The sequence below is a fragment of the Microcoleus sp. MOSTC5 genome (assembly GCF_036701825.1).
GTDB classification, from domain to species: domain Bacteria; phylum Cyanobacteriota; class Cyanobacteriia; order Cyanobacteriales; family Microcoleaceae; genus Microcoleus; species Microcoleus asticus.
Map to the genome: position 1 here is coordinate 1 of NZ_JAUBRK010000003.1, position 57,671 is coordinate 57,671.

The 57,671-nt window shown below is 46.2% G+C and carries 49 protein-coding genes, 2 pseudogenes and 1 riboswitch (1 of these 52 running past the window's edge); of the genes and pseudogenes, 26 read left to right on the forward strand and 25 right to left on the reverse strand.

Going from position 1 to position 57,671, the window contains the following annotated elements:
• Positions 1 to 288: 288 nt before the first annotated feature.
• Complete coding sequence (locus QUA54_RS01840; protein ID WP_333412812.1) at positions 289 to 531, reverse strand: hypothetical protein; 243 nt, start codon at positions 529 to 531, stop codon at positions 289 to 291.
• A gap of 113 nt (positions 532 to 644) precedes the next feature.
• Between QUA54_RS01840 and QUA54_RS01845 the strand changes: the two genes are divergently transcribed.
• From QUA54_RS01845 to QUA54_RS01855, 3 genes are all read left to right on the forward strand, one after another.
• Positions 645 to 1,019, forward strand: coding sequence for a winged helix-turn-helix domain-containing protein (locus QUA54_RS01845; RefSeq protein WP_333412814.1), 375 nt, complete (start codon positions 645 to 647; stop codon positions 1,017 to 1,019).
• Positions 1,020 to 1,174: 155 nt separating this feature from the next.
• On the forward strand, positions 1,175 to 2,482 hold the full coding sequence (locus QUA54_RS01850; protein WP_333412815.1) for an NF041680 family putative transposase: 1,308 nt from the start codon (positions 1,175 to 1,177) through the stop codon (positions 2,480 to 2,482).
• Between the two features lie 156 nt (positions 2,483 to 2,638).
• On the forward strand, positions 2,639 to 3,070 hold the full coding sequence (locus tag QUA54_RS01855) for an IS630 family transposase (protein WP_445301521.1): 432 nt from the start codon (positions 2,639 to 2,641) through the stop codon (positions 3,068 to 3,070).
• Between the two features lie 188 nt (positions 3,071 to 3,258).
• On the opposite strand, the gene QUA54_RS34365 is transcribed toward QUA54_RS01855, so the two are convergent.
• Positions 3,259 to 3,399, reverse strand: coding sequence for a helix-turn-helix domain-containing protein (locus QUA54_RS34365; RefSeq protein WP_445301520.1), 141 nt, complete (start codon positions 3,397 to 3,399; stop codon positions 3,259 to 3,261).
• 840 nt (positions 3,400 to 4,239) lie between these two features.
• On the opposite strand from QUA54_RS34365, the gene QUA54_RS01860 reads away from it, so the two are divergent.
• Both QUA54_RS01860 and QUA54_RS01865 read left to right on the forward strand, forming a co-directional pair.
• Positions 4,240 to 5,178 carry a UDP-glucuronic acid decarboxylase family protein gene (locus QUA54_RS01860; protein ID WP_172189985.1) on the forward strand — a complete coding sequence of 313 codons (939 nt, stop codon included), beginning with the start codon at positions 4,240 to 4,242 and terminating at the stop codon, positions 5,176 to 5,178.
• 127 nt (positions 5,179 to 5,305) lie between these two features.
• The gene (locus tag QUA54_RS01865; protein WP_333204489.1) at positions 5,306 to 6,697 is read left to right on the forward strand and encodes a UDP-glucose/GDP-mannose dehydrogenase family protein; all 1,392 of its coding nucleotides are present in this window, start codon (positions 5,306 to 5,308) and stop codon (positions 6,695 to 6,697) included.
• A gap of 145 nt (positions 6,698 to 6,842) precedes the next feature.
• Here QUA54_RS01865 and QUA54_RS01870 read toward each other — a convergent pair whose 3' ends face one another.
• On the reverse strand, positions 6,843 to 7,313 hold the full coding sequence (locus tag QUA54_RS01870) for a hypothetical protein (RefSeq protein WP_333412819.1): 471 nt from the start codon (positions 7,311 to 7,313) through the stop codon (positions 6,843 to 6,845).
• Between the two features lie 166 nt (positions 7,314 to 7,479).
• Here QUA54_RS01870 and QUA54_RS01875 point away from each other — a divergent pair, with 166 nt between their 5' ends.
• The 3 genes from QUA54_RS01875 (at position 7,480) to ppk1 (ending at position 14,398) form a co-directional block, all read left to right on the forward strand.
• Positions 7,480 to 7,698 (forward strand): helix-turn-helix domain-containing protein, encoded by a 219-nt coding sequence (locus QUA54_RS01875; protein ID WP_006632503.1) that lies wholly within the window; start codon positions 7,480 to 7,482, stop codon positions 7,696 to 7,698.
• Between the two features lie 162 nt (positions 7,699 to 7,860).
• On the forward strand, positions 7,861 to 11,967 hold the full coding sequence (locus QUA54_RS01880; protein ID WP_333412821.1) for a HEAT repeat domain-containing protein: 4,107 nt from the start codon (positions 7,861 to 7,863) through the stop codon (positions 11,965 to 11,967).
• Positions 11,968 to 12,214: 247 nt separating this feature from the next.
• Positions 12,215 to 14,398: a polyphosphate kinase 1 gene (gene ppk1 / locus QUA54_RS01885; RefSeq protein ID WP_333412823.1), complete on the forward strand. Its 2,184-nt coding sequence runs from the start codon at positions 12,215 to 12,217 to the stop codon at positions 14,396 to 14,398.
• A gap of 220 nt (positions 14,399 to 14,618) precedes the next feature.
• Here ppk1 and QUA54_RS01890 read toward each other — a convergent pair whose 3' ends face one another.
• Entirely contained in the window at positions 14,619 to 14,789 is a 171-nt protein-coding gene (locus tag QUA54_RS01890) for a hypothetical protein (protein WP_015176488.1), read from the reverse strand.
• A 202-nt stretch (positions 14,790 to 14,991) separates the two neighbouring features.
• Entirely contained in the window at positions 14,992 to 15,492 is a 501-nt protein-coding gene (locus QUA54_RS01895; protein WP_333188739.1) for a hypothetical protein, read from the reverse strand.
• 79 nt (positions 15,493 to 15,571) lie between these two features.
• On the opposite strand from QUA54_RS01895, the gene QUA54_RS01900 reads away from it, so the two are divergent.
• From QUA54_RS01900 to QUA54_RS01910, 3 genes are all read left to right on the forward strand, one after another.
• Entirely contained in the window at positions 15,572 to 16,123 is a 552-nt protein-coding gene (locus QUA54_RS01900; RefSeq protein ID WP_333188738.1) for a DUF2854 domain-containing protein, read from the forward strand.
• A gap of 211 nt (positions 16,124 to 16,334) precedes the next feature.
• Complete coding sequence (locus QUA54_RS01905; protein ID WP_333412826.1) at positions 16,335 to 17,405, forward strand: FAD-dependent monooxygenase; 1,071 nt, start codon at positions 16,335 to 16,337, stop codon at positions 17,403 to 17,405.
• Positions 17,406 to 17,428: 23 nt separating this feature from the next.
• Positions 17,429 to 17,893 carry a DUF3598 family protein gene (locus QUA54_RS01910; protein WP_333412828.1) on the forward strand — a complete coding sequence of 155 codons (465 nt, stop codon included), beginning with the start codon at positions 17,429 to 17,431 and terminating at the stop codon, positions 17,891 to 17,893.
• An 84-nt stretch (positions 17,894 to 17,977) separates the two neighbouring features.
• On the opposite strand, the gene QUA54_RS01915 is transcribed toward QUA54_RS01910, so the two are convergent.
• On the reverse strand, positions 17,978 to 18,325 hold the full coding sequence (locus QUA54_RS01915) for a DUF779 domain-containing protein (protein ID WP_333412830.1): 348 nt from the start codon (positions 18,323 to 18,325) through the stop codon (positions 17,978 to 17,980).
• Between the two features lie 160 nt (positions 18,326 to 18,485).
• Complete coding sequence (gene exaC, locus QUA54_RS01920; protein ID WP_333412833.1) at positions 18,486 to 20,006, reverse strand: acetaldehyde dehydrogenase ExaC; 1,521 nt, start codon at positions 20,004 to 20,006, stop codon at positions 18,486 to 18,488.
• A gap of 299 nt (positions 20,007 to 20,305) precedes the next feature.
• Here exaC and QUA54_RS01925 point away from each other — a divergent pair, with 299 nt between their 5' ends.
• Positions 20,306 to 21,046 (forward strand): A/G-specific adenine glycosylase, encoded by a 741-nt coding sequence (locus tag QUA54_RS01925; protein ID WP_333412835.1) that lies wholly within the window; start codon positions 20,306 to 20,308, stop codon positions 21,044 to 21,046.
• Positions 21,047 to 21,146: 100 nt separating this feature from the next.
• On the opposite strand, the gene QUA54_RS01930 is transcribed toward QUA54_RS01925, so the two are convergent.
• The gene (locus QUA54_RS01930) at positions 21,147 to 22,394 is read right to left on the reverse strand and encodes an ATP-binding protein (RefSeq protein ID WP_333412837.1); all 1,248 of its coding nucleotides are present in this window, start codon (positions 22,392 to 22,394) and stop codon (positions 21,147 to 21,149) included.
• A gap of 463 nt (positions 22,395 to 22,857) precedes the next feature.
• Between QUA54_RS01930 and QUA54_RS01935 the strand changes: the two genes are divergently transcribed.
• From QUA54_RS01935 to QUA54_RS01950, 4 genes are all read left to right on the forward strand, one after another.
• A complete protein-coding gene (locus QUA54_RS01935; RefSeq protein WP_333413038.1) occupies positions 22,858 to 25,551 on the forward strand; it encodes an endonuclease MutS2 in 2,694 nt (897 codons plus the stop codon).
• Positions 25,552 to 25,802: 251 nt separating this feature from the next.
• Positions 25,803 to 26,408 carry a DUF3038 domain-containing protein gene (locus tag QUA54_RS01940; protein WP_172192148.1) on the forward strand — a complete coding sequence of 202 codons (606 nt, stop codon included), beginning with the start codon at positions 25,803 to 25,805 and terminating at the stop codon, positions 26,406 to 26,408.
• A gap of 101 nt (positions 26,409 to 26,509) precedes the next feature.
• Positions 26,510 to 28,096, forward strand: a complete 1,587-nt coding sequence (locus QUA54_RS01945) for a DUF4335 domain-containing protein (protein ID WP_333412839.1) — start codon at positions 26,510 to 26,512, stop codon at positions 28,094 to 28,096.
• Between the two features lie 47 nt (positions 28,097 to 28,143).
• Positions 28,144 to 28,653, forward strand: a complete 510-nt coding sequence (locus QUA54_RS01950; RefSeq protein WP_333412841.1) for a tetratricopeptide repeat protein — start codon at positions 28,144 to 28,146, stop codon at positions 28,651 to 28,653.
• Between the two features lie 189 nt (positions 28,654 to 28,842).
• Here the strand turns inward: QUA54_RS01950 and QUA54_RS01955 are convergent, their stop codons facing one another.
• From QUA54_RS01955 to QUA54_RS01965, 3 genes and pseudogenes are all read right to left on the reverse strand, one after another.
• Positions 28,843 to 29,226, reverse strand: a complete 384-nt coding sequence (locus QUA54_RS01955) for a VanZ family protein (protein WP_333412843.1) — start codon at positions 29,224 to 29,226, stop codon at positions 28,843 to 28,845.
• Between the two features lie 122 nt (positions 29,227 to 29,348).
• Positions 29,349 to 30,695 carry a DUF3370 domain-containing protein gene (locus QUA54_RS01960; protein WP_333412845.1) on the reverse strand — a complete coding sequence of 449 codons (1,347 nt, stop codon included), beginning with the start codon at positions 30,693 to 30,695 and terminating at the stop codon, positions 29,349 to 29,351.
• A 162-nt stretch (positions 30,696 to 30,857) separates the two neighbouring features.
• A pseudogene (locus tag QUA54_RS01965) lies at positions 30,858 to 31,781 on the reverse strand (nucleoside hydrolase).
• Positions 31,782 to 31,859: 78 nt separating this feature from the next.
• Here QUA54_RS01965 and QUA54_RS01970 point away from each other — a divergent pair.
• Both QUA54_RS01970 and QUA54_RS01975 read left to right on the forward strand, forming a co-directional pair.
• Positions 31,860 to 33,803, forward strand: coding sequence for a S9 family peptidase (locus QUA54_RS01970; protein WP_333412846.1), 1,944 nt, complete (start codon positions 31,860 to 31,862; stop codon positions 33,801 to 33,803).
• Between the two features lie 236 nt (positions 33,804 to 34,039).
• The gene (locus QUA54_RS01975; RefSeq protein ID WP_333188714.1) at positions 34,040 to 34,258 is read left to right on the forward strand and encodes a hypothetical protein; all 219 of its coding nucleotides are present in this window, start codon (positions 34,040 to 34,042) and stop codon (positions 34,256 to 34,258) included.
• 215 nt (positions 34,259 to 34,473) lie between these two features.
• On the opposite strand, the gene QUA54_RS01980 is transcribed toward QUA54_RS01975, so the two are convergent.
• From QUA54_RS01980 to ntrB, 4 genes are all read right to left on the reverse strand, one after another.
• Positions 34,474 to 35,256, reverse strand: coding sequence for a universal stress protein (locus QUA54_RS01980; protein ID WP_333412849.1), 783 nt, complete (start codon positions 35,254 to 35,256; stop codon positions 34,474 to 34,476).
• 46 nt (positions 35,257 to 35,302) lie between these two features.
• A complete protein-coding gene (locus QUA54_RS01985; protein ID WP_333412851.1) occupies positions 35,303 to 36,142 on the reverse strand; it encodes a nitrate ABC transporter ATP-binding protein in 840 nt (279 codons plus the stop codon).
• Positions 36,143 to 36,247: 105 nt separating this feature from the next.
• On the reverse strand, positions 36,248 to 37,678 hold the full coding sequence (locus QUA54_RS01990; RefSeq protein WP_333412853.1) for an ABC transporter substrate-binding protein: 1,431 nt from the start codon (positions 37,676 to 37,678) through the stop codon (positions 36,248 to 36,250).
• 173 nt (positions 37,679 to 37,851) lie between these two features.
• The gene (gene ntrB / locus QUA54_RS01995) at positions 37,852 to 38,700 is read right to left on the reverse strand and encodes a nitrate ABC transporter permease (RefSeq protein WP_333412855.1); all 849 of its coding nucleotides are present in this window, start codon (positions 38,698 to 38,700) and stop codon (positions 37,852 to 37,854) included.
• Between the two features lie 99 nt (positions 38,701 to 38,799).
• A riboswitch (cyclic di-AMP (ydaO/yuaA leader) is annotated at positions 38,800 to 39,012 on the reverse strand.
• Positions 39,013 to 39,183: 171 nt separating this feature from the next.
• Between ntrB and QUA54_RS02000 the strand changes: the two genes are divergently transcribed.
• Complete coding sequence (locus QUA54_RS02000; RefSeq protein ID WP_333412857.1) at positions 39,184 to 40,389, forward strand: sensor histidine kinase; 1,206 nt, start codon at positions 39,184 to 39,186, stop codon at positions 40,387 to 40,389.
• 243 nt (positions 40,390 to 40,632) lie between these two features.
• Here the strand turns inward: QUA54_RS02000 and QUA54_RS02005 are convergent, their stop codons facing one another.
• Positions 40,633 to 41,970 (reverse strand): ArsB/NhaD family transporter, encoded by a 1,338-nt coding sequence (locus tag QUA54_RS02005; protein WP_333412859.1) that lies wholly within the window; start codon positions 41,968 to 41,970, stop codon positions 40,633 to 40,635.
• Positions 41,971 to 42,036: 66 nt separating this feature from the next.
• Between QUA54_RS02005 and QUA54_RS02010 the strand changes: the two genes are divergently transcribed.
• Complete coding sequence (locus QUA54_RS02010) at positions 42,037 to 43,461, forward strand: HAMP domain-containing sensor histidine kinase (RefSeq protein ID WP_333412861.1); 1,425 nt, start codon at positions 42,037 to 42,039, stop codon at positions 43,459 to 43,461.
• A 34-nt stretch (positions 43,462 to 43,495) separates the two neighbouring features.
• Complete coding sequence (gene bchD / locus QUA54_RS02015) at positions 43,496 to 45,622, forward strand: magnesium chelatase ATPase subunit D (protein WP_333412863.1); 2,127 nt, start codon at positions 43,496 to 43,498, stop codon at positions 45,620 to 45,622.
• 100 nt (positions 45,623 to 45,722) lie between these two features.
• On the opposite strand, the gene QUA54_RS02020 is transcribed toward bchD, so the two are convergent.
• Positions 45,723 to 46,049: a PEP-CTERM sorting domain-containing protein gene (locus QUA54_RS02020; RefSeq protein WP_333412865.1), complete on the reverse strand. Its 327-nt coding sequence runs from the start codon at positions 46,047 to 46,049 to the stop codon at positions 45,723 to 45,725.
• A gap of 531 nt (positions 46,050 to 46,580) precedes the next feature.
• Between QUA54_RS02020 and QUA54_RS02025 the strand changes: the two genes are divergently transcribed.
• The 5 genes and pseudogenes from QUA54_RS02025 (at position 46,581) to rpsU (ending at position 51,930) form a co-directional block, all read left to right on the forward strand.
• Positions 46,581 to 47,309 (forward strand): Bax inhibitor-1 family protein, encoded by a 729-nt coding sequence (locus tag QUA54_RS02025; protein ID WP_172191479.1) that lies wholly within the window; start codon positions 46,581 to 46,583, stop codon positions 47,307 to 47,309.
• A 247-nt stretch (positions 47,310 to 47,556) separates the two neighbouring features.
• Entirely contained in the window at positions 47,557 to 49,140 is a 1,584-nt protein-coding gene (locus QUA54_RS02030; RefSeq protein ID WP_333412867.1) for a tetratricopeptide repeat protein, read from the forward strand.
• A 204-nt stretch (positions 49,141 to 49,344) separates the two neighbouring features.
• Positions 49,345 to 50,361 (forward strand): annotated as a pseudogene (locus tag QUA54_RS02035) (PCRF domain-containing protein); the annotation flags it as partial.
• Between the two features lie 66 nt (positions 50,362 to 50,427).
• A protein-coding gene (prfB, locus tag QUA54_RS02040; RefSeq protein ID WP_333201802.1) for a peptide chain release factor 2 occupies positions 50,428 to 51,562 on the forward strand; the annotation gives its coding sequence in 2 pieces (ribosomal slippage) (positions 50,428 to 50,499 and positions 50,501 to 51,562; 1,134 coding nt in all).
• Positions 51,563 to 51,735: 173 nt separating this feature from the next.
• Positions 51,736 to 51,930, forward strand: coding sequence for a 30S ribosomal protein S21 (gene rpsU / locus QUA54_RS02045; RefSeq protein WP_006632476.1), 195 nt, complete (start codon positions 51,736 to 51,738; stop codon positions 51,928 to 51,930).
• Between the two features lie 11 nt (positions 51,931 to 51,941).
• Here the strand turns inward: rpsU and QUA54_RS02050 are convergent, their stop codons facing one another.
• The 8 genes from QUA54_RS02050 to QUA54_RS02085 form a co-directional block, all read right to left on the reverse strand.
• Entirely contained in the window at positions 51,942 to 53,399 is a 1,458-nt protein-coding gene (locus tag QUA54_RS02050; protein ID WP_333412869.1) for an AtzE family amidohydrolase, read from the reverse strand.
• Between the two features lie 13 nt (positions 53,400 to 53,412).
• A complete protein-coding gene (locus QUA54_RS02055) occupies positions 53,413 to 53,589 on the reverse strand; it encodes a DUF4089 domain-containing protein (RefSeq protein ID WP_333413039.1) in 177 nt (58 codons plus the stop codon).
• Positions 53,590 to 53,708: 119 nt separating this feature from the next.
• The gene (locus QUA54_RS02060) at positions 53,709 to 54,218 is read right to left on the reverse strand and encodes a KGK domain-containing protein (protein ID WP_333412871.1); all 510 of its coding nucleotides are present in this window, start codon (positions 54,216 to 54,218) and stop codon (positions 53,709 to 53,711) included.
• Positions 54,219 to 54,368: 150 nt separating this feature from the next.
• Entirely contained in the window at positions 54,369 to 54,821 is a 453-nt protein-coding gene (locus tag QUA54_RS02065; protein ID WP_333412873.1) for a hypothetical protein, read from the reverse strand.
• An 11-nt stretch (positions 54,822 to 54,832) separates the two neighbouring features.
• Entirely contained in the window at positions 54,833 to 55,084 is a 252-nt protein-coding gene (locus tag QUA54_RS02070; RefSeq protein WP_333412874.1) for a hypothetical protein, read from the reverse strand.
• Between the two features lie 83 nt (positions 55,085 to 55,167).
• Entirely contained in the window at positions 55,168 to 56,433 is a 1,266-nt protein-coding gene (gene codA / locus QUA54_RS02075; RefSeq protein ID WP_333412876.1) for a cytosine deaminase, read from the reverse strand.
• A 191-nt stretch (positions 56,434 to 56,624) separates the two neighbouring features.
• On the reverse strand, positions 56,625 to 57,116 hold the full coding sequence (locus QUA54_RS02080) for an ureidoglycolate lyase (protein WP_333412878.1): 492 nt from the start codon (positions 57,114 to 57,116) through the stop codon (positions 56,625 to 56,627).
• Positions 57,117 to 57,367: 251 nt separating this feature from the next.
• Positions 57,368 to 57,671, reverse strand: the final stretch of a protein-coding gene (locus tag QUA54_RS02085; protein ID WP_333412879.1) for a cobyrinate a,c-diamide synthase. Its footprint extends 1,271 nt past the window's final position; only the last 304 of its 1,575 coding nucleotides appear in the window; the start codon falls outside the window, past its right edge — the gene reads right to left on this strand; it ends in the stop codon at positions 57,368 to 57,370.

A 57,671-nucleotide genomic window follows, 5' to 3' on the forward strand; every position in this document is an offset into this window, starting at 1 on the left:
TAGACTCGAACTCATGCACTGGCTAATTTCATAAATTCCTTTTTTTGTCAACTCCTAATACTGAACCGACGCCCTAGGCAGCAGTTTAATCTGTTATTGACGCTGTTGGCAACTACAGGAAAACGCCAACAGCGACAATGGCGTCAATTACTTTTGGAACAGGTGGCAACTAATTTACTCACGATTCGACCTGAGCGTTCTGAACCCAGAGTTTTAAAACGCAGGCCGAAACCCTATCCTCGAATGCAGGAACCTCGCTCTGTCTTGAAAGCTAAACTGCGGGCGTGATTAAGCCTTTTTCAGTGCCATTGAACTTTGGCTGTCTCTGATTTCTGTATCAGATCCCTTGATGGGGGTTTCGATGATGTGAAAGCTATTGCTGGGCTGTCTCTCTTGGAGCTTTTCGAGCTGGAGTTGTAATTTTTCAATCAGCTTCTGTTGGGTGAGCACAATTTTGACCAGCTCCTGGTGGCTCAACTGGTCAACCGTTTCTAATTTTAGTGCTGCTGATAACTCTGACTTTTCGCTCATCTGACTACATTACCATATTTTTCGGCTCTCACGCTCACTATTTTTTACCTGAATTCTTACATTTTATCGATAGCAACCCTGAGCCTAGAGAACAGAAGCGAGCCATAGCTATAATGATGTGGATTGAGGGTGTGCCTGGTGCTAAAATTCAAAAAATATTAAATGTATCAGCAGCATTTATCAGTCAATGTAAAGCAAAATTTATTAAGAATGGGGTGAAAGGATTAAGACTGAAACATCAAGGGTCAAAGGCATATCTAAATCAATCAAAACGAACAGAGATTATCAAATATTTAAATGCTCAAGAGTTTTTGAGCTTACAGGAGCTTCGAGAATACATAGAAGACAAATATGATGTTCGTTTCAAATCCAATCAAAGTTATTATCAATTATTTGATGAAGCCGAGATTAGCTGGAAGAAAGCTCAAAAAAACAATCAAAAAAAAAACGATAAATTGGTAGAAGCTCATAACTGGAGTTTAGACTAAAAAGTATGATCGCCCTCAAGCAAAAGCGCGATCACCATACCACACTCTTCGGGGTTAAAGAACCAAAAACAAAGAAAAAAATACCGGACCAGCTATGTTTGAGTTAACCCGGATGCCGGAAGATAGGGAAGTCTCACCAACCCCGCTCGACCGCTATGAATGTTATCACTCAATTGCAAGAGTTTCGTCAAGCCATCTACAAAAATCTATGTAAAGCGCAAGATGCTACTTTTGAATTAATGGATGCGCTCTTATTAACGAGAAAAGCTGAAAGTTTAGCCGATTTATCCTTATCTTGCGTCTTTCGTCGCCAATGGTCGAGTGTTTACGAGGCGCTACAAGATACAAGACCCTATCGAGCAGAATTAATGAAGCTCTACATCCAACAAATCCCGCAATCAAAACGAATCGTTCTCGCAGGCGACCATACGAGTTGGTCGAGACCGTTTGCCAAAACCTTGAAAGAACGTACTTATGAACATTCTCCATCGCAACTGGGAGGTCGTCCGGTGACTGTGGGATACGGCTACAGTACCTTGGCATGGATACCTGAAGCAGAAGGGAGTTGGGCCTTGCCACTTTTACATGAACGAATTACCAGTTGGGACAGTCCCATTTCTCAAGCAGTCCAGCAATTATCGAGTGTGAGTTCTCAGTTGCCATCAAGAGCGCTATCGTTGTGGGACAGTGAATACGGTTGTGCGCCGTTTGTCAATCAAACCGCAGGACTTCCTGTAGATAAACTGATGCGCCTGCGCTCAAATTTATGTTTGTGGGGTGCACCTGATGCCTACGGGGGGCGGGGTCGGCCCAAAGTTCACGGCGATCGATTTAAACTTAATGACTCAACGACTTGGAGTTCCCCAGCACAACAAGTCGAGGCAGAAGACCCCGAATTAGGAAAAATGCGAGTTCGGGTTTGGCACAATTTGCATTTTCGTTTGTCCCCCGACAACTCGATGTCCGTTCTATTGGTAGAACGACTGACAAAAGATGGTGCGAGCGCAGTTTCTAAGCCGATGTGGTTGGCATTTGTGGGATTATCTATGCCGACTGTCACAGAAGTTTGGCGACTCTATTTACGAAGGTTTGCCATCGACCACTGGTATCGTTTTGCTAAAAATCGTCTTCACTGGACAGTTCCTGCGTTAAGTACACCCCTTCAATGCGATCGATGGAGCGATTTAATGCCCATTGTTACTTGGCAATTATGGTTGGCCCGCCAACTTGTCGCACAGCGCCCTCTACCTTGGCAAAAATCTCAAGCCAAACTAACCCCTGGACGGGTAGCTCAATCCTTTGGGAGCATTTTAGCTCTGTTAGGTACACCTGCTCGTCCTCCCAAACTTCGAGGTAAATCTCCTGGTTGGATTAGAGGGCGCAAGCGACGACCTAGAATTAGATATCCCACGGTCAAAAAAGGGTTTTCTCGCCCCATAAAAACCGCCACCAAGTCCCCTTAATCAGAAATTTTCCCTCGCTCATTTTTGAGTGCATTCAATCTAGAGTAATGCACTTCTTTATTCTGTCTTAGTCTAAACTCCAGTCATAAGATAGAAATAGAGAAAATTTTAGAAGAAAACAGAGAAGAAATAGAAGCTGGAAGACTTGTGGTATATATGATCGATGAATGTCATCTACTTTGGGGAGATGTCTGTGGATATGTTTGGGGAAAGACTCAGATAAGAGTAGAAGTACCCATGACAAATCAGAGAGAAAGGCAAACATATTTTGGCGCTCTCAATTATCAAACAAAACAATTTTTTGTGCAAGAATATGAAGCCGGAAATTCAGCAAATACAGTTTTGTTTGTAAAATACCTTCAAAGTCTAAATAAAGGAGCGAGAATTTTGATATTTTGGGATGGGGCAAGTTATCATAAATATGGAGAAATGCGAGATTATCTGGGTCTGGTTAATCAAGATTTAGAAAAATCTGAATGGTCGATCAGATGTGAATTATTTGCTCCTAATGCACCTGAACAAAACCCTGTAGAAGATATTTGGCTGGTCTGGCAAAAATTTTCTGATAAAGCATTGGTATCTCTGTAAAAGTTTCCCACTTGTTAAAAAACTATTTATGCTTGTAACTCATTGTCAAAGATTTAACTTCCCAAGTTAAATATGTATGGCTTGTTTGATATAAAGCCTAAGTTAATACCAACTTAATGAGGATTGGTGAAGCCAGATATTTTACAATTGATTTAGGATTGCTATACATAGAAAATCATTTAGGATTGCTATATTCCCCCAGTTCGGTAGCTGGACAACCATCTTCGTATTGTGGTACGATGCTTACCTAAACGCACCGCAGCAGACAATACACTATCCACTGTTTTGGTTTTGAGCCAATACAGAATCAGCAGTTTTTTGTGGCGCACAGCATCTTTCTATCGGCACAGCAAAGTTTTCAGTTCTGCTGCGGTTTCTCGAATTACAATCTTAACAACTCCTGACATTCTTTTGACCTCTATTTGCCTACTAAATTGCAAAATGCACTTATACTAACTGTAGCACTATTTTATGAAATTGGTATAACGCATCTATGATTGATAGAATAATAGCAGTTGCCCTCAATTTAATAAATCCTCAGCATTTAAGAAATTGGGAAAGCTAACTGTTGCTATTGTACCTCATAACATCGGAAAACGCTGTATTTCGCCTTCGAGGCAAATTTAGCGGCTCATAACTTTGCTCGATTATTGAGAAACTGTAAAACTCAAGGCTACACAATCAACCTAATTTACTTCTGGCTGCAATCTCCAGAAATGGCAATTGAACGGGTGCAACCCTGGGTTGAAAGTAGCGGACTTTCTATTCCCGAAATCGAGATAATTTCTCTCATATTGCTTTTCAGATAAATCCACCCTGGTTTTTTCAAATAAGCCCGTGAAGCGCAGCTATCCCGTAGGGCATCGCCTTACGTCTAACCGAAGTCATCAAATAACCAATAACAAATAACAAATAACCAAACTATTGTCAACAGTATTTTTTCGGAAATAACATTGAAGGTTAAATAAAAATTGCTAGCTAAGATTGGCGAATTATAGCACTTTGTTCAAAGTATTTGAAAATGCTAAGTTAATTAAAGATTTTATGAATGTGACGCATAAGTCTTTACATTGTCGATCGCAATTTTGTTATTGTATTAGAAAGTTTCATTCGAGCGACTGAATTTTTGTACTCCAGTCCTACCCCTAAACAGAACGGCAGTTTCCACAATGAGAATTTTAGTCACAGGCGGTGCGGGTTTTCTCGGTTCCCACCTAATCGATCGCTTAATGGCCCAAGGACATGAGGTAGTCTGCCTGGATAATTTTTACACCGGTACTAAACGCAATATCCTCAAATGGCTGGATAACCCATACTTTGAGCTGATCCGCCACGACATCACGGAACCGATTCGGTTAGAAGTAGATCAGATTTACCATCTGGCTTGCCCCGCTTCGCCAATACACTATCAGTACAACCCTGTCAAGACAATTAAAACAAACGTCATCGGCACGATGAATATGTTGGGATTGGCCAAACGGGTAAAAGCAAGATTTTTTCTCGCTTCCACTTCCGAAGTGTACGGAGATCCTGACGTACATCCACAAACAGAAGATTATCGCGGCAACGTTAATTGTATCGGGATCAGATCGTGTTACGACGAAGGGAAGCGAGTAGCTGAAACCTTATCTTTTGATTACCACCGTCAAAATGGGGTAGACATTCGAGTTGTGCGAATCTTCAATACCTACGGCCCCCGGATGTTGGAAAATGACGGCAGAGTAGTGAGCAATTTTATTGCTCAAGCTTTGCGGAATCAACCGCTGACAGTATACGGCGACGGTTCCCAAACACGGAGTTTTTGCTACGTTTCTGATTTGGTGGAAGGATTTATTCGTTTGATGAATAGCGACCAAATCGGGCCGATGAATTTGGGGAATCCCGGCGAATACACTATTTTGGAACTTGCAGAAAAAATTCAAAATATGATTAATCCAGGGGCAGAAATTATCTTTAAACCGCTGCCGGAAGACGATCCAAAACAGCGACAACCCGATATTACTCGTGCTAAAACTTGGTTGGGGTGGGAGCCAACTGTGCCGCTGGATAAAGGTTTAGAGTTGACTGTGAAAGATTTTCGCGATCGCATTGAGGGAAACCAAAAGTAGAGACTGGGAGAGGGGGAGACTGGGAGACTGGGGGAGCGAAAAAATCTTCCTTATTCCCAATTCCCAATTCCCAATTCCCGATTCCCAATTCCTACCTGATTTATTTACTAGCTTTGAGGAGATTTCTATGCAAGTTTGTGTTATCGGTACAGGATATGTTGGCTTAGTCACCGGCACTTGTTTGGCTCACATCGGCCACCACGTGATTTGCGTAGACAACAACGAAGAAAAAGTTAAATTAATGAAGTCTGGACAGTCGCCTATTTTTGAGCCCGGACTGTCTGAATTAATGTCCTCTGCATCTGCGGCGGGCAATCTAGAATTTACTTCGGATTTAGCAGCAGGAGTCTCTCACGGGGATATTTTGTTTATTGCCGTGGGGACGCCTCCTTTGCCTACTGGGGAAAGCGATACTCGCTACGTGGAAGCGGTTGCTCGTGGAATTGGAGCTCACCTCGACGGCGATTACAAAGTCATTGTCAATAAATCTACGGTGCCGATAGGTTCCGGGGACTGGGTGCGGAGGATTGTCCTCGACGGTTTGGCGGAACGTCAAAAAGCTCAAACCAATGATGCGGCGGCTACGGGTGAGGAAGTAGCAGCAAAAAAAGGTGTGGTATTTGATGTGGTTAGCAACCCGGAGTTTTTGCGGGAGGGCTGTGCTGTTTTCGATACTTTTAATCCCGATCGCATTGTTCTCGGCAGCAACTCTCGGCGGGCTATGGATATGATGCTACAGTTATACCGGCCGATTGTCGATCGCAAGTTTGCAGAAAATCCGTCTTTGCCGGAGGTTCCTGTGGTGATGACTGATATCAGTTCAGCGGAGATGATTAAGTACGCAGCTAATGCTTTTTTGGCTACGAAGATTAGCTTTATTAATGAAGTTGCTAATATTTGCGATCGCGTCGGTGCAGATATAACCCAAATAGCGAAAGGTATCGGTTTAGATTCGCGGATTGGTGGCAAGTTTCTGCAAGCTGGCATTGGTTGGGGCGGTTCTTGTTTCCCGAAAGATGTCTCAGCTTTAGTTCACACTGCTGAGGATTACGGTTACGAGGCGCATTTGCTGAAAGCGGCAGTGGAAGTAAACGAACGCCAGCGGTTGATTGCTATTGAAAAGTTGCAGCACGTTTTGAAGATTCTCAAAGGTAAAACAGTCGGACTTTTAGGTTTGACTTTTAAGCCGGATACTGACGATTTGCGGGATGCTCCTTCGCTGAATTTAATCGAGAGTTTGAACCGATTGGGAGCGAAAGTTAAAGCTTACGATCCGATTGTTTCTCAAACTGGGATGCGTCACGGTTTGTCGGGAGTTTTGGTAGAAACTGACCCGGAAAGGTTGGCCGACGGTTGCGATGCTTTGGTGTTGGTGACTGACTGGGAACAGTTTCGCAATTTAGATTACGATAAAATGGCGAAGTTGATGAATCATCCGGTGATGATTGACGGTCGCAATTTCTTAGATAAGAAGGCTTTAGAAGTGGCTGGTTTCCAATATGTGGGAATTGGAAGGTAAAGAAGAGTTTTGATCGAAACCTCTATCCCGTAGGGTGCGCCGAAGCGCACCTTACAAACGAGCATTTCTACGCCGTAGGATGCGCCGAAAAACACATTACAATTGTTGGCTACCAACAATTGCGGGTTGAGCCGCGCCGCGTGCTTTAAAAATTTTCCATCAATGTTTTTTCTTGAGCGTAAACATCTCGTAGCTGTTGCAGCGCTGAGGGAGCAATTACCGATTTAACTGTAGCGACTAATTTACCCCACTCAAGCAAGCTGTCAACTGAAACAGCCGTTTTGAAGTTGTACGTATAGAATTTAGTCCAAAATTCTGGTGCTTGTGTCCGTTTCCAGCGTTTGTACCACGCGACAAAATCTTGAGCGCAGGGCGGTTTTACTTCTAAGATTGGGGGGAAATCGGCGTAGCTGACAAATCGACTGAGGCCTTTGGCATGAACGTACACCACGTTGTGACAGCATTCGATCCGATATATCTGTTCGGGTGATATGTTGAACAGGAGTGCCACTGTTTCTTCGGTGACAAATCTCGATCGCGGATTGACGATCGACGATTTGTGAATAATTTTTGATGCGCCGATCGCTGACGCTCTTAACTGATTTTCTGATATCATTGTAGTTGCATCTGGTGGTGGTAGATAAATCTATCTCTGCTAAGTGCGATCGACAGAAATTATCTGTCGGGATTAATTTTAACTGGCGATCGTCTTTAGTTTGCAGACCGGGGGCGATCGCTTTTTGATATATTATACTAAATCCAAAATTTTGTAAATAGTGAATATGAGCAAAGGCTTAGTCAGATTGCGGGTTCGAGAGTTGGCTGCCGAGAAGGGATGGACGCTCAAGGAGGTTGCGGAGCGATCGGGCGTGGGCTACAGTACCATTAGCAATTATGCCCGTTCTCAGGGTATGGCAATGGTTGACTTTGCAGCAGTCCACAAGCTGGCTCGCACCTTTGATGTGATGATTGAGGATTTCGTGGTAATCCTAGAAAAATAGTTGAACGTTTTACCTAAATTCAATGTTTTAGCGATCGACCTTTGATGTGATGATCGAAGTTTGGATGTAATGATTTCAGCATAGGTCGATCGCCCGCAACCAAACTCGATCGCCTATCATTGAAATAACCCGCTTGGAGCCTGAAATTAGGAGAACCGTCAAATGTCAGATCCGATTACCTTGGGCTTGCTTTTCACAGTCGCTTGGCAAGGCATTTTGGGAAGTCAAGTCAATGATGCACTCAATCATGCTTGTTTGACGGGAATAAAAAAAAATTCACGAAACGGAAAAATTGTCAATCACGATTTAGAAAAAGCGCTGAAAACTTCTTTCCTGAAAGCTCAGCAACAAATCGCCTCAGAATGCAAACAGGAAATCGAGCCCAAAAATGCGGCTAACCGAGAGAGTTTTGCCTATTCGCTGCAAGACAGGCGGCGGAATTTTGATTGGTTGAAACGAAAGCTCGAAAAGCTGAAATTAGAATTAGAACAAGTCGATAAAGAAACAGTCCCGTCTGGAATTCGCATTACAGGATTAGATGAGATAGAATTGCTGCTGACTGCCGCAGATGAGTTAAAGCAGAATCAGGTTGAAGAAGTCAAGCCAAAACTGCTAGAAGTCGCCCTAGAAAATTGCGATGTCGCATCCTACAAAACTAAGTTAGAGCAAGAATTGTTCGCCTTGGTATCTGCATACTTTGCTCAGGAAATTAAGGAAAATGACAAGCTTTTTAAGATTTTTACAGGGCAGAGTTTAACGCGGATCGACAGCACAACTCAAGAGATGCACGCTTGGCTTGAGGAGATAGTTGAAAACAGCCGGATTGTTTATCAACCTATTGATTGGCAAGCTATTTGCAAGCAGATTTTAGACGAGAAAGAACAGCAGCGACTTAGTAGCAATCGGCTAACTTTTGGCAACCATCAAATAGATGATGTTTATGTGCCGCTGGGATTGGTGGAACGGCAGAAAGTGACTCAGCGACGCGAGGAGGTTGGGGCTAAGGAAGGTTTAAATTTTTACCGGATAAAACAAATTACTCAAGGGTTTGAACACAGGGAGTTTCTTGAGCAAGTAATCCAGCAAGGAAATAGCCCTAAAAGCAAGGGGAAGCGGTTAGGAATTATTGGGGAACCGGGGGCGGGAAAAACAACGCTGTTGCGGCAGATTGCGAATTGGGTAGGGGCTGAAATTTCCGAGGCGATTGTAATTTGGGTATCCTTGGCGGATTTGCAGGGGAAGGAATTAGAGCCGTATTTATTTGAGAATTGGCTGTTGGCGGCTATTAAGAGAATTGGGAAGGCTGAGGCGACTGCGGAAATTAAGGATGATTTTTTAGCACAGTTTAATGCTGAGCGCGTTTGGTTGGTATTGGATGGGGCGGATGAGATGGCTGTCGGAGATGAAAATCCTTTGGCGGAAATTCAGCGACAAATTAGAACTGGCGGCTGTATTCAAAAGGCGCGAATTGTGCTAAGTTGTCGGCAGAATGTTTGGGATGCGATCGGCTCTGCGTTGGATACTTTTGATACTTATCGTACTCTGGAGTTTTCCTATCCCGAACAGGTGGAAATGTTTATCGATAAATGGTTTGGAACCCCCCCTAACCCCCGGTTTGGAACCCCCCCTAACCCCCCCTTGCTAAGGGGGGGGACAAGAGAAGATGGGGAGCAGACAAGAGAAGATGAAATTCTTGCTCCCCCCTTACCAAGTGGGGCTGGGGGGGTGCTTTCTCAACAGCTACGGGAAGCATTAGCAGCAACAGGAAAAGAGCGAATCCGAGATTTAGTGAAAAATCCCCTGAGATGTTCGTTATTGTGCGGCACTTGGCAGTCGTTGGATGGGGAGTTGCCGGATACTAAGGCTAAGCTTTATCGGCTATTTGTGACTACTTTGTATCAGTGCAAAAAACCGCGCCTGAATTTGATTCAGCAGCAGGAATTGAATGCGGCTTTGGGGAAATTGGCACTTTCAGGGATGTTAAATGAAACGTCGCGGTTTCAGTTGCGAGAAAGTGTGGGATATCGGGTGATGGGTGCATCGCAGTTTGAGTTAGCTTGTCGTTTGGGTTGGCTGAATTTAGTGGCGAGGGATGCGGAGACGGCGGAGGGGATTTATGCTTTTTACCATCCGACGTTTCAGGAATATTTTGCGGCGTTGGCGGTTGAGGATTGGCACTTTTTCTTGAATCATATTCCTAAGAATCCGCAACATCCTGATGCTAGGTATCGCATTTTTGAGAAGCAGTGGAAAGAGGTTATTTTGCTGTGGTTGGGGCGTGAGGATGTAGGGAAGGAGGAGAAGGAAGCGTTTATTAAAGCGTTGGTTAAGTTTAAGGTTGGGTGGGATAAATTTTATGGATATCGGGCATATTTTCTAGCGGCTGCGGGGATTGCTGAGTTTAAAGATTGTAGTCTTGCTGATGAGATTGTGTCGCAGATTGTTATTTGGGGATTTGGTTATTTTAATAAGCAAAAACAGGATTGGCGGACATTTCTCGATCCAATTGTTGATAGAGCAAAGGAAGTTCTGAAAGAGACGGATCGGGAAAAGGCGGGTTCCGCTTTAGTCGAGTTGATCCGCAATTCAGGTGATGAATATACCCGGAGGCGAGCGACAAAAAGCTTAGGGGAAATAGGCAAATATAACCCAGAAACTATCTCCGCTTTAGTCGAAGTAATCGGTACTTCTCAGGATGAACATACCCGGTGTGTAGCGGCAGAGAGCTTAGGGAAAATAGAAAAAAACAACCCAGTTGCGATCGCCACTTTAGTCGAGTTACTCCACAAGTCAGTTGAGAAAAAGACCGAGAAGCGAGTGGCATATAGCTTAGGGAAAATAGGCAAAGATAGCCCCGAAGCGATTGCAGCTTTAGTAGAACTAATCCGCAATTCAGTTGATAACCATTTCTACCCGCATTTCTCTCGGCATAACGTACCTAGCTGTATAATATTGGCATATAGCTTAGTGAAAATAGGGAAAAATAATCCAGTTGCGATCGCCGCTTTAGTCGAGTTAATTCGCACTTCAGATCATAAAGTTACCCAAGAGCGAGCGGCAGAAATTTTAGGTAGGATAGACAAAGATAACCCGGTAGCGATCGAAACTTTATTGGAGTCAATCCGCAACTACCGTCCTAAAGATACTCGTTATCAAGCAGCAGAAAAATTAGCAAGAATCGGCAAAAATAACCCATTTGCGATCTCCGCTTTAGTCGAGTTAATTCGCACTTCACGTCGTAATAAAGTTACCCGGTGGCGAGCGGCAGAATGCTTAGGGAAAATAGATAAAGATAACCCAGTTGCAATCAGCGCTTTAGTCGAGTTAACCCGCAATTCCAATGAAAGGACCCGGTGGTCAGCGGCAGATAGCTTAGGTAAAATAGGCAAAGATAACCCAGTGGCGATCGCCGCTTTAGTCGAGTTAATCCGCAATTCCGGTGCTGAAAGTACCCGGTGTCAAGCAATAAAAAGCTTAGGGGCAATAGGCAAAAATAACCTAGAGGCAATCTCTGCTTTAGTCGAGTTGCTCGGTACTTCTCAAGGTGAATATACCCGGAGCATAGCGGCAGAATGCTTAGGAAAAATAGACAACAATAACCCAGTTACACTCTCCGCTTTAGTCGAGTTGCTCGGTACTTCTTATAATATGTATCTAAATCTATCGGAATTAGTAAATAAATTAGAGAAAATAGGCAAAAATAACCCAGTTGCGATCTCCGCTTTAGTGGAGTTGCTCGGTACTTCTCAGAATCCATATACCGGGTTTATAGCGACAGAATGCTTAGGGGCAATAGGCAAAGATAACCCAGTGGCGAGCGCCGGTTTAGTCGAGTTAATCCGCCGCAATTCAGGTAATGAAGATATCCGGTGTCGATTGGCAGAATGCTTAGGTAAAATAGACAAAAATCACCCAGTGGCGAGCGCCACCTTAGTCGAGTTAATCCGCAATTCAGGTAATGCAGATACCCGGTGTCGAGCGGCATCTAGCTTAGGGAAAATAGAGAAATATCACCCAGTTGCGCTCGCGACTTTAATAGAGTTGATTCCTAGTTATCACCCTGAATATTCTATTTTTGACCCGGCAGATAGCTTACTGAAAATTATGAAAGGTAAACACTTCGCCACCGCAGTCTCAGGTTTGAAAAATCGCCTAACTTCGGAAATATACAAAAATGATTTGGGTCGGAATGAAAGATGTCACGAAGTCATCTGGGAGTGTGCCGAAAATATGACTTACCCAGAATTTTATCAAGCATGGCACGCTTAACCCACCGCTGGAATTGCCGTTAACAGGTTTTCCGCCAAATCAAGAGGACTTGCTGAATGCGGTACAGAATTGGATTGGGGCGAGGGGATAAGTCGCACATCCAGGGGCCGGACTTAGGCTGAGCCGTTTCCCTACAGGTATTACAAAAACGCGCGATCGACCAAAAGCAGATGCGAATAAATCCTTTAACCTACAATACTATTTTTAGAGATGCCATCACCGAGCCTCCGAAAGACTCCCCCAAACCATGCCCAAGCCAAAAAAGACCCCCGCCAAAACCTACACTGAAATCAACCTCAGCGATCCTCAATATTACTTCAACCGAGAACAAAGCTGGCTAGAATTCAACAACCGCGTGCTCCACGAAGCCCTCGACCCCCGCACGCCCCTCCTAGAAAGGCTCAAATTTCTCGCTATTTTTAGCTCCAACCTAGACGAATATTTTATGGTGCGCGTAGGCGCCCTCAAACAGCAAGTACACGCAAAAGTCAGCAAATTGACCTCCGACGGCAGCACGCCTCAACAACAGCTAGATGCCCTTAACAAGCGGCTTTTGCCGATGGTTTCTCAGCAACACGCCTATTTTGAGCAAACCCTGCGGCCGAAACTAGCAGCAAGCGAAATCTACATTCTCGACTACATTGACCTCAATCAAGAACAGCGCAATTACTTGCACCGCTACTTCAAGGAACAAGTATTTCCCGTACTCACTCCCCTAGCAGTTGACCCCAGCCACCCATTCCCCTACCTTTCCAATCTCAGCCTCAATTTAGCAGTAGTAGTCAGAGACCCGGACACGCGCGAAGAATTGTTTGCCCGCGTCAAAGTACCGCAGGTTTTGCCGAGGTTTTTGCCGCTGCCGGGGGATTTGCAGTGGCAGCAGAGGGGCAAATCTCCAGTTTGGACTGGCGTGCCCCTAGAACAGGTGATTGCCCACAATTTAGAAGCTTTGTTTCCGGGGATGGACGTGGAGGAATATCACCCGTTCCGCATTACTCGCAATTCCGATTTGACGGTGGAAGAAGATGAGGCAGAGGATTTGCTGCTGGCAATAGAACAGGAACTCCGCAAGCGCAGGTTTGGAGGTTCTGCGGTGCGGATGGAAATTCAAGCGACTATGCCGCCTGCGCTGCGAGATATGCTGATTGAGGAGCTGGATCTCGGCGAGCAAGATGTTTACGTCGTAGAGGGGCTGCTAGGCCTCAAGGATTTGATGTCTTTTGTAGGGCTGCCAGTGCCGGAACTGAAAGACCCGCCTTGGACTCCGGTTGTGCCACCGCGCTTGCGGAACTTGGAATCGGCAAGGATTTTAGAGAAATCGATGTTGGATGCTGAGGATGGTCAGGATATTTTCACCGCCATCCGCCAGGGGGATTTGATGCTGCACCATCCCTATCACTCGTTTGCGGCGACGGTACAGCGGTTTATTACTGAGGCGGCGCACGATCGCTCCGTGTTAGCGATTAAGATGACTTTATACCGCACTTCTGGAGATTCGCCGATCGTCAGCGCCTTAATTCAAGCAGCGGAAAACGGCAAGCAGGTAGCCGTTTTAGTAGAGCTCAAAGCTAGGTTTGACGAAGAAAATAATATTAATTGGGCTCGCAAGTTAGAACAAGCTGGAGTCCACGTAGTTTACGGTTTGGTGGGACTCAAAACCCACACCAAGATTGTTATGGTAGTGCGTCGCGAGGATGGGTACATCCGCCGCTACGTCCACATCGGCACCGGCAATTACAATCCCAAAACAGCCGGACTTTATACCGATGTGGGTTTGTTGAGTTGTCGCGAGGATTTGGGCTCTGATTTGACGGATTTGTTTAATTATTTGACTGGTTATTCGCGGCAGGTATCTTATCGCAAATTATTGGTGGCACCGGTCAATATGCGCGATCGATTTTTAGCTTTAATTCGGCGCGAGGTCGAATTCTGCCGCTTGCAGGCCGAAGGCGGCACCGGTAGCTGCGGCCGCATTGTCGCTAAAATGAACGCTTTAGTTGACCCTCAAATCATTGTTGCTTTGTACGAAGCTTCGCAAGCGGGAGTTAAAATTGATTTGATTATTCGGGGGATTTGCTGTTTGCGTCCCGGCGTTGAAGGTGTTAGCGAAAATATCCGAGTTATCAGTATTATCGGCCGCTTTTTAGAGCATTCTCGGATGTTTTATTTTTTCAACGGTGGCGACGAAGAGGTGTATATTGGTTCTGCTGACTGGATGCAGCGCAATCTCACAAGAAGGGTTGAGGCGATAGTTCAGGTGGAAGACCCGACAATTGCCAAGGAATTGCAAGAAATTTTGGGGGTAATGCTGGCTGACAACCGCCAAGCTTGGGATTTGCAGCCGGGAGGACACTACTCTCAGCGGCGGCCGCCTGCTAATTGCCCGGAAGTGAGCTCTCAACAAATTTTGATGGATATGGTGATGAATTAGTCAGTTGTTATTAGTCAGTAGTCATTAGTCATTAGTCAAATTTGCAGTGAGCAGTTGTCGGTTCTTGTTAGCTATCAAGCTGTACAGCATTTAATTTTAACTTTTTGGGCTGGGTCTCCGGCCCACCCCACAAGATTTTTAGTAGCATAACTATCCAAATTAAATGCGCGACAACTAATAACCACTGACAACTGACAACTGACAACTGACTAATGACTACTTAACTGTTAAAAGTCCGCTTGAATTCTTCTAAGAGATCGTCAATTTCTTCGATCGCCTGACTCACATCTATTCTCAGGGCTCCCAAGTCCGATCGATCTAACAGCCGCACGAGGGATTCCCGCTTGCTCTCGATCTCTGCTACGCGCTCTTTGATTGTTTGTGCATCCATGGTTTTTTGCCTTTGCTACTATTAACAAAAATATTTGACATTCCCCTCTGCGAACAGACGGAGATGCTTAATTCACCGACCTACCTTTTTGGGCAACTCCCTCACTATTTTTATATGGGAAGTGATGAACCTGCTCTGGGTTTTTGAGTCTGTGTTATAGTTTGATTGTACATCAAAACCTCAGCCAAACTTCAACCAAATTTTAGCGCAAAAAAGGCGGACGTTTGGTATCTGCGGGTTTATTTTTCATCATTCCAGCTAAAAATCGTTTCAAGGCCTTCTCCCGGTTTTTCATAAAAGCAGCCCAAAATCCCGGTTGATATTCATCCATTGTCTTGGCTAGGGCCCAGACATCGATCGCTAAGATATTATAAAGCCTTTCATCTTCGCGTTTGAGCGAGTTAATCTGCTCCAGAACCGACTTGTTTGCTCCAGCAGTTTGTTTGTCTTCGTCTTTAATCATGTCCGAAAAATGGTTGAAAGGGCAAGAGTGTCGATCGCGATCGCCACTCTGTATACTTTGATGATACTGCCGATCTCGATTGCCTTCTAAAACCAACGCCGCGCAATTAACACGGATATTTACCGATGGCGCGCCCGGGCGAGTCCGGCTGGATAAGCTTCTGAAGCTAGAGACAAGACTGTGGATGCACACCGTTCCCGCGCTCATAGATGCTAGCAGTTTTTGCAGGTCTTTTGGCAAAAAAACTAAATTTATTCAAGACTTTTTGACAGATAATAATTAAAGTATATTGTTGATTCCAGCTAACTACCTCACTAATATGTTACGTAAAATTTCTTTAGCAAACCTAGCCTTAGTTGTGGGCGGTATTATAGCAGCAGTCGGGTTCACAGCCTACTTCACAGACCAACCTACCCTGAACCTAGCCGGTTTTTTTTATGGCATTCCACTGTTGCTGGGAGGTTTGGCGCTGAAAGCCGCCGAACTCGAACCGGTGGAGTTCACTGAACCGACTTCTCCCGAAGTTCTTCTCCTGCGAGAAAGTCAGGCCACAGATACTCAAAACCAAGTCCGCAAAGATATCACCCGATTTCGCTACGGCCAACCCGCGCACTTAGATGATGCTTTGGAGCGTCTGGGCTTGGCCCCAACAGACGAGGAACGGCCCCTCCTGCAAGGGTTGCGGGAAGTTGATGTGGATGGTGCTTATGGGTTAATTTTAGAGTTTTATTCGCCGTTAATGCCGATCGACCTCTGGGAAGAAAAGCAAGACAAAATAGCTACTTTTTTTGGGCCAGGTTTGCGCGCACAAGTAAGTAAAAAGGCGGAGGACAAAATTGAATTGGCTCTAATTAAAAATACTCAAGCTTAAAGTAGTTTTAAGTTTGGAGTTCGTGAATTTTGAAGCCGCCAATTAATAATTAATCCTGCATCACCTCAGATACTGATTTTGGCGGCAGCTTGAAACCTGTCGCTATCAACAAAAGCTCAATCTGCAATTGGGCGATCGCGCAAATTAGATTTTCCTTAATTACAATAGTGTTTGAGGATCGATCGGCAATCTTAAATCTGGAGAAGCACAAATGGTTTCGTCCCAAAGCAGGATAGGTATTATCGGCGCAGGAACATCAGGAGCTTATCTGGCAATTCTGCTGATTCAACAAGGGTTTCAAGTGGACTTGTTTGAAAAAGCCCCTTATCCGCGCACCGATGGCTGCGGTATCCTGATCGTACAAGCAGGTATGGAAGCGCTCGATCGCGGAAACCATCAAGTCACCCAAAAAATTATCAACTCAGGCGATCCGGTTAAATTATTCGAGTTTCGCAACCTCCGTGGCGGTGTCATCAATTCTGAACCCGTTATCTATGAAGAAAATGAACTCCCAGGAATGCTGGTACACCGCAAAGCTATTCTAGAAGCACTCCTCGACGAGTTACCCCCTGAGTGTATTCATTTTAATGCGGAAGTAGCATCGATCGCCCAAACCGATCACAGTGCGATCGCCCACTTTAAAGATGGCAGTAAATGGGAAGGCGATCTTTTAATTGGTGCCGATGGAATCGTCTCAAAAGTTCGTCAGTATATAGTTCCAAATGTTGAACTATTCTATTTAGGCGATATCGTCTGGCGAGGAATTGTCGAAGATAGCAGCTTCTGTCCCGAAGGAAACTTTTTTGTTTACGTGCGCGGTAGGGGAATTTATGCCAACTTCTTTCACATTGGCGGAGGTCGCACCCATTGGGGTTTCTTTATCGAAAAAGAGCGGCAAGACTCGGAAGTAGGAAAACTTCAACCCAATGATATCGCCATTCCTCCCCAAGAACTAGCAAAACTCCCAGAGGATGCGCGAAAAGTGATTGAATCAACCCCTTTGGAAAATATTGTCTGTCGTTTTTCCTATGATATTGACCCCTTACCAAAAATCTATGATGGTCGTGTGATCTTAATTGGAGATGCGGCCCACGCGAAAAGTTCCACACGCGCTAGAGGTATGACTTCCGGTTGGGAAGATGGTCTGTCTTTAGCCCAACATCTCACTGACAGTGCTAACATTGCCGAAGCGCTGGAAAATTTTCAAGCTGAAAGATTACCTATTGTCCACGAATATCAACGCACTAGCCGCGAAATGAGTTTGAAAATAGGTCGCCGTTAGAAATAGAGAATAGAGCAATCCCCATGTCGGCAAATATATTTTCCTCTCCTGATTTAGACAAAGTTCCTGAAATTTTCACCCGTCATCTTGGTACGTGGAAAGGCGAGTATATTAAGACTGATACTCGCGGACATTTTACTCGCAGCTTTTTTGGTAGTTTTAGCATCTCGATTGAGGGAAGTCACTACCGACAAGTTAATAATTATGAATACTCAGACGGTTCTCGCCTCCAGCTAAATTTTCAAGGGGAATTTGAAAATCGGATTCTGAAATTGTTTTCTAGCAGTTATTCTGATTTTTCGGCAATTGCGTGGGATGCGGGCCAGGAGGTTATTTGCTTTCGAGCAACTAAAACTCAGGATGACGCACTGATTACTTTTATGGAAACAATGACATTACTCAGCGAAAATCACCGAGTTCGCAGCACTCAAGCTTTTAAAGATGGCGTTTTTGATGGCATCTCATTTATTGAGGAAATGCGTGTATAACTAAGCCCGCATAAAAAAATACCCAGATTGCCGACTTCTTTAAAAAGTCGGCAATCTAACATATCTTGCGTTTTCAAGAACTAATTAATCAGCATTAACAAATAAGCGAGAACGAGTAATAAAACGCTCTCCATCCGGCCCTTCCAGGGAAAAATCGCTGCCTCCGGGTCCCGATGCCACATCTATAATTAACTGCGTGTGCTGCCAATTTTTGTATTGCTGCGCTGCAATATAAAACGGACAACCGCCTATTTCGCCGAGTAATACGTCACCATCACCAATTATCAATTCCCCGTTGGGAAAGCACATGGGGGAACTACCGTCGCAGCAGCCGCCGGATTGGTGAAACATCAATTCTCCGTGTTGAGTTTTGAGATGGCTAATTAATTTTAAAGCAGCTTCTGTCGCGGTGACTTTTGCGATCGTTTCCATTGCAGTCTCTTTGTGTAGCAATTTTATTTCGTTTTTGAATGAGATTTTTTTTTAAATGAACCGCAGAGGGCGCAGAGAAGGAGAGGAAAGAGAGAAAGAAGGAGTTCACGAATCATTGAAGTTTGTCCTTCTTCCTTTTTCCTTCCCAATGACTAAAACCTTAGAAAAAGCCTAAAGCTTTGGGGCTGTAACTTACCAACAAATTCTTGGTTTGCTGGTAGTGATCCAACATCATTTTGTGATTTTCGCGACCTATTCCCGATGATTTGTAGCCGCCGAATGCTGCGTGGGCCGGATAGAGGTGATAGCAGTTTGTCCACACGCGGCCTGCTTGAACGGCGCGGCCCATGCGGTAAGCGGTGTTGATGTCGCGAGTCCAAACTCCTGCACCTAAACCGTAGAGAGTATCGTTGGCAATTTCTAATGCTTCCGCTTCGTCTTTGAAGGTAGTGACTGCTAATACTGGGCCGAAGATTTCTTCTTGGAAAATTCGCATTTTGTTGTTTCCTTTGAAGACTGTTGGCTGGAAATAATAGCCGTCTTGCAAGTCGCCGGATAAGATATTTCTTTCGCCACCAATGAGACATTCTGCGCCTTCGGCGTGACCGATTTTGACATATTCGGCGATTTTTTCCATCTGGTTGATGGAGACTTGCGCGCCGAGGGCGGTTGTCGGATCTAAGGGGTTGTCTTGTTTGATTTGGCGGATGCGATCGATCGCCCTTTCCATGAATCGATCGTAGATTGACTCCTGAATTAAGGCGCGGGAGGGACAGGTGCACACTTCGCCTTGATTGAAGGCAAACATGACTAATCCTTCGACTGCTTTGTCGAGAAATTCGTCGTCTTGGGCGCAGACATCTTCAAAGAAAATGTTGGGGGATTTGCCGCCTAATTCTAGGGTGACGGGGATGACATTTTGGGAGGCGTATTGCATGATTAGCCTGCCGGTGGTGGTTTCGCCGGTGAAGGCGACTTTGGCAATCCGGGGACTGGTGGCGAGGGTTTTGCCGATTTCGGCGCCGGGCCCGTTAATGACGTTGATTACGCCCTCTGGTACTAAGTCGGCGATGATTTCCATCAGTACCAAGATTGAGGCGGGGGTGGGGCCTGCTGGTTTGAGGACGACGCAGTTGCCGGCGGCGAGGGCTGGGGCGAGTTTCCAGGCGGCCATTAATATCGGGAAGTTCCAGGGGATGATTTGTCCGATGACGCCTAGGGGTTCGTGGAAGTGGTAGGCGACGGTGGTTCCGTCGAGTTCGCCGATCGAGCCTTCTTGAGCTCGGATGCAGCTTGCGAAGTAGCGGAAATGGTCGATCGCCAGCGGTATGTCTGCGAGGCGGGTTTCGCGAATTGGTTTGCCATTTTCCCAGGTTTCGGCGATGGCGAGGCGATCGAGGTTTTCTTCGATGCGATCGGCAATTTTGTGTAAAACCCGCGCCCTATCGGCTGGGGAAGTCTTGCCCCACTTGTCTTTCGCAGCGTGGGCGGCATCCAGTGCCAATTCTACATCTTCGGCGCTCGATCGGGGGATTTGACAAATTGATTTTCCTGTAATTGGAGAAAGGTTTTCCGAGTATTTCCCTTTCACCGGTGGCACCCACTTGCCGCCGATAAAGTTGTCGTAGCGAGTTTGAAAAATCGACAGACTGCCGGATTGAACAGGTGCTGCTACTACCATTTTATTACCTGATTAAAATTTGTTTTCGCGGACGCTTGAAATCTCTTGAATATCAACTATCGTCTATTCTCTGGCACTTTTGTTATTTAATATACAAAATTTTACATTTTTCAACTATTTGAAATCAACGTTTTTGCTAGGTTTCGGGGTCGAGCGGGTGGTTAATCAGATTTTTTTAATTAACCGCAGAGTCCGCAAAAGAAGAGAAGAACGAGAGCAGAAAAAGAGCTTTTTACTAATTATTTAAATATGCTAAAATATAGATATAAACTTGGCAACTTCTCAAAAGTACCAATCAAATGCCTGCCTTAAATAGCGTTGTTTTTTCTTCCGATATTGAGCCTGAGTCAAAGCATTTAGACGCTGCTAAAATCCGCTGGTTTCAACGCCGGCTGAAGGCTTGGGGAAAGCGCAATTGTCGCGATTTTCCTTGGCGGCGTACCTGCGACCCCTACGCGATTTTAGTGGCTGAGTTCCTGCTGCAAAAAACTACTGCCGCTACAGTGGCTCCGATTTATCAAGAATTTGTCGATCGATATCCGACTCTCTCCGATCTAGCGATCGCGCCTGCGGAGGAAGTTGCTAGCTTGTTGCAGCCTTTGGGTCTTTTTTTTCGGGCGCAAAAGCTGCGGGAATCGGTGCTGGTTATCCTAGAAAATTATCAGGGAAATGTTCCCCGCACGGAAGCTCAGTTGCTGCAACTTCCCGGAGTTGGCAAGTACATTGCGAGATCGGTTTGCGCTAATGCTTTCGGACAGCCAAAAGCGGTGCTCGATACGAATGTTGCTCGGATTTTGCAGCGTTTTTTTGGGATTGACGGCGGTAAAATAAAATCGCGATCGCCCGAACTTTGGGAAGCTGCAGAACGAGTCGCTCCCAAACAGCAAGTCGGGCCGTGGAATCTAGGAATGCTGGACTTTGGGGTGGCAGTTTGCACTGCAAGAAACCCCCGCTGCGGCGAGTGTCCGCTGCAACAGCAGTGCGAGTACAACAAAATGAGCAGCGAAATCAATTCTCTGCTCGTTGCCGAACTCAGTTGACAAATTTTGTGCAGTCATTTTAGGGGCGGGTTCACAACAATTTCTGACTCAAACCAACAATCTCAAAAACCCGCCCCTACCCAAAGGTAAATACTATTAATTAACTGTGACGCAGCGGAAGTTCTATCCGAAATCTAGTACCTTTACCTGGTTCCGAAAAACACTTCAACTCTCCTTTGTGCTGCTCTACAATTATCCGATAGCTGACAGCAAGTCCCGATTCGACGGTTTGTTCCGCAGGTTGTGCCACCAAAAAGGTATCAGAAATTTGCGCTGTGATATCTTTGCTGATTGCCATGTCGTTATCAGCAATCTCAATACAAATCCGCTGAGCATCGACCACCTCAGTGCTAATCAAAATCACAGGTTTAAATTTGATTGATTCCAACTCTTCCAAGTCTTGAGCCGACTCTTCTAAAGCATCGATCGCGTGATTGATAATATTCAGAAAAGCTTGATTGAGCAGACCTGCATAACACTCAATCTGTGGCAAATTGCCGAATTGTTTCATCACCTTAATGTCTCGCCTTCCCTCGCGAGCAGGCAAGCGGTGCTGCAACAACAACAGAGTATTTTCTAAACCGTCGGAAACATCGAATAACTGCCAGCCCGATCGATCGCTGCGGGAAAAATCCTGTAGCGACAAGATTATTTGGCGGATGCGATCGCTCCCGGTACGCATGGAACTCACAATTTTTAATAAATCGTCGAGAACGAAGTCCACATCCATATCTTGCTGTTTTTGCAGAATTTCCGCTCCGGGAGTAACTAGCTCTTTTTGATACAATCGCAGCAGTTCAATTAAATCGGTAGCGTAGCTTTGGACGTGAGTGAGATTGCTGTAAATAAAAGTAATGGGGTTGTTAATTTCGTGGGCGATACCAGATACCAATTCGCCTAAAGTAGACATTTTTTCACTTTGCAGCATTGGATCGCGCGACAGTTGCAATTCTTGCTGCGTGAGTTCCAACTGCGCCCTCAACTCGCGCGATCGCTTAGACGCGCGCACCCGCCCCAAAAATTCCTGCTTAACTATCGGTTTAAACAGAAAATCGTCAAAAGGCGCGTCCAATTCTGGGAGTTCTTCAAAGCGATCGGCTGTTGTCAGCAGAATAAAATAGGCTGTAGCCAATTGACGATCGGCTTTCACCAGCCGGCACACCTCCAAAAAGTTGATTTGAGGCGAAGTCCCGTCGCAAATTATCACATCCGGCGAAAATTCCCTCGCCAAGTCTAAACCCTCATTACCGTCGGGAGCGACTCTCACCTCATGTTCCTCCCTCCCCAGCAACTCTTGCACGACTTCAACAGTCACAGCATCCGCGACGATCGCCAGAATCTTTGGCATACTTCTACCAGCTCCATAAATTACTTTTTAGGATACAACCGCCAGAATTGCGGTGACATATTTAAAATTCCAAAAGAGTTCAATTCCACCAAAAAACAGCCCATCCCTACTCCCTCAAAACCAAAAATAGCCCATACCATTTTAGATTTTATATTTTAGAGTAAAAAATTGGGAATGACTTACTGTATAATATTTGGGAGCTTGCCTAAAGTTGCATATTTTTTGGGGACTGGTATCACGAGAAGGTATAATTTTAGACGGGTAATGCAAAAATGCAAATTTTCTCCTTCGTAATTAATGTTACATCAGAGCTTTCGGCCGAAAGACTGCTGAGGGCTATCGCAGATACTTTCTCAAATTGCGCCAGGAAACAATAAAAAACTTTAAAATCAATTAATAGTACCGTCAAATTCACCTTCTAGGTCAGCGCCTGGAAATGCCAATTACCAACACCACCTCAACTTTGATTCAAGCCGAAACACTAGAACTATTAGAATGGCCGCGCCTGTGTCAGCACTTGGCTACCTTCGCGGCCACAAAACTCGGCGTCGCCGCCGCCCTCGACCTCCCAATCCCGGCAACTCAAGCTCAAACAGCAGAACTCCTAGCCCAAACTCAGGAAACTTATCAGTTAGAGAGCCGCGCTGGCGGTGCTTTGAGTTTTGAAGGAATCCAAGACATCGGCACTTCCCTGCAGCGAGCCGAACTCCAAGGTTTGCTCAGCGGCGAAGAATTGCTGGCAATTGCTACTACCCTCGCCGGAGCAAGGCAATTGCGCCGGATAATTGACTCTCAGGCAGATGTGCCGACGCTCAAAGAACTGGCAGCCCAATTGCGGACTTATCCCGAACTAGAGCAAGAAATCCACCGCTGTATAGACGATCGCGCTCAAGTAGCAGACAGAGCAACTCCTAAATTAGCAGGAATTAGAGTTCAAATGCGGCAGTTGCGCGATCGCATTTATCAAATCTTGCAGGGGATTTTGCAGCGCCAATCCAACGCCGTACAAGAACAGCTAATTACCCAAAGAAGCGGACGCTTTGTTATTCCCGTCAAAGCTCCCCAAAAAGATGCCATACCGGGCATCGTTCACGACTCCTCGGCCAGCGGCGCGACACTGTATGTAGAACCCCACAGCACAGTCAATCTTAACAACCAAATGCGGCAGTTGCTCAGGCAAGAACAAGCCGAAGAAGAAGCAGTCCGCCGCGCACTCACAGAGCAAGTCGCAGCAGTAAAACCCGATTTAGACAGATTGGTGGTTGTAGTTACAACTTTAGATTTAGCGGCAGCTAAAGCGCGTTACAGTTATTGGCTGCAAGCAAATCCGCCGAAATTTATCGAATTGGGAGAGCCAGAATTAGCACCAAAAAATCCCGAGAAAGAAGATGAGGAACAAGAAGATGAGGAAAACTCAGAAAACAGTCAATTATTAATTCGCAACCTGCGATCGCAAATTACCCTGCGCCAGTTGCGCCATCCTTTATTAGTTTGGCAGCAACAGCACGAACAAGGCTTTCCAGTCGTGCCGGTCGATTTAACGATCGGGCCGCACATCCGCGTCGTCGCCATCACCGGCCCCAACACGGGCGGCAAAACTGTCACCCTAAAAACTTTGGGATTGGCAGCTTTAATGGCGAAAGCAGGAATGTTTGTTGCCGCCCGCGAACCCGTAGAATTGCCTTGGTTCGACAATATTTTGGCCGATATTGGTGACGAACAATCTTTGCAGCAAAGTTTGTCTACTTTCTCCGGCCACATCCGCCGCATCAGCCGCATTTTAGAAGTTTTACACAATAAATCGCAGGCTGAAGGTGAAGAAAATTCAAACCTTCCAATTACCAATTCCCAACAGCAAGACGAAGAAGTCACAGATACACAGAACACTGTTTCTGCTCTCCCAATCCTCAAACCTAAATTACAAATTTCCCAACCCCAAATCCCAATTACCAAATCCCAATTACCAATTCCCAAATCTTTAGTTTTGTTAGACGAAGTAGGAGCGGGTACAGACCCCTCAGAAGGCAGTGCATTGGCGATCGCCCTCTTGAAATACCTCGCCCAACATTCCCTATTAACAGTTGCAACTACCCACTTTGGCGAACTCAAAGCCCTCAAATATCAAGACTCCCGCTTTGAAAATGCCTCAGTAGAATTTGACGACAATTCCATGCAGCCAACCTATCGCTTGCTGTGGGGAATTCCCGGACGTTCCAACGCCCTTACCATTGCCAAAAGACTCGGTTTGCTACCAGAAATTGTCGAAGAAGCTCAAACTTATGTCGGGGGAGCCTCTCAAGATGTCAATCAAGTGATTGCCGGACTCGAAGCACAGCGCCGGAAACAGGAAACCAAAGCCAGAGAAGCAACTCAACTGCTACACCAAACCGAAAAACTGCACAGAGAAGTTTCTCAAAAAGCAGCAGCTTTGCAAGAGCGGGAGCGAGAACTAAAAATAGCTCAGGAAGTGGCAGTAAATGAGGCGATAGGGTCGGCAAAATCAGAAATTGCTCAAATCATTCGCCGCTTGCAGTCGGGCAACCAGACGGCTCAAAATGCCCAACAAGCGACAGATACTTTAAATCAAATTTCTGAAAAACACCTGCCCTCTCGCCAACAACCGGCTAAACCCAAACCGAGTTTTATGCCGAAAGTGGGCGATCGCATCCGCATTCCCAGCTTGGGCCAAACCGCCGAAGTCCTCAGCGGCCCCGATGCTAACGAAGAGTTGAGCGTTCGGTTTGGGATTATGAAAATGACTGTCAAACTAGGAGAAATTGAATCCCTAGACGGTCAAAAACCAGAAACTAAAGCTCAACTAGCCAAGGTAGCAGCCCAAGCACAAGCACTCGCTACGGCTAAAGCCAAGCAAGCAGCGTCGGAACCGACAAAACCCAATCCCGAAATTGCCATTCGCACTGCTAATAATACGATCGACCTACGGGGTGCGAGAGTTTCAGATGCAGAAATCGAAATAGACAGAGCTCTTTCCAAGGCCGTGGAATACGGAGTGCTGTGGATAATTCACGGCAAAGGTACCGGACAGTTGCGGCGCGGGGTTCACGAGTTCCTCGCTTCTCACCCGCAGGTTTCCCGCTTTGAGCTCGCCAGTCAAAAAGAAGGAGGTGCAGGTGTGACGATCGCTTATTTACATTGATTTGTGGCATCCTGTGGCGTAGCATGGTTAGGGGTGAAAATCTATGGGTTTTGCTGATTGCGATCGATCTAACTTGAAACGGCAACTTTTAACCCGCAACTCCGTCCAGCAGTTAGGATTGCCGGAATCAAAGCAACGAGCTATGGAGAAAAATTAACAGATGTGCTGTTGCCCACAGGCCGCAAAGCTTTCATCACTGCATACTGTTTGATATCCTGCCTCAACCTGTCTTAATTTCCCGTGCTGAAGCCATGCGCTCGACCGTAAAGTCCTCCGCTCCCACAAACGAAACGGGCCCATCTCCCAACTGGGAAGAATTGACCCAAAAAGCACCAGAACCTACCCAGTTGGACAACATTAAAGCCCAACTGGATTTAGTGCTGTTAGCCCTAGAAGCACTGGCAGAAATTGGCTCAGAGGCGATGCTCAAGGTAGCAGCCGAACTGAATTTAGAGCCAATGGTAGCCGATCGGGTAGCTCTGTGGCGGCTGCGCCAATCTAACCCGCTGCGGAAAGGCCAGGGAGGGCGAAAAAAACTAGATGTGGAGGAAGCTCGATCGCTGGTTTTGATAAGCTGTCATTTGGCAAAACAGCACCAAGCTTTAATCCGCCGCGCTGTTGCTTTGCTCGAACAAATGGCAGAGCAAAACCGCGAACCTCACACAATCGCTTTGCTGGGAGATTATATTGACAGGTTCAGCAACACTTATGGCTCGCGCATGGAAGATGCAGAAAATTTATCGGCCAGAGAACTGACTGATTTGGCCCTCAAACTCCTGATCGATTTGCTGTTTTACAGCAGTCCCGGCGGCCACCGCCGCCTCTGGCTGGCTCTTCTAGACCGTGCTAAAAATTAAACAACGGTCAACAGTCAGCAGTCAACGGTCAACAGTCAACGGTCAACAGTCAACGGTCAACAGTCAACAGTCAACGGTCAACAGTCAACAGACTTTCTGCTATGGTTCTCAAACGGTACACGCCCCCCACTTGCACGCTGGAAATTACAGCCAAAAGTTCGCCTCTATCTCGCTGGGCGGGCCAACCGGTGTTTAAATCTTTAAGTTTCGAGCTGCGACTCGACGACCCCAGGCTGCCAGATACCCAACACGTTACCCTCAGGGGCGATCGAATTCAACTCGAAACCCTCCACGAAGCTGTCAGCAACTACGTCCAAAACTTGCTCGGCGAATCCCGCGATTGGGAAAGCAACCTCAACTCTCAAACCGGGCTTACCGCAGCAGACCCCGACTCGCCAGAAGCCGCGGCGGGTAACGCCGTCATATTCGATCGAGCCGTCAACACTTCCGAACTAGCAACTTCCAACCCCTACTCTCTCCCAACTTCCTACCTTCCGGTTCCCCCCCGCTTAGAACCCCGCGGCTTGCTCGCCCACAACTTATTTTTAGGATCTTTGAGCGCCGCAGAATCCGGGCCGGTAGTTCCCTTGAGCACCCTGCAACTGTTTGACTTGGCCACAGCACTAGATGACAGCGCCGCCGAAGTGATGGCGCTTCCCAACCTCAACCGCGAGTCCCGACGGCCGCTGTCCTCACCCTGGCTCAAGGTGGCAGCAATGATGGTCGCCAGCGCGGGCCTGACGACAGGAATTATCAAAATGCTCGATCGGGCCGCCACCTCCCCGCAAACCGCCTCAGCCCCAGCCCCCGTCCCCGATCCAAGAAACCCCCAGCTAGCTGCCGGCGTCTCCCCCAGTCCAGTTCCCGCCGTACCGACACCCCCAGCGCCAAAACCCGCAGCCACAAACGCTTTACCGCCCCTGCCGCCCCCGCCCGTCAACACCGCTGCCTCCCCCAGCCCCAGCTTGCCTCCCATCGCCCTCGCCCCAACTCCCCCCACCAACAGACCCAGCCCCATCCAGCAGCCACCCCTGCTATTTCCCCCCAACGGCAGCGCACCCAGCGCCCCACAGAGCGCCCCAGCTTTCCCTCAAGGGCAAACAATCACTATTCCCGCCCCCGAAGAACCGCCCCAGGGCGGCCCCCAAGCACCAGCACCAGTACCCTACCTGCTGCCCCCACTACCGCCGAGACTAGCTCCCGCCGTACCGCCCCCCCTGCCGCCCTCCCTGTCTGCTTCCCGAATTCCCGTTCCCCCGCCGCAAACCTTCCCCAGCCCCATCGAGCCGATTGTCCCCCCCGCCAGTACCGAACTCCCACCTCTTGAGGACGCTCAACCAACCGCCGAGTCCGAGGATAACAACCAGGTGGCGGCGAGCAAAAAAAACCACACTTTATTTGATACAATTCCTCAGGTTTCAGAAGCTAGAACTTACTTTGAGGAACGCTGGAAGCCTCCAGAAGGAATGGAACAAACTTTGGAATACAGCGTGCTGATCGATGAAAATGGGTCGGTTCAAAGTATTGTGCCGATGGGAAAAGCTGCAGCAGATTATATCGAGCAAATTAATATGCCATTAGCCGGCGAGCCCTTTGTTTCTGCCGTTTCCAATGGAAAAATCCCTAAAATTCGAGTTGTTTTGAGGCCAAACGGTCGAGTACAAACCTTTTTGGAAGAGAGTAATTAAACGCTATCAAACACATTGTCCAGATGGGAAATCTAGGTTAATTGCCAATGTTATACAAGTTCAAAAAAAATCAATTTTTAACGGCGGCAGCAGCAGCCAGCCTGTTGACCGTTGCTCCAGTTTGTGCTGCCCATATCTCTTTACCCGTGCGGTCAGAGTCACCAGTCAACAATAGTTTAGTTCAAAATACGGGAGCAAACGAATATTTCCAACAAGGCTTAAATTTTGCCGCCCAACAAAACAGAGCAAGTGCAGAAGCAGCATTTCGCAGAGTAATTCAAATAGACCCCAATTTTGCCGAAGCTTACGCTAACTTGGGCAGCATTCTAGCCAATCAAAACAAATTAACAGAAGCGCTTCCCAATTTTGAAACTGCAATTCGCCTCAAACCTAACGTCCCAGAATTTTATTATATGCTCGGGCAAGTCTTGTACGCACAAAATAAAAGGGCAGAGGCAGTAGAGTCGGTAAAAAAAGCTAGGGATTTATTTAGAAACCAAGGCAAAACTCAAGAAGCAAATACACTCGACCTAGTTATCAAGGACATCAGCAAGTAACACCATTTTAGATTTTAGTATCGTAGGGTGCGCACCGCACCCTAATTTCTAGCATTTTCACAAAAGAATGCAACTGTAGGGAAGCTCGCAACCTTTATGGAACCTGTCATCCCCAATTCTTCAATTCTTTAATCAATCATCTAAAATGGTATCACGGCTTCTGATAAAAATCGTGTTGTGCAGTTGCTCTCAATTCCCTTTTTTTCTATCCCAAACTTTTCCAATCCAATAAAAAACTGCAATCCCGCAAAAACTATATAAAAAATCTTCAATACTAGCAGTACGATTTGGTAAAATCGCTTGCAGCATTTCTTCCGCAGCAGTGAACACAGTAAAAATTGCGGGTCCGAAAGGAATTGAATAATTAAACAAATTAATGTTTTTTTTTCCAGTCGCTCTATGGCACAAAAAAGATGCTATTCCGTACAAAACAAAGTGGCCGAGTTTGTCATAAGGCGGATGAGCGAGAGGAAAGTTGACTAATTTCCCCGTATCTGCTAAAAGCATGATACTGAGAAGAATTAAAAAGTACAAAAAACCAGCAACAATCCAGAATTTTTTTGATAACTTCATCTTGTTTTTGGCAAGACCGACTAGACACAAACCAAGTCCGCGCCACGCGAAACTAATATCAAATCTGGTTAATTACGTATTGTATTTGTAGGCGTCTGCCTACCCGTAGCTGCGGGTTAAATTTAATGTGTTTTCACTGTCAAAACTTGCGGTGGCGACGCATCGGGCGGATAAATAAAATCCACTTCTACAAGTCGCTTTTCTCCCGATTTCATCTCTAACTTTACCAAAGGTTCCCCCTGCTGTCCCCGCCTCTGCACTAAATGCACGTAGCGAGTTTGAGGCACTTTACTGTCATCAGTATAGCGCACTCTGACCGTCCCCCTAAAAAAAGTTTGAGGTGCCGGAGGTTCTAAAAAACTAAGTCCTCCTGAAGTTAATTTGTCTGTCTTAATTGGAGTTTGAATCGCGACAGTTACAGTTTGATTTTTGCTGGTAGAATTGTACAGCGGCAAGCTGAGATTGTATTGAATTCCGTAATTGCCGTGGGCGCGGTATGCTGTATCTGGGTAGCGGACTAGCATCCTCGCACTTTGCACTTGATTTGTGCCCAGCATTCCGCGCGGGAGGCTGCTTAATGGGTAGGAAAATGCTGTTCCGGGTTGGGGAATTGCTAGGTTTGAGGTGGCTGGGTTGTCTGAGAGAAGTGCTCGCCATTCTGAACCTAATGCTACACCTGCAACTCGGCCGTAAATTACTTGACCTTCGGTGATTTCTGGCGGTGTGGGAGCTCGATCGCGCGGCCCGGCTATATTACCATTGTCTAATAAGTTTTGCCATTCTGCTAAGTTGGGCGATCGCTCGTTTCCCTGTGCGTCAACTCGGGCAAACATCGCCAGACTGGCAACATAGACTATACCATCGCTCCGCAACCGCATCAAGGTCGATCGACCGTTTAGCGGCGGTACCAATCCCCGCACCGGTATCGGATGATTCATCAACAGTTGGCTTTTTCCCGGTGGAATAATTAACCCAGGCCCAAAGTCAGACTGTCTCGTTCCTCTCAGAATATCATTCACAGCGCGGCTTCCCGGCCCCGCGTAAATATTGCTGTTTGAATTATCGACTTGCGGCGGCAATTCAATAAAAGGTGCATCGGGTTGGCTGAGATAACTCGCAGCTTGCAATATATCTAATGTTACAGGTTTATTGCCCGGATTATAAACAATTACTCCTTGATACAATGTTCGCAAATCTTCCGGCGAAGCTGCGCGGGCGATGTGGTGGGCAAAAATGTCGAAACGTCCTTGAAACTGAAAGTTTAAATGTGCCGCCGGAAATCTTTTCCCATCCGGGGGAAATGTCGAAAGCAAAATTCCTTCTTGCAGCACTACTTCGGGACTGTTGCTGTTAAATACTGGTATGTTGTCTAACTGTCCGGGGAGAGGTCGCACTTCTTGGATTTGGACGATTTCTTGAGGTGCGGGAGGAGTTTGGGCTAAGGGGATAATTGATAGAAGTGGCAGCATTTTTTGAGGTTTTGCATTTGGTAGATGAGATTTTTTTTGTTAACTGCAGAGGGCGCAGAGGGGGCAGAGAAAGAGAGGGAAGATAAGAACCCGTAAATTTTCGCGTCACGCCGGGTTTGGTACCAAGATTTTGCGTACCCGTCCTAGCAGATATTGTGATTTTTACCGCGCCCACTGTTGTAATATGTAATTGTAAAACTTTGCGGTATCTACTTTATCCATTGCCTGAATTTTTCGCCCTTCATTTTTAATTTTTGTGCGTCCTTGACTGATGCCTTCAGTCACAATTTCTGTTTCCCCTTCCCGCAGTTGGTAAAATTCGGGACGCGCTAAATAAGCGGTTGCCAAAATATCCCAAAAATAGTAATCTTGAGATATTGCTAGGGCATAACACTGTCCTGCTAAGTCGGAAATTGGATATTTGCGCTGTCTTGCTAAGAGATGGGAAAATTCGACAGTCAGCGGTACATTATTAGTGATGTCTAAAGGACACATGACAACGGGAATTTGTGTTTGCCAAATTCTATCGATTGCTATCGGGTTCCAGTAAGCATTCCATTCCGCCAACATATCTTGTCCGGGTTCCATATCTTTGCTAACATTGCCGATAACATTGAGGGCGCCTCCCATTCAGACAATTTCTTGAATTTTGCTTTCAATTTCTGGCGCGATATCTAAAGCTTGCGCTACTGTTGTTAACAGCCCCGTTACCATTAATGTGACTGGTTCGGCTGCATCTTGCAAAACTCGCACCATAAAGTTTTGTCCGGGTTCTGATATTAACGGCGTGTCAATGGTTCCTTTTTCATTTAGAATGGGAAGTCGATCGACTGCAAAGGAATCTCGCCTAAATAACACCGGAAATGGATTCAGTCCCCGCACCGTACTCGCCGCCGCCGGAACTTCAGAACGCCCCATCAAATCGAGGATTTTGCGCGTTGCACTCACCGCCGGTTGAATGTAGCAGTCCGCAGGAGTTACAATTACTCCCAGAGTTTCGACTTCCTCCATTGTCATCAGCAACACGACTGAGAGATAGTCGTCAACTGCACCGTCCTGATCCATTAGTACGAGTTTTTTGGACATTTTGTTTCCCGGTGACTGAATTAGTGTAAAGTACAAATATAAATTTATTTGTTCGAGAAACACAACTGCCTCAACTATATGAATACAGTATCACCTTACGGCTCTTGGAAATCACCTATTTCTTCCGATTTAATTGTTTCTGGAACTGTCGGACTCGGACAAATTGCTATTGACGGCGATGATATTTATTGGGTTGAGGGAAGGCCTTCGGAAGCGGGAAGAAGCGTCCTCGTGCGGCGCACTCCTGACGGTACAATCACCGACGTGACACCGCATCCTTTTAATGTTCGCACTCGCGTTAACGAATACGGCGGCGCTTCCTTTGCAGTTGCTGGCGGTGTTGTCTATTTTTCTCATTTTGCCGACCAACGTATTTATTCTCAAGCATTAGATTCTCAACCCGAACCTCTGACACCTGCTGCTAATTCTCGCTATGCAGATGCGATAGTTGACAAGCAACGAAATCGCCTGATTTGCGTGCGCGAAGACCATGCAGGTGAGGGGGAACCTGTCAATACTATTGTTAGCATTAATTTAGATAACGGCGCAGATATTCAAATCTTAACTCAGGGCAATGACTTTTATGCTTCCCCTCGTTTAAGTCCAGACGGTTCTCTACTTTCCTGGATTTGTTGGAACCATCCAAATATGCCGTGGGATGGCACAGAATTGTGGGTGGCAGAAATTAATGCTGACGGTTCTTTAGGTGAAAAATACTTAGTTGCTGGCGGGGTTGAAGAGTCGATTTTTCAACCGGAATGGTCGCCAGATGGAGTTTTGTATTTTGTTTCTGACAAGTCGAACTGGTGGAATTTCTATAGAACCGTCAATCCCCGCTTGCCGAGGGAACAGAAAGAGGTCGAACCTCTGTGCGAAATGGCGGCTGAATTCGGACTTCCCCAGTGGGTTTTTGGAATGTCTACTTATGCCGTTGTCTCGGAAAGCACAATTATTTGCACCTACACTCAGCAAGGCAAGTGGTATTTAGCGAGTCTTGATTTAACGACAAAGCATTTGACAACAATTGAGACGCCTTACACTGAGATTTCGTCGGTCAAAGCGCAAGGACAAATAGTTGTTTTTTTGGCAGGTTCGCCGACTGAATCTACTGCTATTGTACAACTGAATTTAGCAACAAGTCAACTAGAAATATTGCGCAACTCGAGCAATTTAAGCATCAATCCGGGTTATCTTTCTGCACCGGAACCTATCGAGTTTCCCACGGAAAACAATTTGACTGCTTTCGGTTTCTTCTATCCCCCGAAAAATCAAGATTTCGCAGCACCTGCGGGTGAAAAGCCGCCGCTTGTCGTCAAAAGTCACGGAGGCCCAACTGCTGCTACTTCTAGCAGCATGAATTTGAAAATTCAATATTGGACGAGTCGCGGTTTTGCCGTACTCGATGTTAATTACGGCGGCAGCACTGGTTACGGCCGAGAATACAGAAAAAGACTGCAAGATAGTTGGGGAATTGTCGATGTTGACGACTGCGCTAACGGTGCTAAATATTTAGCTCAAAAGGGTTTAGTTGATGGCGAAAGAATGGCGATCGCCGGAGGCAGTGCAGGGGGGTACACTACTCTGTGCGCTCTTACTTTCCGCGATGTGTTTAAGGCCGGTGCGAGCTATTATGGAGTGAGCGATTTGGAAGCTTTGGCAGGGGATACTCACAAATTTGAAGCGCGCTATCTGGATGGATTAATCGGGCCTTATCCTGAAAGAAAAGATTTGTATGTAGCTCGTTCGCCGATTCATTCCGCCGAACGTTTATCTTGTCCCGTTATCTTCTTTCAAGGATTAGAAGATAAAGTGGTTCCGCCCAATCAAGCGGAAATGATGGTAGAGATATTGAAAGCTAAAGGTTTGCCGGTTGCTTATGTTGCTTATGAAGGGGAACACCACGGTTTTCGCCGCGCTGAAAATATCAAAAGAACTCTTGACGGCGAATTCTATTTCTATTCTCGGGTGTTTGAGTTTGAGTTAGCTGAACCTGTGGAGGAAGTGCAGATTTACAATCTTTAGAAAAAATTAAGGTTGCAGTTGCTCTGTTTGTGCTGAGACGCAACTGCAATCTATAGCATAATTTGCAAATATTGAATGTGATGTCGTTCACTAATTTGGTTGTTTATTCTCACACTTTTTTGCTGTTTATTGTCACAGGTTTGAAGACAATACACTGACAAAATTTTAGAGTGCGATCGCCTTTTGTTACCGCAAAAATGCCCGAGCACGATCGCCGAGTGAGAGAGCCAATTACTATGCAAACTCCTGTCCACCTGATTCCATGTGCTTTGGCCGAGCTGTTTGCCGAAGTGAATCATAATGGCTACATTACTCTAGCCGATAGGTACGGTTTGATGGCGGCTATTTTTGACGAAAATTTGACTGAGGAAGACAAACGCTCGATCGATCGGCTGCTGCGCTCTGTGTGCCGGGGAAGGATAAAATTAGTTAACGAATTGTCTACGATCAGGTAAGTGCCGAGAATTTTTATTGACGGTAATATTAAAAATTTCCACAATCAAAAAACTCCTAATTGTCTCGTAATTGGGACTTCGATCCAGCAAACTATTTTTAATTTTTCATCGACTTAGGACTAACGCAAAAAAAGGTTTGGTACGCGAATTATAGCGGTAAGGTGCACACTGCGCACCTTACCGCTATAAAAGTTTTGCGTAAGCGCTCAACAAGTTTAATGTGCAGACATAGCTTTAGCAAACTGCAACTTGCTCAAACTTTCTTCAGGCTGAACATCCATCTGATAGCTGAGTGCCGAAGGAATTCCGAGTACGCAGCACGGAAAATTATTACCTAGTTCCTTAACCAGCGAGTGGTTGCCCGAATCGCAGCCCAAGAACAGTAAATTTGCAGATTCTAATTCAACCACATTTCTCAGTTCTGTAGCAACCCGCCCGATACGCAAATGAGCTTTGAATAAACCGCGCCATTCCTCAGCCAAACAGCGGGCTTCCCACAGCAACCTATCTGCTACCTCGTACTCATTATTTTGGCCAAAAACGGCTTGGAAATAATCCGGATCGAGCCAAGTGTTTCGTTGGAATACTGATAGGGTTTCCGTTGGAGGTAAAGCGATCGCAGGCGCTGCACAATTAAGGGCGAATGTTTCCTCTAAATCCGACACTTTCTGGGCTGCCAAGGCATTTTTTACGGCCAATTTGCAAGTATCTTCGCCGTAACTTTTGGGCGCTTCGTCGATAACGTAGACGACTTGAACTGTGACTTCTTCAGTTGTTACTAAACGAGTTTGATGCGCCATCCAAAGGGTAATGTCCAGAGCTATTTGACTTTGGGGAGAACTGTTGTAACCAACAATAAAATTGATAGTTTTTGCCTGTTTTGGAGATTTTGATTTCTTAGAACCTTGCACTGGCTCCGGCAGCAACACCATTTCTTCTGCTAAATTTTGGTATCCCAATGCACTTTCAAAACGCGCTAAAATTGTTTTGAGATTCACAGGCTTGACCTCTTTTAAGTGAATTGTTTTATCTGTCCGTCGGGAGTTATTCGTCTTGGGTAAAGTAGCGATCGAGAAAATTCAAAGCATAGTTGCGGAGTTCGTAATACTCCTGGGATTCCCGCAACTCTTGGCGATCGCGCGGGCGCGCAAACGGCACTGACAAAATTTCACCTATCGTCGCAGCCGGGCCGTTTGTCATCAGCACAATGCGATCGGACATATAGATAGCTTCATCCACATCGTGAGTAATCATCATTGCAGCTTGTCTGTGATTTTCCCAGATATCCAGCACCTGTTTCTGCAACTTGCCGCGAGTCAGAGCATCCAGCGCTCCAAACGGTTCGTCCATTAATAACATTTTCGGTCGAATCGCCAAAGCTCGCGCAATCCCAACCCGCTGTTTCATGCCTCCTGAAATTTCGTCTGGATATTTATCGGCTGCTGCTGTTAAGTTTACCATTGCTAAATGTTCGTTGACAAGACTAATCTTCTCCGGGCGGCTGAGACTTTGCAAAACTTCATCAACTGCTAACCGAATATTTTCCCGCACCGTCAGCCAAGGCAGCAATCCGTAGTGCTGAAATACCATCATGCGATCGGCTCCGGGTTTGCGAATTTCTTTTCCTTCCAGTGTCACTATTCCGTCGCTCTGTTTTTCCAAACCTGCCACTATTTTTAGCAGCGTTGATTTGCCGCAACCAGAGTGACCGATTACCGAAATATATTCGTTTTCTCCAATACTTAAATTGATATTTTCCAAAACGCTAAATTCGCTACCGTCAGCATTTTTATACGACTTGAACAAGTTGTTAATTTCCAGAAATTCAGGCTGCTTATTGACTTGGCTGCTGGCTTCGATAGAAGTAGAAAAGTATTGAGTCACGGTATTCTCCTAAAAAGTAGTAAAGTGTTAATTTGATTTCCGAACGGTTGCGTAAACCGTAAGGCGCGCCCCCTCGCAGAGGTTCTGCGTTCAGGAATGTAGAAATTAAGACTGAAAAAAAGACTGAGGGCGGTTGGCTCGAATTTCAAAACTATTCAAATAACCCACCGGATCGCTAGGATCGAATGCCTTTTTATCAATGAAAAGTTCTGCAGGTTCCACTTGGTAATCCTCCTTCGGACAATCGATACCCATTTCGGCAACAATCTTGCGGTAGAGGTCTGTTCTCCAAGCTTTTTTAGCTGATTCCTCAGCATTTTTTGGTACTTCTTTAATCTGTCCCCAGCGAGCGGCTTGAGTCATCAACCACAGACTCTGAGACTGCCACATAAATGTTGAATGATTTCCCGGTATTTGAGGCAAATTCTTAGGAATGTCATAGAAAATAGTTGCATCTTCCGATTGTAGGGTGCGGTCTTTTCCGTCAAACCCTCCATAGTTGTAGTCACCAACTATTGCCGGTCGCGTAAATTTGTCGATCGCCCCTTTTTTCGGTTTCGCCCCCGTAAACGATCGCTCAGTCAGCAGCGCCGATATTTCATTGCGATTTTCCGGGTTGCTGCAATACTGACAAGCTTCCACCATTGCCTTAACCAGCGAGTAATAAGTCTTCGGATTTTCATCAATGAATGATTCCATTACTCCCAAAAGGCGATCGGGATGTCCCAGCCAAACTTCCTTGCCTTGCACGAAGGTAAAACCCACTCCCAAATTGCCTTGAATTGCCCGCGTATTCCAAGGTTCGGCCACCATGTAAGCCTGCATCGCGCCAATCCTGATGTTCGTTACCATCTGCGGCGGCGGCACAATAATTACCCGAAATTCTTTGAACGGATCGACACCGGCAGCCGCAGATATGTAGCGCACAAAGTATTCGTAAATCGCAGAACTCAGAACCACTGCCCAAACCCTGTTTTCCGGTGACTGACTGTCAAAAAAGGCTCGAAATTGTTTGCCAAATTCTTCCAAATTGCCGTTGTATTCGTGCCACGGGCGCAAACCGAAATCCCACATAGCTTTGTTCATCGTCATGGCGTTGCCGTGGCGGTGAATTGTCATTGCTGCGCACAGGGGTGCGTGGCGCGCTCCTTCGGCGCCAATTCGAGCGTTTGTGACGGCGCCGGATACGACTGGGGAGGCGTCGAGGCGGCCGAAGATTACGCCGTCGCGGGAGGTTGCCCAGCTTGCTTCGCGGTTGAGTTGGACGTTTAAACCGTATTTGCGGAAAAAGCCTTTTTTCCAGGCGATCGCAAATGGTGCACAATCGTTAACCGGCACGTATCCTACTGTTAAATTTGGTTTTTCTAAGGTTCGGGAATCGACGACCGGCTTTACGGCTTCGGCTTCTTCTGTGAGTCCTTTTGCCGATCGATCCGCGCTAATTGCACAACCAGATAAAGCCATTCCCGCCGCCGCCGCTCCCATTCCTTGCAAAAACTCTCGGCGGTTCCATTCATTGGAAAACTTGTCACTCATACAATTTTAGATTTTAGATTTTAGATTTTAGATTTGAAGTTGTAGTTGTAGGGTGCGTCGCCACCAACCATCACAAACAAAAATCGACCATTGATGAGCGACGCACCTTAAAGTTGACAGTTGATAGTTAACTGTTCGCTGCTGACTAATGACTGATGACTAATGACTGATGACTAATGATTAATGACCGATCGATGCGTTACCAATTCTTGAACTTTGTCAACAGCAGCGTCGAGCAACAGTCCAGTTAAGCCAATTACAAACACCGCTAAAAATACCGAACTCAGGTTCAAACGACTCCATTCATCCCAGACAAAAAAGCCAATTCCCACACCGCCTGTCAGCATTTCCACCGCCACAATCACCAGCCAAGCAATCCCCAAACTAATCCGCAAACCTGTAAAAATGTATGGCAAACTCGCCGGCCAAATTATCTTGGTAATCCGCCTCCAGCGCGGCATTTCCAACACTCGCGCCACATCCAGATAATCCTGGGAAACGCTAGAAACTCCCAAAGCTGTGTTGATAATTGTCGGCCACAAAGACGTGATGAATATGACAAAAATTGCCGACGGCTCTGCTAAATTAAAAATCGATAAAGCTATCGGCAGCCAAGCTAGCGGCGACACCGGTTTGAAGATTTGAACCAGCGGATTGAGCGCCATCATTGCCGGTTTCGACATCCCGATCAGAAATCCCACGGGAATCGCAACTGCTGCACCCAGGAAAAATCCCACCAACACCCTGCGCAAACTCGCTAGCAGCAGCCAGCCAATGCCTAAATCTCCAGGCCCGCGCTGATAAAATGGATGGAATATGTAATCTAAATTAGCTATTAACGCCTGATACGGAGTGGGAATCAAATCGCTGTTGAAGCTGGCAACAATCCACCACACACCAAGAATTCCCAAAAAACCCGCAGCAGGTAACAAAACAGCATCTCGGATGACAACGGGTTTTACACGCTTCCACGTTGCAACTCCTGCAAGTGCGATCGCAGATAAATTAAGCTGTACGGACATTTCAATCTCCTTCAGAGTCAGGGCAGGTACAAGAATCTTGAACAATACCAACCTGAGACACTGACGAAGCCAAACTATCTTTTTCAGAAATTTGGCTTTTCAGTCTCTTCTCAATGCCTGCGAAGTTAGCTGACGGGCTAGGACTGAGAGATGTCCTTCTCTAGAGATTTCAAAATCAAAAATTACACTCAAATTTGGCAATTTTTAACTTTGCTTGATAATTCTGTAGAGATTCGCCCCGAAAATTGGTTCCTCCGCTCCAGCCACACGCTTGGTTCGATCGCGCAGTGCTGGATTAGGCTTGACTTTTTAAGCCAATTTATTTAACTTAAGCTAGCACGAGCGTATAATTATGTCAATACGTCTTTAGGAGTAGCTATTTGCGGCGAAGCTAAAAAGTTGAGTGAAAATTCAAAAAGTTAATTATTAAACTAACCTAGAGATATAAAATGCGATCGCTCACTTGATTTATATCTAAGAGCCATGATAGATTTTAGCCAAGCGCTACAAGATAAAATTGATATAATTACCGAAAACTGGATCGAAGCTGTTCGGGGCGACGAGGAAATCGAAACCGCCAAGCAACTCACCTACGATTCCGTGCGCGACAGCCTTCCCATCGTACTGCAAGCGATCGTAACTATCCTGTCCCAATCAGAAGACAGCGACATTCCGACAGTCGTAGAACAAAGTTTAGAACACGGGACTGTCAGGGCAAAACAAGGCTACGATGCCGAAGAAATTGCGCGGGAATACCGGTTGCTGCGGAGGGTAATTTTCGAGGCTATAGAGCCCGAATTGCTAAAAGGCTCAGCCGCTGAAGTGAACCGAGCTTATCGCTTAATTGACAATGTGCTCGACGAAGCAATTGCTATATGTTTCAAAACCTATACCCAGGCAAGATTCCAAGAACTACAGGATTTGCAAAACCAATTGCAACTTACAAATCAAGAGCTGACTCGCTTGCTTCGCGCCAGTCAAGAGAATGTATCTCACTTAGCTCACGAATTGAAAACTCCCCTCACCTCTATTATTGGCTACTCAGAATTGTTTTTGCGCCAAAGAAACAATCCTAGTGTTAAAGATTCTGTTCTCAATTTGGCACATATTGATAAAGTCCTCAACAACGGCAGACGGTTACTTAGATTAATTAACGATACTCTCGAAATCTCGCGGTACGAAGCGGGACGCATAAAATTGCAGCTAACTGCCACAAATGTGCGATCGGCGATCGGCACTGTTGTCGAAATAATCGAGCCTTTGGCGAAAGCCAAAAATTTAGAGATCGCCGTTGAGTGCGATCCAGTTCTCGATCGAGTTATGACAGATTACTTGCGCTTGCAGCAAATTATCACCAACTTGACGAGCAACGCCATTCGCTACACCCAAGCTGGTACTATTACCATAAAAACCGAATTATTGTCAGACAAACATTGGAGTATCTCCATCACCGATACAGGAACTGGCATTGCTTCAGAAGACTGCGATCGGATTTTTCTGCCATTTTTTCGGGCCGACAACTCCCTGGGTTCTTTGATGCCGGACAGTACCGGCTTAGGGCTAGCAATTGTCGCTCGATTAGTCAACCTCTTGCAAGGTAAAATCGAATTAGTTTCTGAAGTAGGAGTTGGCTCTTCCTTCACTGTAATTTTTCCCTTAGAATTGGATGGAGTTGAGATTCAGGAATAACTTCAACCTCTATATTTAGACTGCAACCTAAGCACCTTACATATTCTTTAGTTCTCTAGCAACAAAACTAATGACTAATAACTAATGACTAATGACCGAAAGCATCCAGGATACAAGCCCCCGGATTCATCCGTCTAGAAATAAAAAACCTGTATCCGATGAAACTTGCCCCCCGAATTTATCCGTGGGGTCAATGCTTCAATCTAAAATCTAAAATCTAAAATCTAAAATCGATTGACTTCTTCAAATTAGAAACCGAATAGTTACATAAACAGCCGCAGCCACCAATTGCAACGCCATCACAGGAAGCCCGTAACGCAGAAAAGTTTGAAAAGAAATTCGCCGCCCGTACTGTTCAGAAATTCCTGCCGCCACTATATTAGAAGAAGCTCCTACCAAAGTACCATTTCCGCCTAAAGTTGCCCCGTACATCATCGCGTAAAACAAGGGCAGCACAGCAGGTGGAAACTGCCCTGCAAAATCCGGTGCCAACACCTCGGCAGGTGCGAGCCCGACATTGACAACATACTGTTTTAGCAGCGGCACCATCGCCACTACCAGCGGAATATTTGGCACAACGCTCGACATCAAACCCACAAAAAATAACAAAGCTAGGGAACCAACAAAAATATTTTTACCTAAAATTACTGCTAATATTCCAGACATATTGGCGATGACTCCGGTTTTTTCCAAACCGCCAATCAGCACAAAGATAGACATAAAAAATAGCAGCGTGCTCCAATCTAAATCCCGCAAAATATTGTTAACCGAATCAATTTGGGAATGGTGAGCTAACAGCATTGCCAAAGCAGCCCCCAACAAAGCAACCGCTGCCGGTGAAATAGGCACCGGCATCGACTCTCCTATTACAAAAAATGTCAGCACGAAAGCTATAATTAAACCGCCCACTGCTAAGACTCGCGGGTGATTAATTTTTGGGTGCGGCAAATTTTCCAAATCATCTAATTTTTTGTTCCAAATTTCTCGGAACATCCAAGGCAGAATAACTAATATAACTGCTAAGGCGATCGCCCCGCCCAAACTTAACTTTACCAGGTAATCTGCAAAGCTTATGTTAATAGCATCGCCGACAATGAATGTCGCCGGATCGCCTACGATTGTCAGCAGTCCCGAACTGTTAGCCACAAATACCATTAAAATTAGCAGCGGCACGAAATCTACACCGACTTCTTGTGCCATTGGCGGAATTAATGGTGCTAGCAGCATGACTGTCGTGGCATTGGGCAAAACTGCACAAATTGGCGTAGTAATCCCGACAATACCCAGCAAGAGATTTTTGCCTTTGCCTTTTGCCAAAAGCACCATTTGAGTTGCCAAGTAGTCGAATACTTTGGTAGGCTCAAAGGCTCTCACCATTACCATGACTCCGAAGAATAAGCCCAGCGTTGCGTGACTTCGACTGATATATTCGATCGCGTCGTTTAACGTCATTACATGGGTAAAAACCAGCATCAGCGCTCCCAGAAATGCCGCAACTGTTAGGTGTATCCATTCTGTAATTATTAAGAAAACTACACCGATAAATGTTGCCGCAGCGATCGCAGCTTGCACGTTTTCCATTTAGTCCCCTGCAAAAATTAAAAATTAAGAATTAAAAATTATCGGTTTGAGGGATTATACTACTTTATGGCTTTTCTGTCAATAAGTTTAAGTGCTGGTTTTGGTAGCAACAAGCTGGGAACGAGCACTCGACAGAGATCCGGCACAGGAAAAAAATCACCTCAAAACTACTTCTTTTGGCAGGGTCGCGATCGCCCAAAGTTTGGTATGACGATCGGGCGATCGCTCAACTACAATGAAGCATGGGCAATATCTGCCAAACTCAACCCCCACGCAGAAATCATGGACTATAGCCAAGTGCTCGCCGAAAAAACCGATACTATCCTCAAAAACTGGATGGAAGCAGTACGCTTGGATCGGAAAATTGAAACCGCTGACACCTTACCGCACTCAGCGATCGAAAATCACATACCTTACCTGCTGGCGGCGATGACGACAGTGCTCTCGCAATATCAAAACAGCGACATAAAATTAATGATTGAAGCCAGTTTAGATCACGGATTAATCAGAGCCGAACAAGGCTACGACGCCGCAGAAGTAGCCCGCGAATACCATTTATTGCGTCAAGTAATATTCTCCCACTTAGAAGCGGAATTGCTAGCAGGAAGCGTCGCAGACGTATTCAGAGCTTTTCGGCTGATAGATGCCGTACTAGACGAAGCAATTGCCCAGTGTTTCAACAGCTACGTCGCTCAGAGGCTGCGGGAAATTCAACAAATCCAAACTCAGTTAAAACTCACCAATCAAGAACTCAAGCGCCTAGTCAGTGTCAATCAAGAAAACATCTACCATTTAGCTCACGAACTCAAAACTCCTCTCAACTCAATTATCGGTTATTCCGAACTGTTTTTGCGCCAAGAAAAATGGCAAGCGGAAATCAAAGATAGCCTCCCCGGCGCCGAACACATCGAGCGAGTATTGCGCAACGGCAGACAGTTGCTGGGCATGATTAATGACACACTAGAACTTTCTCGCGCCAATGCCGGAAAAATTAAACTTAACCTGCAGCGAACTAATGTACAATCTCTAATTAACACCGCAGTAGAAATGATGCAGCCAATTGCTGATGCTAAAGAACTCAAGCTCTTTGTTACCAGCGACTGCGCCCCAACACAAGTAATCGCCGACGGACAGCGGCTGCAACAAATTCTGATCAACCTGCTGAGCAATGCCATTCGCTATACAAAATCTGGTAGCATTGAATTAAGTTGCCGCCGTGCTGGAGAAGCAAATTGGGCGATCGCAATTACAGATACCGGCATGGGCATCGCCCCCGAAGATACAAGCCGCATCTTTGATCCCTTCTTTCAAGCAGGAGAAGCCGGCAAACAGCTCTTTCCCACCGAAAGCACAGGCCTGGGATTAGCAATAGTATCGCAGCTCGTCACGCTGCTGCAAGGCAAAATCGAGCTAGTATCAGAAATAGGAGTCGGCTCAACTTTTACCGTGATTCTGCCCCTAGAAGTTAAAATCCTTCAACAAGTAAGCTAAACATTAAGTTCTAATTTTTACATCCGAAAATCCTATGCCCGCAGCCAACCTTAGCCCTTCCACCACAGCCTTTCCCCTCACCGCCGTAGTCGGGCAAGAAGCAATCAAATTAGCCCTGCTGTTAGCAGCAGTCGATCCCGGATTGGGAGGAGTTGCGATCGCAGGCCGCCGCGGCACAGCAAAATCAGTAATGGCCCGCGCCTTGCACTCCTTACTGCCGCCCATTGAAATTGTTAAAGACTCTTTTTGCAACGCCGAACCTACTGAAAATATTGAACAAAAGGCATCTTCTCTATTGGAAGAAAGCGGGCAAGATGCCCACACTACCGATACTAATTCGCCAAATACAGAAATAATTCCCACACCATTCATTCAAATTCCTTTGGGTGTCACCGAAGACAGACTCTTAGGTTCCGTCGATGTCGAACAATCAGTAAAATTCGGCCAAACCGTATTTCAACCAGGACTCTTAGCCCAAGCAAATCGAGGCGTACTTTATGTAGATGAAATTAACCTCCTCGATGACAATATTTCCAACCAATTGCTAACAGTATTAACCGAAGGACGCAACCAAATAGAACGCGAAGGTATTAGCTTCCAACACCCCTGCAAACCTCTATTTATCGCCACTTACAACCCCGAAGAAGGGCCGCTCCGAGAACATTTGCTCGATCGAATTGCGATCGTACTTTCAGCCGACGCAGCACTCGAATTAGAAGAAAGAGTCTATGCAGTAGAACAAGCTTTATCTTACTCCAGCTCCCCCCAAGAATTCCTCAATCAATACAGCGAAGATACCGACAACCTCAAAACCCAAATCATCCTAGCCAGAGAATGGCTCAAAGATGTCAGCATTAAACGCGAACAAATTGCCTACCTAGTAGAAGAAGCCATCCGCGGCGGCGTTCAAGGACACCGCGCCGAAATATTCGCAGTCCGCGTCGCCAAAGCCGCCGCAGCCATCGAGGGACGCACAGAAGTTAACGCCGAAGACCTGCGCCGCGCCGTAGAATTAGTCATCGTACCCCGCGCCACCATCATCCAAACTCCCCCAGACGAAAACTCTCCTCCTCCTCCCCCCCCACCGCCTCCCCAAAAGCAGTCAGAACAAGAACAAGACGAACCAGAAAACGAGCAAGAAGACGAAGAAGACCAAGAGGATGAAGACAACCCGGAACCTGAAGAAGAACCAGAAAAAGATACCATTCCCGAAGAATTTCTCTTCGACCCCGAAGGAGTAATTCTTGACCCCAGCGTGCTTTTCTTCGCCCAAGCCGCCAACCGCCAAGGCAAATCCGGCAGCAGAAGCACCATTTTCTCCGAAGATAGAGGCCGTTACGTCAAGCCAGTATTGCCCAAAGGCCCCGTCCGCCGCATCGCCGTTGACGCCACCCTCAGAGCCGCCGCACCCTACCAAAAAGCCCGCCGCGACAGGAATTCTCACCCCCCCCAAGCTGCGGGGGGGCAACAGGCGAGTCAACCCCCCGGGCAAGGGGGGGTTGAGCGCCGTGTATTTGTGGAACAGGGAGACATTCGGGCGAAGCGCTTGGCCAGAAAAGCTGGAGCTTTAGTCGTATTTGTCGTCGATGCTTCCGGTTCGATGGCGCTCAACCGGATGCAGTCGGCCAAAGGTGCAGTCATGCAGCTACTCACAGAAGCTTATCAAAGCCGCGACCAAGTTGCTCTGATTCCCTTTCGCGGAGAACAAGCAGAAGTGCTGCTACCGCCGACTCGCTCGATAGCCTTGGCCCGCAAGCGTTTGGAACGGTTGCCCTGCGGCGGCGGTTCCCCCCTGGCCCACGGTTTGACTCAAGCCGTCCGCGTCGGAGTCAACGCGCGGCAGTCTGGAGATGTCGGTCAAGTTGCGATTGTCGCCATTACCGACGGACGCGGTAATATTCCTTTGGCTCGTTCTTTGGGCGAACCGATTGTAGATGGAGAAAAGCCGGATATTAAGAAGGAATTGTTAGAAATTGCTGCGAAAATTCGCGGTTTGGGAATGCAGTTGCTGGTGATTGATACCGAGAGCAAGTTTATTTCGACTGGCTTTGCGAAGGAGTTGGCCAAGACTTCTGGGGGGAAATACTATCACTTGCCGAAAGCTACTGAACAGTCGATCGCAGCTATGACTAAAAATGCTCTGCGCGACGCGATCGGCTAAAATTCTTAAATCGAGATTCCACCCGCATTTATGGACACGGGCCTCACGCCTGTGTTACCTCTGCGGTTAACAATCAAACACTCGGATTTTGGCAAAAAGTCTAATTTTTAACTCTCACTCTCCGGCGAGTCACCGCCAGCGAACCCGCAATTAAACCCAACCCTACCACGGTCGAAGGCTCAGGAATTCTTACGGGCAGAGGCACCGGCGTTACGGTTCCCGGGCTAGGGCTTGGAGAAGTTGTACCTTCGCGGAGTTGACTGATTTGAGCCAGCAACAAATTTTCTGAACCCTGCCGTGAAGCAGCGGTAGAAACGGCTTGGACATTAGCTGCAAGGGCAGCTTGACTGCCTGAAATCACAGCGGCGGCAGCCAATAAAATTCCGGCGGCAGTTGGCAATAATTTGCTAGGAAAAAAGGTGGGCATTGGACATTACCTGTTTAGCATTTTGTCGATCGAACTCGATCTCTCGATCGTTAATTTTTTGGGCCTTCCCTGTCTGAGCTACCTTAGCAACTAACCCAAGCTATTTGAGATTTTAGATTTTAGATTGTTGGGGTTTCCTGTCCCTAGTTTCAACTAAGCCCCAAATCAAAAACCTAAAATCAACTGCGGCCCCTGCTTCTAGCATAGAGTCCTCAATCCCAAATCGTAAATCCCAAATCCAAAATTGATTGATCTCGCCTATCTGCGATTCCATCCACTCTCAGCTTGCCCCTCCCGCAGATAGCGCCGGCCCTTGAACCTTAATTATAGCTCTGCAGCGACGCGCAACGGTGCGTGAGGGCAACACGGCACAGACTTGTACGCAGTCAATTATAAACAATCGATCCCTGCTTTGGAGTGATTTCACCCCCGTTCTTTATCAAATCTTTAAACTCTTTCAGGTTTTGCAAACAAACTGTAAAGCTGTCAAAATATAGATAGCAATTCTCAGCCAAAATTAGGTAAATCCTCGTGAGTAACACAAGCAATTTTCGCGAAGCCGTGCGCGAGGCGAAAAACCACGCCCTCGTAGGCCCCAACGTCATCTCCAACGCTCTCCCCTTCGTGGGCGGCGGACTCGTCTTAACTGCTGTCGGCGCCTACGGCGGCCTCGGAGTGATCCGCAACTATCCCGGGATATTCTTTCCCACCTTCATCGCCGCGATCGTAGTAGAATTAATTCTGTTCTTCGTCGCCCGCGGTGCCGCCGAACAAGGCAACAAAAATACCGCTTTGCCCCTGCTGGCAACCTACAGCCTGCTTTCGGGCTACACCCTCAGCGGATTGGTATTTACAGCCCTCAGAACCCAAGGCGTCGGCATCTCCGGGATCGGTTTTGCAGCACTCGGCTGCGGCATTACCTTTATCGCCGCCCGCCAAATTGGCTCCAACTTGTCCGAAACAGACGGCATGGCCCTCACCAAAACTATCAGTTTAGGTGTCATTGCTTTGTTCGTCGTCGTTGTCGGTCAGGTTCTGCTCTCTGTATTTGGCATCTACACCCCAACTTGGTTGGAAATTGGCATTTCCGGCATCGGCGTATTTCTGTTCGCCGGCGCTGCGATCGTCGATTTTTACATATTACCCCGCAGCTACCGCGACGACCAGTATTTGCCCGCCGCTCTGTCGATGTACTTGACCTACATCAACTTGTTCATCTTTATTCTGCGCCTGCTGATTGCTATCAACAGCCGCGATTAATAATTGAAACTTTAGCTTAAAAAAAACCGCGGCTCGATCGATATCCGGCCGCGGTTTTTGATTAAGATTGCGAATCAAGATAGTCCTCATTGCGTCCTCTGTCTATGATAAAAAAAAATTATATTATGTTCCAAGCCTGCAGACATGAGGTATAATGTTACTTTTTAATCACTCAATCAAAGCTCTTGTTATCTAATTCTGTCGATCGCGATTTCAATATTAATCACAAATTAATTGGGGAAAACTCATGTACTTAAAATATGAAGATATCAGGAGAGTCAGCGTAGAAATTACCTCCAGGTGCAATGCAGCTTGCCCCCAGTGTCCCCGCACCGGCAACCCGATTTTGCCGGGGGCGGAATTAAAGATGGAGGATATTGAGAGAATTTTCCCACAAGAGTTTTGCTCTCAGTTGGATTTGGTTTATATGTGCGGCAACTACGGCGATGCTATGACTAGCAATACTACAATTCCGGCGATCGAATATTTGCACCGCATGGGAGTTCCTCATATCTCCCTGTACACCAACGGTAGCGGACGCAATCCAGACTGGTGGCAAGCCCTGGCAAAGGCGATGACAGGAGAACACGATCGCGTAATTTTTAGTATCGACGGGTTGGCTGATACTAACAGCATCTACCGCCAAAATACCAACTGGGACAGGATAATGCAGTCGGTTAATGCCTTTATCCAAGCTGGCGGAAAAGCTGTATGGCACTACTTGATATTTGAACACAACCAGCACCAAGTAGAAGCAGCACGGGATTTAGCCCAACAATTAGGATTTGTCGAGTTTGTACCGAAAGCTACCTCTCGTTTTGTGGCGAAAGAGATTTATGACAAAGAGTCCGCCAATCAACAGCCTCAGAAGGCAGAAAACTCTCAGGTAGATGCTAAGAGCGATCGCCCAAACCAACCAGCAACAGCTAATGTAGCAGCCCCTCAGCATCAAGAACAGGCCGCGCTTCAGTTCCACCGACAAGCTGAGGAATGCTTGAAACAAGGGCAACTGTCAGATGCGATCGCAGCCAGCCAACAAGCCCTAAAAATTCAACCTAATTTTGCAGCAGCCTGGAAAACTTTAGGCAATGCTGTTCAAGGTTTGGGGAAGATGCAAGCAGCAGCAGACTGTTACGCCAAAGCCCTAAAAATTCAGCCTAATTTTCCCGAAGTTTATGCTAATGTAGGCAGTCTTTATGCTCAACAGCAACAGTGGCAGCCAGCTAGTGCTTATTACCAAAAGGCGATCGAGCTTAAACCCAATTTTGCCGGAGCTTATCGCAATTTAGCTAAAGTGTTGACGCAGTTGGGGCAACCAGAAAAAGCAAATTATGCTTGGTATCAAGCTATAGCTATCGAAACCTCTCAAGCACCAGAAACAACTCCTTCTGTCCCATCAAAGCCAGCCAGCGAAGAACTCCAACCCCCATCGTTAGAACAATATAAAAATCCCCAGGGAGACCAATTTCTCCAAGCTGTAGAAACATTTGGTAGCCTAAACAATTACTACCGTAATGTAGAAATTAGCTGTCAAACTCAAGCCACCAAAGAAATTTTCATCAGTTTTGAAGCGGAACTCTGGCCTTGCTGTTGGGTAAGCCATACTAAATACGCTGTTTATAACCACACTTACAGACCGCAAATGCTGGCTTTAATTGAAAAGTACGGAAATGGTTTTAATTCTCTCAGAACTCAATCGGTGAAAGATGCGATCGCCAGAGATTGGTTTCGCGAAGACCTCACAAAAAGTTTTTCCTGTTCTAAAAGGTTGGACGTATGCGCTCACGAATGCGGTAAAACTTTCAATTCAACAGGTTCGCAGTATATCTAAGAAGGAAGGCACGACACGGATTTGCACACGGATACACAGATTAATTGCTGAAATGTCGAAATTTCAGCTAAACTCAAAAATACACCCCACAACTAGGAGAACTCACAGTGGAAGTTCTAGACATCAAACACAATATCGAAACTTTGTCCGATCGCCTAACGGGCCTACAAGACTGTCTTTAGCTCAGCATTAACCGCCGAAAGCCAAAAGTTACAACAGCTAGCAGCACAGCCGGAATCTGGCAAAAGCATCAATACAGGCGAACGGCTACTTCAAGAACTAGAGGCACTCCAATCCTACCAGGCAAAACTCAACCAGTGCCAAACAATTTTGGCAGATGCTACAGCAGCACTGGAGTTACTCGAATTTCAAGCAGACGAGGAATTAGAGCAAGAACTTCAAACTAATTTAGCTCAACTCAACTGCTCTCTCGAAGAGTGTGAATTAGAGCAATCCTTGAGCGGGCCGTGCGACAAAAATGGAGCCTACCTGATAATTAATGCAGCAATAGATGACTTAGATGCTCGAGAATGGGCAGAAATGTTGCTGACAATGTACTATCGTTGGGGACAGAACCAAGGCTATAGAGTTGCGTTAGTTGAAGATTTCGTATCGACGACATATATAGGAATTAATTCTGCAACTTTGGCAAGAGCAGAAGTTAAGTCTGCAACTGTGGCAATAGACGGACGTTGCGCTTACGGCTATCTAAAGTCAGAAACAGGAGTGCATCTACTGAAACGTACATCGCCTTTTGATATTACCAGAAAGCGCGCTAGTCCAGCGACGGTGGAAGTTGTACCAATGTATGTGGAAGAGGAGATTCCACAGCAGGATTTAGAAATAATGTGGCCTTCCCCCCACCAGACTTCGATTATCCGACCTTACGTGAAGATTATTCATCTTCCTACGGGTATTTCTGCAATATCTAATCAGGATCGGGTGCAACGGAAAAATAGAGAAAACGCTTTGGCGGTTCTCACCAGCAAACTGTTTGCTATTATGCAAAGGCAAGAAGTTGCAGAAATTGCAGACATTCGGTGCGATCGCCTAAAAATACTCCTTAACCAACCAATTCGGGAATATCAATTTGCCAGCGACAGCGCGAATCCGGGCAAAGTTCTGGATCTCCGTACAGGAATCCAAACAACAGCCGTCGCCGAGGTGCTCGACGGCAAACTTGACTCATTTATCAAAGCTGGTGTGCTGCTGAAAAATTGATTTGCACATTTAGAGCAAAATTTCAGCTAAACTCAAAAATACACCCCACAACTAGGAGAACTCACAGTGGAAGTTCTAGATATCAAACACAATATCGAAACATTGTCCGATCGACTGGGTACAACCCAGGACTATCTTTGACATCCCTGCACTTACAGCCAAAATTCAAGACTTAGAGCAAATCTGCGCCCAACCAGCATTTTGGGACGACCAAGATCGAGCTCAAGAAACCCTCCAAGAACTTAATGACTTCAAATCTCATTTAGACCAATACCGCGGCTGGCAAACGAGCTTGGAAGATGCTAAAGCTATTTTAGAACTGCTGGAGTTAGAAGCCGACGAGTCCCTGTTCCAAGAAGCCTCATCGAGTCTTTCTCAGTTAACCCGCGAGCTCGACCAGTGGGAACTGCAACAATTACTATCGGGACCCTACGATGAAGGCGGCGCTGTTTTGACGATTAACGCCGGGGCCGGCGGCACAGATGCTCAAGATTGGGCCGAAATGCTGCTGCGGATGTACACCCGCTGGGGGGAAAGTCAAGGTTACAAAGTACATTTAATGGAAATTTCCGAGGGAGAGGAAGCAGGTGTTAAATCGGCTTCTTTGGAAATTGTCGGCCGTTACGCTTACGGTTATATGCGATCGGAAAAAGGCACTCACCGCTTGGTCAGAATTTCGCCTTTTAATGCTAACGACAAGCGTCAAACCAGTTTTGCTGGCGTTGAAGTGATGCCAGTTCTCGATCGATCCGTCAAGTTGGACATTCCCGAAAAGGATTTGGAAATCACGACTTCCCGCGCTGGTGGCAAGGGCGGGCAAAACGTTAACAAGGTAGAAACCGCAGTCCGCATCGTTCACCTTCCTACTGGCTTGGCCGTCCGCTGCACAGAAGAACGCAGTCAGTTGCAAAATAAGGAAAAAGCTCTGGCATTACTCAAGGCTAGACTGTTGGTGATTGCTAAGGAACAGCGGGCTTCGGAAATTGCCGAGATTCGCGGCGACATGGTGGAGGCGGCTTGGGGCAACCAAATTCGCAATTACGTTTTTCACCCATACCAAATGGTCAAGGATTTGCGTACAGGAGTCGAAACAACGGCCATCGAAGATGTGATGAACGGCGAATTAGACCCGTTTATTCAAGCTTACCTGCGGCAGGAAAATCAGTTGATAGCCCAAACCGATTCAACCGCGCGAATATAATTCGCGCTTTGACATACAAAGTCCGCCTGCGCGGACTAAAGAATCAAGAGCGGTGATGGCAGCGGATTTGGTATAATTTTGGGGTTTTGGCCGATCGCCCGACCTTCAACAGGTCGCGCGGTCAAAAACCTTGATATGATAAAACTTGATCTGACAAACACTAAGGAGAAATAATGACCCAAGTTGTAATAGGCGAAAATGAAGGGATTGAGTCAGCCCTGCGACGGTTTAAGCGACAAGTTTCCAAAGCGGGTATTTTCCCCGACATGAGAAAGCACCGCCACTTTGAAACCCCGTTGGAAAAGCAGAAGCGCAAAGCTATTGCCAGAAGGACTAAGAGACGCTTTCACCGCAACAACAAACCCTAGAATTATTAGCACTAAATTGATTCGGCAGATATAATGCCTTGCGATTCTAGTACCGCAGCGACTCGGAGAATCACCGCTTCGCTGTAGGGAGCACCAATAATTTGTACCCCCAAGGGCAAAGCGCCGGGCCGCTGTACGGGCACGCAAAGAACGGGCAAGCCAATAAATGATAGGGGTTGGGTGAACAGTCCGAGATTGGGACGCACTAAGATTTCTTGTCCGGCTATTACCATTTTCTCGACGCCAATTTCAGGGGCAGCTATCGGGGTTGCGGGTGCGAGGATGATGTCTGTGTGTTGGAATATTTCGCGAATTCGATCGCGGTACCACTGTCTGAATCTCTGGGCTTGCAAGTACCAAGTCGCAGGGATCAGGGTTCCCGCTAAAAAGCGATCGCGCGTCGCCGGATCGAAGTCTTGAGGGCGCGATCGTAAATTGTCCAAATGCAAGTTTCCCCCCTCGCAAGCGGTAATGATAAATGCCGCAGCCCGGGCGCGATCGGATTCCGGTATGCTGACAGTTGCAAGCCCCCCTATTTTTGGGGGGTTTGTTGTTTTTTCTGTTTGACCACAATCCAAGACATTTGTCAAGGCTTTAGCGACTCTTTCTACAGCATCCATTGCTTCCGGTTCGGCCCCTGTGGCGAAATACCCGTCAGCAACAGCAATTCTCAATCCTTCGATGCCTTGATTTAACTGCGACGAACAAAGTTCTGGCGGGCGTTGAGTGCAAACAGGGTCACGAGAATCAGGGCCTTGCAGGATATCGTACAGCAGCGCCATATCTCTGATCGATCGCCCAAACGGCCCCACACAATCCAAACTACCCGAAAATAAATAAGCGCCAGCCCTGGACAAACGGCCGTAAGTAGGCTTAAACCCAAAGACACCGCACAAAGCAGCCGGTACGCGGATGGAACCGTTAGTATCAGAACCGAGAGTGATGGGTACAAAACCGGCGGCGACTGCTGCTGCGGAACCGCCGCTGGAACCGCCGGCGATGCGCGCAGTATCGCGGGGATTGCGAGTCGGCCCGTAGTGGCTGTTTTCGGTGACGAAACCGTAGGCGTACTCATCCATGTTTAGCGTACCCACGAGTACAGCCCCGGCTTGTTTTAGTCGGGCGACCACAGCCGCGTCCTGGGTAGCCGGAGGATTGTCAGCGTTGATTTTTGACCCAGCTAGGGTGGTAATTCCGCCGATATCGAACAGGTTTTTGACAGCGAAGGGAACGCCTGCTAAAGGGCCTGGGTTTTGGTTATTTGCGATCGAATTATCTATATTTTCGGCTGCTGCGAGTGCGCTTGATGCAGTGATTGCAGTAAAGCAATTGAGGACGTTATCTCGATCGGCAATTCGTTCTAATGCCGCAGTCACAACCGCTGTCGCTGTAATTTTACCACTTTTAACCGCTGATGCTGTGGCGACTGCATCCGCTTGTGCTAAAAATTTACGTTCATCTGCGTTCATCTGCGGTTAAAAATCAGGGTTCAAACACTGGCGCAGCTTCGATTTCGTGGGGCAGGGGGAATTCAGTAACGAGTTGGGCGATCGCAGCTATTCTCTCGAAGTTTACCACAACACCGGGGCGGTGTTCCGGGTCTAAGGGTAAGTTTATCAGTTCAGCGGTGCGATCGACATATTCTTCTATATTTGTCATTAATCCATCCCAAACAACATCAGCGTTCATCCGCGTACATCTGCCCTCATCTGCGGTTAAAAAGCTAAGGTTCAGATATAGGTGCGATCGATTATTGTATTGTAATCGCGATCGGGCAGTCAGTTATTATTGCTCAGTTTTTTGTATTCCTCGGATTGTCTGATATCATCTAAAGGTGATATAGATTCATTTGGTATATCGGGACTGAATTCTATACATATATCAAGAACAGCTTTATTATACTTTTTATAATCATCATTTTCGTAATATGAATTTACGACTTTTGCCTGCATTCTCAATTTTCCTTCCTGCCATCCTCCAGAACCCACTTTGAGAAGTTTACAATTTACTGCTTTTATACATTTCCATTGAATCTCACTGCAGATAAAACCTCCAGAATCAAATGAGATAGTGCTTAAGTCCGATTTAATATCAGTACGTTCTTGAGAAAGACCACCCTTATAACTAGGTTTTTCGTGATAACTTCTTAAAAACTTTTCCTGAAATTGTTGACTCATTAAAACCTTAAATTTGCCCACTGTAAATGTATTATTGTTGTCGAATAACAAAACCTCATCATCGCGGTCTAGTGGTTGAAATTTATCACTCATAAAATTAGATTCTGTCATGTATCTTTAAATCTCATCCCTGTAGAACCAGGAGTTACAAATGTTCCCGTGGGAGTGTCGCCCCTAGGAATACAACTATCTTAACCTTTTTTATGTCTGCTTGTTTAGCAGATTTCATGAACTCAGCCCGGTTCGATGTTTGTTCCCAACTCAAGCACTGACAGTTTCCCGCAACTTCTCAACGGCAACACCCAGCGGAGGCAAAGTAAAATCCTCAGCATCCATTAATTCCTTAACCTTCTCAAAAATCTCAACCTCCGCCTCTTCCTGATCCGTTAGTTTATCATAAAAACAAGGGTCAGTAAACCACTGCTCAAAAGCAAACCTTAACACCCCATTCGGGTCAAGCATAAACTGCCAATACTTAGAAACTCGGTTATCAACTACTTCAAACAGCGGTGCCGGAGTCTGTATGGGATAATAGCTGTAATTATCATCACAAATATAGTACCAAACTATTCCCTGCCACGATCGGATTGCATAAACAACATATTCCTTGCCAACAGTCAACGGCAATTCAACCTTTTTCGTATAACCTCTTGCCGGATCGATATAATTTTCCGGCAGAACTTCCCCAGTATTAGCAATACAGCGAACAATCATAACTTGTCTACCTATAAATTCTTAGGTGCTATTTTAGGATATTGTCGTTTAAATTTTAATTCAACTTGTTGGAAAATTTTTGCATTTTCAAACCAGTGCACTTGTACGGAAGCTCCATTAATTACAAAAGCCTGAATGCTAGTTATTTTGTACCAGTCTTCGGGATTACCTCCATAGAGGGCAACCAGTCTGGAAACATCCCCTAGTATATCGTCAGGGCCGCCCTGAATTGCTCTAAAATTACCAGCCTTAGCATCTTGCAACAGAAGTTGCTCCTGCAAATTTCTGGGACTCTCATTGGGAATAGCACCTTGATTCACAATTTAACAGCTTCAAATATTGTTTGTCACATACCATAAAAACTAATTTTAGCAGGTGCAGTTTCCGCCAATAACTTACCCCGCGAAATCACATACCGAACCGCAGCGCGCCTCCTAATTGCATCATAACAATCCTCAGCATCCAACACAATCAAATTTGCAGGTTTACCCACATCTATCCCATAATTCTCATCTCCCAAATTGAGAGTTTTAGCACCCTTGACAGTCACCATATCAAAACAAGCTGCAATCTCAGCCATTCCCGTCATCTGACAAACATGAACCGCCATATGAGCGACATCCAACATATTTCCCGTACCTAAACTATACCAAGGATCTTGCACGCAGTCGTGGCCAAAACTCACATTCAATCCCTGCTGCCACAACTCCTTAACTCGCGTCACACCACGGCGTTTGGGATAAGTATCAGCGCGGCCTTGCAGGGTGATATTAATTAAAGGATTGGCGATGAAATTAATTCCAGATTTGGCCAAACTTCCCATCAGCTTAAAAGCATAAGCATTGTTATAAGAACCGAAAGCCGTCGTGTGGCTAGCTGTCACCCGCGAACCAGCCCCGCTTCTAATCGCACAAGCTGCTACAACTTCCAAAAATCTCGACTGTTCATCATCGATTTCATCGCAGTGAACATCTATTAATCTATTGTATTTTTCAGCAAGCTCAAAAATTCGCTCAACCGACTTCACCCCATCTTCCCGCGTCAACTCATAATGCGGAATCCCCCCCACAGCATCCGCACCCATATCCAAAGATTTCTCTAAAAGTTTGTCATTTTCTGGACTTCCGTAAATCCCGTCTTGGGGAAAAGCCACAACTTGCAGAGTCATCCAATCTTTGACTTGTTCTCGAACTTCTAAAAGTCCTTGCAAAGCTGTCAGCGTCGGTTCGCTAACATCAGCGTGACTCCTGACAAACAAAATCCCTTGAGACGCTTGCAGCCTTAAAGTTTCAACAGCCCGTTTTTTGACATCTTCCAGAGTTAAACTTTGCTTACGTTCCCCCCAAATTTGAATTCCCTCGAACAAAGTGCCGCTTTGATTCCATCGCGGTTCCCCCGCAGTCAAAGCCGAATCGAGATGAATGTGCGACTCCACAAAAGGAGGACTGACTAATTTGCCTTGAATGTCGATTTCGGATTCTCCCAATTCGGGAATCTGCGGCGCTACGGCGGCTATTTTGTCCCCATCTATGGCGATATCCACTGTTTGACTGTCGATCGCACCTAACAAACGACATTCGCGCAGAACAATGCTATACTTTTGCTCAGGCATGACAATTGCACCTATTTTAACACTTGTAAACTTTATACTTCCTAGTGGCGATTCAGCTTAGTGAGGCAAAAAAAATTCCCTCCTTCTCCTCCTCTGCGTCCTCTGCGCCCTCTGCGGTTAAAAAATATTACTCAAAAAACCAACCTATAACAATAATCACCCAGAAAAAAGCGCAACTACAAATCGCAATATCAAACAATCTCAAACTCCAGATTGTGATTTTTCACAAAATCAAAGGTAAAATGGTCAACCACATTAGTATCGCTCAATTCCAAATTGTAAAAATCAACAAAATCCGCATCAAAATACGGCCCAGCGTGCCAAGTCCCCACATCTAACTTAATAAAACAATTGCCCGGAATCCGAAAAGCAGCCATATCCTCTAAACTCGGTTTATCGCTATCCCCAGGAGGCGCAACCGCTATCAACCAATCCTTCCCCTCCAAAGAACCCAAACACTGAGTACATTCAACGTGCCGTGTAATTTTGCCAAACTTGCGACCTTTGTTTTGCAGCCGCATAATGTAAAATCTAGGAATGCCTTTTTGCAAGTTTAACTGAGCTTCCTCAGCATCGAAAGACTTGCCATCAACAGCCGCAAAGATAACTTGACCGTAACTCCGAAAATTCTCCGGTGTCACGAATTTTGCGGACAACTGCTTAGTCGAAAGTGATTCATTCATAAATCCCAACATCCCTAGCTTTCTCCGTCATAAATATTCTAATATAAATAGTAAGATCACTTAATTTTTACACAGGGTACAGCCAGGAATAGGCTTTTATACTTGTTCCACAAAAAACTTAATTGATTTACTGCCAAAGCGCTACAGACATTACCTATCTTCTGCTTCCTCTTGTTTCTCTTCCTACCCTTCGGGAACGGCTTCGCCGAACGTGTTCTTAGCGTCTTTGCGGTTGGTTAAAAAAATATTAATTAAGTCCGATCGCCCAAATTACCCTTACAATCAAAATCAGCACACTGCTGCAAAAAACGAGCCGGAATATCAGGCCGAGCACCCCAATGCAAATGCAAATAAGAAGCGTGCACCTGACAAACTCCCCAACCTTCAGCAACCGCTTCAACTTCCCCCCGTTTCCCATACCTCCAACTGTGATAAACTGGATTACTCGGTTCCACAGTTAAATGCGATCGATGAAACTCATGTCCCCAAACCCGATCGAGAGCAGTTAACACCGAACTATCCCTCACCGCCACAGCTTCTCGGTATCCCAGCGTC

Bases quoted from the DNA above. Each gene is read 5' to 3' on its own strand.
- QUA54_RS01960 (WP_333412845.1), bottom strand. From the start codon at position 30,695: ATGCTGCCACTTCTATCAATTATCCCCTTAGCCCAAACTCCTCCCGCA.
- bchD (WP_333412863.1), top strand. From the start codon at position 43,496: ATGCCCGCAGCCAACCTTAGCCCTTCCACCACAGCCTTTCCCCTCACC.
- QUA54_RS02050 (WP_333412869.1), bottom strand. From the start codon at position 53,399: ATGAACGCAGATGAACGTAAATTTTTAGCACAAGCGGATGCAGTCGCC.
- QUA54_RS01955 (WP_333412843.1), bottom strand. From the start codon at position 29,226: ATGAAGTTATCAAAAAAATTCTGGATTGTTGCTGGTTTTTTGTACTTT.
- QUA54_RS01905 (WP_333412826.1), top strand. From the start codon at position 16,335: ATGGTTTCGTCCCAAAGCAGGATAGGTATTATCGGCGCAGGAACATCA.
- QUA54_RS01945 (WP_333412839.1), top strand. From the start codon at position 26,510: ATGGTTCTCAAACGGTACACGCCCCCCACTTGCACGCTGGAAATTACA.
- QUA54_RS01890 (WP_015176488.1), bottom strand. From the start codon at position 14,789: ATGGATGCACAAACAATCAAAGAGCGCGTAGCAGAGATCGAGAGCAAG.
- QUA54_RS01880 (WP_333412821.1), top strand. From the start codon at position 7,861: ATGTCAGATCCGATTACCTTGGGCTTGCTTTTCACAGTCGCTTGGCAA.
- ntrB (WP_333412855.1), bottom strand. From the start codon at position 38,700: ATGTCCGTACAGCTTAATTTATCTGCGATCGCACTTGCAGGAGTTGCA.
- QUA54_RS02055 (WP_333413039.1), bottom strand. From the start codon at position 53,589: ATGACAAATATAGAAGAATATGTCGATCGCACCGCTGAACTGATAAAC.
- QUA54_RS02020 (WP_333412865.1), bottom strand. From the start codon at position 46,049: ATGCCCACCTTTTTTCCTAGCAAATTATTGCCAACTGCCGCCGGAATT.
- QUA54_RS02010 (WP_333412861.1), top strand. From the start codon at position 42,037: ATGGCTTTTCTGTCAATAAGTTTAAGTGCTGGTTTTGGTAGCAACAAG.
- QUA54_RS01870 (WP_333412819.1), bottom strand. From the start codon at position 7,313: ATGATATCAGAAAATCAGTTAAGAGCGTCAGCGATCGGCGCATCAAAA.
- QUA54_RS01865 (WP_333204489.1), top strand. From the start codon at position 5,306: ATGCAAGTTTGTGTTATCGGTACAGGATATGTTGGCTTAGTCACCGGC.
- QUA54_RS01975 (WP_333188714.1), top strand. From the start codon at position 34,040: ATGCAAACTCCTGTCCACCTGATTCCATGTGCTTTGGCCGAGCTGTTT.
- QUA54_RS01930 (WP_333412837.1), bottom strand. From the start codon at position 22,394: ATGCCAAAGATTCTGGCGATCGTCGCGGATGCTGTGACTGTTGAAGTC.
- QUA54_RS01875 (WP_006632503.1), top strand. From the start codon at position 7,480: ATGAGCAAAGGCTTAGTCAGATTGCGGGTTCGAGAGTTGGCTGCCGAG.
- QUA54_RS01925 (WP_333412835.1), top strand. From the start codon at position 20,306: ATGCCTGCCTTAAATAGCGTTGTTTTTTCTTCCGATATTGAGCCTGAG.
- rpsU (WP_006632476.1), top strand. From the start codon at position 51,736: ATGACCCAAGTTGTAATAGGCGAAAATGAAGGGATTGAGTCAGCCCTG.
- QUA54_RS01910 (WP_333412828.1), top strand. From the start codon at position 17,429: ATGTCGGCAAATATATTTTCCTCTCCTGATTTAGACAAAGTTCCTGAA.
- QUA54_RS01840 (WP_333412812.1), bottom strand. From the start codon at position 531: ATGAGCGAAAAGTCAGAGTTATCAGCAGCACTAAAATTAGAAACGGTT.
- QUA54_RS01940 (WP_172192148.1), top strand. From the start codon at position 25,803: ATGCGCTCGACCGTAAAGTCCTCCGCTCCCACAAACGAAACGGGCCCA.
- QUA54_RS01845 (WP_333412814.1), top strand. From the start codon at position 645: ATGATGTGGATTGAGGGTGTGCCTGGTGCTAAAATTCAAAAAATATTA.
- QUA54_RS01950 (WP_333412841.1), top strand. From the start codon at position 28,144: ATGTTATACAAGTTCAAAAAAAATCAATTTTTAACGGCGGCAGCAGCA.
- QUA54_RS01915 (WP_333412830.1), bottom strand. From the start codon at position 18,325: ATGGAAACGATCGCAAAAGTCACCGCGACAGAAGCTGCTTTAAAATTA.
- QUA54_RS01900 (WP_333188738.1), top strand. From the start codon at position 15,572: ATGTTACGTAAAATTTCTTTAGCAAACCTAGCCTTAGTTGTGGGCGGT.
- exaC (WP_333412833.1), bottom strand. From the start codon at position 20,006: ATGGTAGTAGCAGCACCTGTTCAATCCGGCAGTCTGTCGATTTTTCAA.
- QUA54_RS02080 (WP_333412878.1), bottom strand. From the start codon at position 57,116: ATGAATGAATCACTTTCGACTAAGCAGTTGTCCGCAAAATTCGTGACA.
- QUA54_RS02000 (WP_333412857.1), top strand. From the start codon at position 39,184: ATGATAGATTTTAGCCAAGCGCTACAAGATAAAATTGATATAATTACC.
- QUA54_RS01990 (WP_333412853.1), bottom strand. From the start codon at position 37,678: ATGAGTGACAAGTTTTCCAATGAATGGAACCGCCGAGAGTTTTTGCAA.
- QUA54_RS01860 (WP_172189985.1), top strand. From the start codon at position 4,240: ATGAGAATTTTAGTCACAGGCGGTGCGGGTTTTCTCGGTTCCCACCTA.
- QUA54_RS02065 (WP_333412873.1), bottom strand. From the start codon at position 54,821: ATGATTGTTCGCTGTATTGCTAATACTGGGGAAGTTCTGCCGGAAAAT.
- QUA54_RS02060 (WP_333412871.1), bottom strand. From the start codon at position 54,218: ATGACAGAATCTAATTTTATGAGTGATAAATTTCAACCACTAGACCGC.
- codA (WP_333412876.1), bottom strand. From the start codon at position 56,433: ATGCCTGAGCAAAAGTATAGCATTGTTCTGCGCGAATGTCGTTTGTTA.
- QUA54_RS02005 (WP_333412859.1), bottom strand. From the start codon at position 41,970: ATGGAAAACGTGCAAGCTGCGATCGCTGCGGCAACATTTATCGGTGTA.
- QUA54_RS02030 (WP_333412867.1), top strand. From the start codon at position 47,557: ATGTACTTAAAATATGAAGATATCAGGAGAGTCAGCGTAGAAATTACC.
- QUA54_RS01855 (WP_445301521.1), top strand. From the start codon at position 2,639: ATGATCGATGAATGTCATCTACTTTGGGGAGATGTCTGTGGATATGTT.
- QUA54_RS01970 (WP_333412846.1), top strand. From the start codon at position 31,860: ATGAATACAGTATCACCTTACGGCTCTTGGAAATCACCTATTTCTTCC.
- ppk1 (WP_333412823.1), top strand. From the start codon at position 12,215: ATGCCCAAGCCAAAAAAGACCCCCGCCAAAACCTACACTGAAATCAAC.
- QUA54_RS01850 (WP_333412815.1), top strand. From the start codon at position 1,175: ATGAATGTTATCACTCAATTGCAAGAGTTTCGTCAAGCCATCTACAAA.